Source organism: Longispora fulva (assembly GCF_015751905.1).
Lineage (GTDB): Bacteria > Actinomycetota > Actinomycetes > Mycobacteriales > Micromonosporaceae > Longispora > Longispora fulva.
Window position 1 is genome coordinate 172,280 of the sequence record NZ_JADOUF010000001.1, and the last position, 56,654, is coordinate 228,933.

Genomic DNA, 56,654 nt, shown 5'->3' on the forward strand with positions numbered 1-56,654 from the left:
CAGACCTCCTAAGCTCGGCAAGGACCACGCGCACCACCTGCCCGCGTGGTGCCGCCGTTGGCTCGTTTCTGCCCGCCGGGCACCCGACCATTCCGGCAGTTACCCGCCTGCGTCTTGGCCTTCACACGAGGCCAGGCGTCCCTCTCGTCGTCCGGGCCGGCCCGTCCATTCCATACCTGTGTTCGCCCATCTCAGCGGCGGTCATCGTGGGGTGCTTGACGTTTCGGCGAAGTCGAGCGTTGATCAGCGTCGTGAAGTCTGTAGACGATGTCGCCGGTCGCCGGCGCGAGGTGGCCCTGCCCGACAACGGGGCGCGCGATGGGTGCGCGGTCCCGCGTACCACTGGGTGTGTGGGGTGGGTGTGGTGAGCGGGGCTCGGTGGTTTCGGGACCGGTTCCGCGACGCGGTGTGGGAGTGCGAGACGCTTACGGCCGATCACAAGGCGGTGGCCGAGACGTATGCCCGTCACGCCCGGGATGGTCGGGGCGATAAGTCGGCGTGGGCGGATCTGGCGTGGCTGACGTATGACCGGTTGCAGGCCGGGGCGGGGATCCGCCGGCGCAGCAACGTCAAGAAGATCCTCGACGACCTGGAAGGGGCGGGCTGGCTGGTGGTGGTCCAGCGGGTGCACCGCAGGCCGACCGTGTACCGCCTGGCCATCCCACAACCGCCGGCCACCACCCCGGAACCGGTTCCCGCCGGCGGTGGGTCGACCGCATCGGGGGTGGTGGGTGCCGTCGGGGGAACCACGGTGGTGCCGCCTGGGCGGACCACGGTGGTTCCGGCCGTAGTCGCATCCCGCGACCACGGTAGTCACACACTCACCGGCCGGGGCGGGGTCGGTAGTGCCGACGTCGGAACTCCACCATCAGAAGAACTACCATCAATCTCATCACCATCAGGCGCGATCCGCGCCGCCGACCTGCGCCGCGTCACCGCCGCCACCGGAGCCGACGAGCACCAGGCCGCGGCGATCATCGCCAAGATCCAGGCCGACAACCACATCACCCGGTCCCTCACCGGCTACCTACACGCCATCACCGACGCGGACCTGCGCCACCACCACGCCGCCCTGCACCACCAGCCCGACCACGCCGCCGCAGAGGACACCGCGGCTTTCGAGCAGCGACGACGCACCGCGCCGGCCTGCGTCCACGACCACCCCGCAGGCGCCCTCATCCACCCCACCACCCGACGCGCCCTGTGCCCCCTGTGCCACCGAGGCAGGCCACCCATCACCCCCAACCGCGGCAAACCAGGACAGTCGCTGTCCACGGATCCTGGGGTTCGGCGAGAGCTGCCTGATCGACGTGTAGGCGCACCCGGCAAGCCGGGCGCGTGGGACGCGGGCGGTACGGCGGCGAGAGAGGCAAGCGTCGGACGACGGTGGCTGAGATGAACAGCCCGCCGAATGTGAGGACCACGTCGCAATCTTTGCCGTCGCGCTTGGCACCGACTCAGATGGCTTCCGCGCCACCCTCGACTCGGACCGCCACGTGCCTGTCTATGACGCGCGGATGGAACCCATCACCGACCGAGCGGCGGCCGGCGCTCTGCGTGGCACGGCTGCGGCCCGCAGCCGCAGTTCCTCGGCACATTCGCGGACCACCGGGGCCTGCCTGACGGCGGGTTCGAGGCCGAGGTCCGCCAGGCCCTGTCCAACCTCAACGCGGTCCTCACTGCTGCCGGTGCCGATCTCGCCCACGTCGTGCAGGCCACGATCTTCTACACGACCCTGGACAACCTCGCCACCATCAATACTGTCTGGGCCGAACACTTCCCGACCGCTGCCCCGGCGCGCTCAGCGGCCGTGGTGACGCTGGCCGGAGGACGGGGCATCTCCATCGCTGCGACCGCCGTAGCGTAGCTGCCTCGCCTGCGTCCGGAGGTGGTGTCCGTGCCGCGATGCTGCTGCGCGGTGAAAGGGCGAGCCGCAGGACCGGGGCCGGCGCGCGACAGCTGGTTGCATGATCGAGCATGATGTGCACGTCTCTGCCAACCCAGGCTTCGGACAACGTCCGTTGCAAGGGATGGTCAGGGCGCGTGGGCAGGACTTTAGGCCCAGGTCACACCGGTCGGTTTCGTTCCGGTGTCGACGTGCTGGGCGAGGGCGTAGATCGCGGCCCCGACCGTCGTGGTGGCGAGGGAGGAGTCGACTTCGATGTCGCCGCTGCCGTCTTCAACGAGAGGGTCGTGGGTGAGGAGCGGGCCGTCGGTGGGCGGGTCCACCTCGGCCACGTGTGTGCCGTCTGGCAGCCAGGTCATCGCAGCACGTTCGCGGTCGTAGTCGACGTCGATGCGCATCGTCGCGGTGCCGCGGGACAGGTGGCTCTCGGTCCAGCCGTCCGTGACCGGGCCGATCCAGTAGGTGAACACGAACTGGCCGTTGATGTTGAGGCGGCGGGCCCTGCGCACGATCACGTCGATCGCCTCGCTGGGCGTGTTGACGATGTCAGCGCCGATGCCACCGCCGTCGTAGAAGATCCAGTACCCGCTCACCGTGCGATCCTCTCGCCAGTTCCTTCACATTGTGGCGGCTGGAGAGGTGGATGCCACCGGGCGACGGGAGCAGGCCCTGACGCTCTTGTCCAGATGCCGCCGCTGGTCGTGCTGATACGGTGATCCTGGCCGACCTGGTGGATTGTGTCAGGCCCAGACCATGTCGGCGGGCTTGGTCCCGGTCGTGATGTAGCCGGCCAGCGCGCGGCGTGCGGCGTCGAGGGACGCCACGGTCCGTTCGGCGGGAACCACGGCGGCCGGCGCGTCTTGGAACGGGTCGACTACGGTGAACTCTCCAGTGGGCTCGGAGTCGATGACGTGGGTTCCATCCGGCAGCCAGGTCACGGCGATGCGGTGCTGGTCGTGGTCGAGCTCGATGCGTAGCTGGGCGTCGGCGCGTTGGACGGTCTGGTGGTCGTCCCAGTCGGCCGGGACGGGCCCGATCCAGATGGTGAAGGCGCGACGTCCGTCCAGGTTGACTCGCGTCTGGTAGGAGTCCAGGGTCTCGAGTGCTTCGGCGAGGTCTTGCTGCACCTCGCCGCCGACCCAGGCATCGGAGAACATCCAGTAGCGCGTTGTCATGGTTTGATCCTCTCACCTGTGCCGTCGTAGTCCCCGCGCCACCAGGTGTGGGAGAGGGCGTGGGTGCGGGGCTCGAGTCGGCCGGCGCGCAGCGCATCGCGGATGCGGCCGGCAGCAGGGGCAGCCGCGCTGCTTGCCTGGCCGATGCGGCTAAGGCAGGCCAGCAGGTCCCTGGGGGTGACGTCGGAGACGTCATGCGGGAATGGCTTGAGCTGAAGGACGATCCTCTCGACCTTCAGCTGGTGCAGCATGTGGTCGATGAGCAGGAGATCGGAGACGAGTTCTTGGCCGGAGTTGTCGGCGGCGACGGTGACCTCGCGCAGCCCTTAGGCCAGGTAGTGGGCGAGTCGGCGGCTGTGATCGAGGATGAGGTCGCCTCCGCCTTCGCCGTGGGTGATGCGGAATCCGAGGTCGGCCCAGCTGCCTCACAGGCTTGCGTGGAGCAGCGCCTGAGTGCGAGCGGCAACATCGTGGTGCGCGAGCTGGCCATAGGCGTCACAGTGCTGCGCGAGGTTGGTCCCGGTCAGTTCGGCGCTCTTGACGGGAGCGAACGGGTCGACCCACCGCCACGCGGAGTTTGAGTCGAAGTACTCGACCGCGCGAAGGAACTGGCGGTAGAAGTAGGATTCCGCAGCCAGGAATGGGGACTCGGCCCACGGCCTGCCGACCCACGGTGCCATCCATTGCTTCCACAGCTCCAGATCCGGCCCCGGTCCGTCGAACGATGAGACTATGCCGTTTCGGGATACCTCTTGCAGGTCGGCGAGCTGGTCGGCGATGGACACCGTCACGCACTGGCGAGACTCCGGCATCGCCACGGACAAACAGATGCAGTTCATCGCCCGCGAAGCGTTCAAGACCCGACTCAAGGAGGGCTGGTCACCGGCTTACGAATTCCTCGGATACTCCAGCGAGGCGCCCGTCGATGTTTCACCCCTCCGGCTCGAGCGCACACAGATCCCGGTGGGCGACACCCTGGTGTTCACCGTCGACCTGACCGCAGCTGAGAGCCTGCCCGTGCATGTGACCTATGTGATCACCTCAACCACCCCGCGGGGCGGGCGGCGCGAGAAGGTCTACCACCTCTCCCGGGCCACCACCACGTCCGGGCAGCTGCTCAGCCTCGTCAAGGTCCACCGAATGCGCACGACGGCCACCACGACCGTGACGCCTGGGCTGCATTCAGTGGCCATCCAGGTAAACGGCACGCGCTACCCCGGTGCCGAGTTCCGGGTGATCTAGGGCCTGTTTGAAATGTCATCGGAGCCATTCGTTGATGGCCGCGATGCGGACGGTGGCCAGGTAGCGCACGGCAAGCTTGTCGAAGCGGGTGGCCACCGCCCGGTTGCGTTTCAGCCGGTTGATGCCGCACTCGGCGGCATGGCGTTGCTTGTAGGTTTCGGTGCTGAACAACGGCGGACGGCCGCCCGCCGAGCCGCGTCTCTTGCGGTGACCGATCTGATCGGCGGGTTCTGCAATCGTGGCCTTGATACCACGTCTGCGCAGGTAAGCCCGGTTGGAACGGGAACTGTAGGCCTTGTCGGCCAGGACCCTGTCAGGGCGTGTGCGCGGCCGACCGACGCCCGGTCGGACGACGCGGATCTGCTCCAGGACCATCTCAAACTGGGGACTGTCGCCGGCCTGACCGGCAGTGATCACGATCGACAGCGGACGTTGTCCCTGCTCGATGGCCAGGTGAATCTTTGTCGTCCATCCGCCCCGCGACCGACCTAACCCATGGTCGTTGGGCTCGATGTCCACCCCGCCCGGCGAATCTACCTGCCCGGCCCCTTTTTACTCGCCCCAGCGGCATGCTGATGGGCACGCACCACCGTGGAATCGACCGACACATCCCACGTGATGATCCCCTCGGCATCGGCGGCGGCCTGCAACCTCGCCAACACCCGAGCCCACGTCCCATCACGCTGCCACGCCCTGAACAGGCCATACACCGTTTCCCACGGCCCGTAATGCTCCGGAACCTCCCGCCATGGAGGCCCCGTCCGTACCCGCCACCGAATCCCGTCAATCACCATCCGCCGATCCCTCGGCGGACGACCCATCACGCCACGCTGAGGCAACAACGGCTCCAACCGAGCCCACTGCGCATCCGTCAAATCAGCCACACCGATCTAACGAACCACATTTCAAACAGACCCTAGCCGTCCCTGGCCTCGGCAGCGCTGGGATGGCTGTTCTGCGGCCCAGGCGGCTTTCTTTTCGGGACCTTCAGGGGCGTTGTGCCTTACGAGGCGTCCTGCTGCAGTTGGTCGAACGTCACGCCGACGAGCGCGCGGAACGGCACCTCTACCGAACCGCCTCCTGAATTGGACACACGGACAAGGCCGTGTTGCCAGACGCGTTTCCATCGAAGCAACAGGCGCACTGTCCGGCGAGGCGGCACGACAAGGATGATCTCCTCCTCGGTGAGTTCTCGGACTGAGGAGCCGATGCCGTAGGTGTGCCGGAGGGTCTGATCCACCTGGATCTTCAGGTTTGCCCAACCTGGCCCGATCGTGAGCGCACTCCCGCGAGCTGTGGCCTGGTCGTGTGCGACGGTCACAGTGCGGGTCCATTCCCTGCTGACCTTGACTGACCGGGTCACGCCACTGTCGCTACCGGAGTTGTCCACGATTCTGGCCTCTTCCCCCAGATCTTCCTCGGTGCGCGAGCCCTCCAGGATCTCCACGAGCGAGCCGGCCGTCAGCGCCAGTTCCTCGCCGGACGGCCCGGTGCTTGTGGGCGAACGCCAGGTCTCCTGCTGGAGCGCGAATTTCAGCCGGTTAACAAGCCATTCTCGACGTGTGAAGACCCAACATGCGAGCTCAACATCCTGGCCCGGGCGAACGCTGATCGTGATCTTGGGGCTCGATGACAGCGGCGCGATGTCACCGTAGACCTTGATCTGAACCTCGTGCTCTCCCGGCTCAATTGGGAACGCTACCTGTTCCCCATTCTTGATGTTGACGACCCTTCCGCCGTTCACCATGACTGCGCCTTGGGCCTCTGCCCAGAGCTCGCGCGGCCGTCGAATGATGTGGATCATGCCATCGCCCAAGTGCCACCTCATCACATCTGCATATCCCAATGTTTCTGACGTGTAGATGTTATTGCGTGAATGGATCGACCAAGACCTCACGGACCGGTCGATGGCGTGTACCTGTGGGGCGATTCGGGCCGGTGGCGTGCTCAGGTGTTGATTGCCCCGCAGTCTGGTGCGGCTAGCTCCTAGGGCACTGCGTGCCAGTGCCAGGGCCGACTGCCATGGAGTCCTCGCAGGCAGGCAACCCTAAAACGGGCCTGTTCCACGTGTTGAAGTTGCTCATCGGCGATTTGCAGGGCAAACGTCGTTTTGCGGAGCTCTCGGATGTCGCGAAACAGCGGGTAGTGCTCCCACGTTGTGATGTCGTGGCCGTAGGCTGTGCAGAACTCTTGCCAGGCCGAGGTAGAGAGGGTGGCGAATGTCTGGTGGTCGACGGCACTGAGGCTCAGGTCCCAGGCCACGGGGCCGATAGCGAAGCGTTCGAGATCAAGGACGATCGGGCCCCTTGAGGTGGCGACAATGTTGTGGTCCCAGGCGTCGCCATGCAGGACTTTGCCGACGGTGTGCAGTTCAGCAGCCGTGTACCGCGACTGGAGGTCGGCGAGGTGCTGGAGGAGCCAACTTCGGTCATCTTCATTGATGCAGCGGCTGGAAGCCAGGCGCTGGCCGAGTCGCACGAATGGCTCGACTGGCGGCAGGGTGAACTCGGCAGGCGGTGCGAGTGCGTGGATCGTACGCAGTGCAGTGGCCAGTTCCCGTGGGCTGCACGGGCTGTGTTGTGGGAGCTGTTCCCAGAAGGTGATGGCGCAGCCGTCGAGTTCGACGATGAGCGTGGCGAGGTCGGACTTCGGTTTCACAGCTGGGATGCCACTTTGGTTGAGCCACCGGGCGACGGCAAGTTCCTTGTGCGCGGCCTGAATCTGACCGGGGCGAGACACTCGAAGCACGATGCCTTCTGGCAGCAAGAACAGGGTGTTCTCGCCTGAGCGCAGGAGTTTCAGCTGTGAGGGGGCAAGGTCATTGCGCCGGCACGCGTGACGGGCCAGCTCTGTGGGGTCGCTGTTCACGCCGCGATGGCCCCCTGAATGCGGTCGCGCAGGGCTTCCACAGCCGGGTTGGGTTGCTGGGCTGCTGCCGTCTTGCCGAGGTTCCGCAGGCAGGCCACGATGCGTCGAGACCGAACGCCGCTGGCGAAGGCTATGGCCTGCTCGCCGTGGTGGACCGCAATGTCGACCTGGCCGAGGTCGAATGCAACCTGGGTGTGCCGGAGCGCGGCGAAGGTCCGGGACCGCTCGTATCCAGCGCTGTGATTGGTGGTGGCGTAGACAAGGCGCTCTTGCGCCGCCAACCGGGCTGAACGAAGAACAAGGTCGGCCAGGGCGTGAGCGGTGTCGCCCTGGTGCTGGGCCAGGTCATGGAAGCGCATCCAAGTCGGATCCTCGTCAACGTTCCGGTTGGCGTACTCGGTGTCGGCGACGTCGACTGCAGCCTGGACACGATGCGGCTCCGTAGGGTCGAGGGCCGCGAGCGCACGAGCCCGCACGGCATGCAGCATGGCCCGTTCGGTGGCGGTGAGCCAGTCGCTGCGGACCATCGCGGACTCGACGTGGGTGAGCCCGGCGTCGGGATCGCCGATGAAGACTGAACGTCGAGCCATGTCGGCGAGGACGATGGCCCGCAGGTGCCAATCCCCGGACTCCTCCGCGAAAGCTCTTGCCGCCTGGTAGGCGCCCTCCGCGAATGGTCCGTCCCCGCTGTCGAACGCGGCAAACGCGATTACGCTGGCCAGGCCGCCGACCGCTGCGTCCAGGCGTGCCCGGAGCCTCGGCTCGCAGCTGGCGTCTCTCCGCGTTGCCAATGTCTCGGACAATTGGGTATGCAGCGCCTGGAGTACGAAGCTTCCGCCCCCGCGGGTGTTGTCCATCGAAGCGACGAACGTTGTTAGGTCTTCGATACCGGCAACCTCGGGTTCGCCGATCCGTCGCGGTCGGCTCGCCAACGCCGCCGCAGGAGCAGGCAAAGGGAGCAGCGCTCCAGCCCCGAGCGCCAACGTCCCTGCGAGGAATGTCTTGCGGTCCACATCCTCCACGGTACCCACTGCCCGCGGAGGAGTGGAGGGACCGAATCCAAGAGCGGAATTACTGTCAGCCTTCAGCACCCGACGTAGTGCCACCAGGTAGTGGGGCTGTGGCCGGCGGATCTCGCCTCGCTCCCACTTGCCAATGTGATTGGCGTCGAGCGCGTGCTCACGCTCTGTGTCTTCGAACAAGGCGTGGTTGACCAGTTCGGCGAGTTCTTGACGGGACAGTGGCTCGCCGGACCCCGACGGGGAGACCATCTGTTCTCGGGCCTGGCGCAGCAAGTCGTTGCGTGCGGGCATCGCGAACCTCCGGCGACCGGTCACCTGACCGGCGAACTGACCGAACACATGGAATGTCCATTTGTGTGATCAGCTCAGCATTCCACTCACAGTCGATGATCACAACACCGACCGTGAATGGATGTTCGTGTCGGAGCCGATTACAAGGGCCAATCCCGCAGGCTGATGACGAAAGATGTCCAGTCGTCGCGCGGGAACTCCAGGTGAGGACCACCGCTGTCCTTGGAGTCGCGCACGCCCGCTGCGTCGTCGTCGGTGAAGGCGACTTCGACGCAGTTGGAGGCTCCGCCGCTGCGGGTCGACTTGCGCCAGGTGGTGAACTTCGACGTTTCTGGCATGTGGCTACCTGTTCCGGTGAGAGATGTGATTGGCGAGGTCGTGCAGGAACGCTATCGAGTCGTGCGTGCCGAGCGCGGCGTCGGAAAGAGCTGCGTGGAGCACGTGGTAGGAGGTGACTTCCGCCGGGTCGGTGATCATCACGTCGGAGGTGACGGTGTCGGCGACGCCGATCTCGGGGTCTCCGCTCTCGTGCCGGTAGAGACTGAACGCGCTCTTAGGTACCCGGTTGCTGTTGATCTCGGCGTCGATCGGCAGCACCCGCACCAGGACCCGGTTGGGTGTTCTGGCCACGGTGGCGATGTGGCGTAGCTGTTCGCAGGTCACCTGCCACGGGGCGCTGAGTCTGCGCAGGGCTAGTTCGTCGATCACCACCTGATACCCGGGCCCGCCGGGCCTGAGCACCGCCCGCTGCCTACGACGGCGGGCATCCACAGCCATGGCGGGGTCGAATCCCTTGGGCCACTCGGCGGTATCGGTGGCGGCCCGGGCGGCGGCGTACTCGGGAGTCTGCAGGAGGCCTGGCGGGATCGTCAGGTGGTACTCGAACAGCTCGGTGGCCCCGCACTCAAGATCAGCCGCGAGGGCCTGCCGCGGTCCGATCTTCTCGCGTATCCGCTGCCACCACCCGGCGGTCTGCGCGTCACGCCCGATCAGCTCGAAGAGCCGCGCGTCCTCGCCCTGCAGCTTTAGCACGTCGGCGAGGTCCTGGACCTCGTCCATCGTGGGCTTGGATCGCAGGTTCAGGATTCTGCTCAAACGCTGCCGGCTGACTTTGATCGCCAGCGCCAGGTCGCCCAGGTTCCTGCTTTGGGCGGCGCAATGCCCGTTGATGATCTGCACCAGCCGCAGGTGCCGCACGAACGGGCTGATCACCTACGCCTCCTGTGCAAACCACCGACGTGAGATTTCCAGATTCCGAGACTCTATCGGCTCCACCGGAAATCGCTAGATCTCGACCAGGGACGGACGAAGCCTCCCCTTACTCTCCCTCTACTCTCCCCGTCCTTCCCGCTGGGCTCCCTCTGGATGCCGTTCACCTACGTCGATCATTGCGTCACGGTTGAAATCAAGCGTCACCGCGCACATCGGACATCCCGAGCGAAGGCCGAAGGGAGAGGCATGTTGAACGGACTTCAGGCCTATGTCGACCCCCTTGACTGGTCACCGCAGCCGAGCATTGTCGTCGCGGAGGTGCAGCAGGCCGGCGGTTTGTCGCAGAGGGTCCCGAGCTCACCTGCGGACCAGGGTCGGTTGCGGGGGCGTCCGACCACGCTCGGGGACTATCCGCCCTTGGGCGCCGATGCTGTGCCACTGCTGGCCGAGGTGCGGCCTCTGGCGCGGACTCCGAGCTCACGGGACCTGGTTGTCGCCGCGCTGTCCGTGGGCGAGGAGAACGTGGGCGTCGTCGCGGACCTGTACCTGCTCGCGCATGACGAGATCTCGGGTGGACCGCTCGCGTCGGCGCAGGCGGTGGCGGTAGGTCTCGCGGCAGGTCTGGTCGCGGAGCTCATGTCTGTTGGGCTGGTGCTGCTGACGGAGCGCCGGTTGGACCTGACGCGCCCCGCGGCCAATCTGGCGGACGGGCTGCTGGCGAAGGTCGCTTCCGATCTTGAGCAGGTGCGGGGCGGTGATCTCGCCCGCTGGCTGCGGTTCTGGGCCGATGATGCCGTGACCGGGGTCCGTGCCCGATTGGTTGACGCAGGGCGGCTGCGTGAGAAGCAGCGCCGGAGGTTCGGCTGGTCGAGATCTCCAACGTTCGTCCCGACGAGCTGGCAGTACGCGGCGGGTCGGGCGGTGCTCCTGCGCTCGGCGCTCACGGACCCTCCAGCTGCGCCCCCGAGCATGCGGCTGCTGGCCGGCCTGGTTCACGCGGTGAGCCTGACCGACTGGCTCACCCGTGATCAGCGAAGTCTTCGCCGGGCGGTGCCGGACATGGTTGCGGGCTTACCGCCGCCGCTGAGGCATCTGCTCGCCGTCACCGCGGCCACTGTCGCCTCCGCAGCGACCACCCCCTGACCCAGTCCCCACCAGCCCCCCTGACCGTGTGGAGTCCGTCGTGCCTGTGAGTACCAGCCCGCCCTCATCCAGCCCGACCAGGTCCAACCTGGTCGCTGACGCGCTGCGCCGCGACAGCGTAGGAACGCGGTCGTTGCTGTCGTTTGTGTTCTCGGCCGCCGCGCCGCTGACGGTGGTCGCCGGTGTCATGACTATTGGCTACGCAGCGACCGGCGTGCAGGCGTTCCCGCTTGTGTTCCTGCTGGTCGGTGCCGCGCTGTTGCTGTTTGTGCCGGGCTATCTGGCGATGGCGCGTCGGCTGCCGAACGCCGGTGCGTTCTACGCCTACATCGCGGCCGGCATGGGCCGGGTACCTGCGGTGGGTGTGGCATGGATATCCCTGGCTTCCTACTTCTTCGTGCAGATGGCCGCCTACGGGGCGATCGGCTCGGCGGTGTCGCCGCTGCTGGACGCCTGGTGGGGCTGGTCCCCGCCGTGGTGGGCGGTGGCGTGGGCCTGCTGGGCCGTGGTCGGGGTGCTGGGCGTGCGGCGGATCGAGATCTCCGGCCGGGTCCTCGCCCTTCTCGGGGCCGCCGAGGTCGCCGTCGTCCTGATCTTCGACGCAGCGAACCTGCTGCCGGCCTCGCATCCGGGCCGTCCGGTCGAGCTGGCCGCCAACTTTCACCCGGCGGGCCTGGCCTCGGCCGGTGTGGGTGCGGCCCTGGTGATGGCGGTGCTGGCGTTCAGCGGTGTCGAGCAGGCGGCCGTGTTCGTAGAGGAGGCCCGGGCCCGGACCGTCGCCCGGGCGACGTACCTGGCGGTGGTCGCCATCGCCGTCATCTACGCGTTCAGCGCCTGGACGATGACGATCCCGCTAGGCCCGGCGGCGACGATCACGGCTGCTGGGCGTCTGGGCCCGGACCTGGTGTTTGGCAACGCCGCCGGGCAACTGGGCACGGGCTGGGCGACCGCAGGGCAGGTGCTGTTCGCCACCAGCCTGCTGGCCGCGATGGTCGCGTTTCACAACACCGGGGCCCGCTACGCTTTCGCTCTCGGCCGCGAGCGGGTGCTGCCGGCCTGGTTGGGCAAGACCAGCCGCAGGTCCGGGTCACCGAAGTACGGCTCGCTCACCCAGACCGTGATCGCGTTCTTCGTCATCGCCGCCTACGCCGTCGCCGGCCTCGATCCGCTGACCAGCCTGTTCTACCTGGCCGGCGCGGCCGGCGGCTTCGGCATCCTCGTCCTGCTGGCGGCGACCTCGGTCGCGGTAGTCATCTACTTCGCCCGCGCCGAGCCCGCAGGGCGGCCGTCGGTGTGGATGCGGCTGATCGCCCCGGGGTTGGCCGCCGTGGCCCTGACCGTCATGGTCGCCCTCGCCCTGCGCAACTTCGCCAGCGTCCTAGGCGTGCCCGAGACCTCGCCGCTGCGGTGGCTGATCCCCGCCAGTCTGGCCGGCCTCGCAGCCTCCGGCTGCGCCTGGGCCCTGATCCTGCGCACCACCCGGCCCGCCGTGTTCCGGGCCATCGGGCGGGGCGTGCACAGCAACACCCCCTTCACCCCGGCGACCGACCGCTTCTAAGGAGACCCGTCATGAACCCACCTCGCACCACCGCCGTTGACATCACCCGCGCCGCCCCCACCGACACTGCGGCGATCGCCGCCGTCATCGCCAAGGCGTTCAACCCGCTGGCTGTCATCGATTGGCTGATCCCCGACGACGAGCAGCGGGCTGCCCGGCTGCCCGGCTACTTCGAGATCCTCGTCGAGCACGCCGCCGCGCAAGGGTACATCCACATCGCAGGCGACCTGGCCGGTGTGGCCGTGTGGATGCCGCGCACCGGCTCGGTCCCGGACATCACCGACTACCCGTCCCGCCTCGCCGCCGCCGTCGGCGACAACCTGCCGCGCTTCGAGATCCTCGACGAGGCGTTCGACCGCCACCACCCGGCCAGCCCCCACGACCACCTCGCGCTGCTGGCGGTCCGGCCGGACATGCAGCGCCAGGGCATCGGCGGGCAGCTCCTCGCCCACGGCCTGTCCCACCTCGACGACGTCGGAGCCGCCGCCTACCTGGAGGCGTGCGACCTCGACAGCCGCAAGTTGTACGGCGAGCACGGCTTCACCGACCTCGGCGACCCGATGCTGCTGCCGGACGGACCGAGCCTGTACCCGATGTGGCGGCCCAGCCAGGCCTGAGCGGCTCTCAGACACCGGCGGGGCCGTGCCCTTCCTGGGACCGGAGGACACGGCCCCGCCGGCACCACCCGAGCGCCAGGTGGACGTCGCCACGCCCGAGCAGTGCCCTAAGTGCTGCAGGGGCGCCTGGTCTCCTCGCCGCGAGATCTCACTCCGAACCGCTGCCGCGCATCGAATTGGGCCCGGTCCCCGGACCGACAAGAAAGGAACGCGCCATGACCACCGCAGCGCACGTTGATGCCGTCACCGACCCGCTCCTAGCGGCTACCGCGAGCCGCCTGGCCCGGAGCCATCGCCGACACGGCGATGACCTGGACCGGTGCATGGCGGGCTGCGGTGAGCGGTGGCCGTGCACCAGGGCACGGACGGCCGACCGTGCCGCCGTCGCGGCGCGGGGGCCGTGGCACAAGGCGTGGACGATTCGCCACGACCTGGCCGCCGCCGGGGTCCCGCTGGGGGCTGTGTGGTGACCGGCGAGGACGTGGTGATCGGCTGGAGCGCGACCGCGGACCTGGTCGTACCGCCTGGCCCGGGAGTCGGCGTAGCCATGGCGGGGTACGGGGCGCCCGGCGGTCCTGGGATCGGCCGGATCGGCCGGGTCCGGGTGGGCTGGCTGCCCGGGGAAGCGATGGATACGGCGGTGCGCCTGGCCCGGCCGGGTGCGGCGCGCGGGACCGTCCTGGCGGTGGTGGTCGCACCCCGGGAAGTGTCGGTGCACCCTGACTGGATCGCCGCCGCCCTCGCTCTCGGCGTCGCGTTCCAGACCGCCGATCCCCAGCCTCGGGCGTTGGTGATGTCCGCGTCCGCGCCGCTTCCACCCGACCGGTGGGTGCGGGTGCCGCATCTGGTCACCATCTCCACCGGCAATCGGCCCCGAGACCGGGTGGTGTGGGAGCTGCTTCCCGCACGGGTCGCCAACGAACGGATGGCTGCCGACCTGCTGCCCGCAGCACCGGTCCGGGACCAGCTCGAGAGATACCTGCACGCCCTCCTCGAGCTTCGGGCCAGGCTCCGCACCGGGCAGATCACCAACGACGTCGAGCACGAACTGGCCGTGCTGATGCGCGGCGAGGCACTGACCATGCCGGCCGTGTACCGGCACGTGAACGAGATCCTCGCCCTGCTCACCACCACTGAGGTCCACGAAGCTACCCCCGAACGCTGACCGCCCACCTCTCCGGCGGGCGGACCTCGGCCGCACCCCCTACCTGACTTTTCTGGACGACGCCTCATCTGCCGGGACCGGCGTCGTCGGCGACACCTGCGGCCCAGGCCCGTGTGCCCCGGGTGTCGCCCGGCCCGCGCTCCGCGCGCTCACGCGGGGCGCGGGCGGCCGGCCGGCGGACCCCAAGCACCCGCCGGCCGGCCACCGGCCAACCGTTCTGACTGTTCGTTCGCGCGGGAGCAACTTCTGGAAGGAGGTGTCGCGATGCAGGCACTGGTCACCGTGGCCGGGTGGGGGATCGCCGCCGCCCTGGGTGTGTGCTGCCTGCGGCAGGCCGCCCGCACCCGCGCCGCCCGCTACGCGACCCTGCACGACGCACGCACCGGCCTCCTCAACGCCGACGGCTGGGAACACACCGCCGGCGCGGCCGTGCAGACCAGCGCGGGTCGACGGTGGGTGGTCATCGCCGCCGACGGCGACGACTTCAAGGCGGTCAACGACACCCTCGGGCACGCCGTCGGACACAGGGTGCTGGCCGAGTACGCCCGCAGACTCGCCGAGTTCGCACCTCGCGGGAGCGTCGTGGCCCGCACCGGCGGCGACGAGTTCGCGCTCCTGCTGCCCTGCCCGCGCCACGCCACCGACAGCACCTGGCTGGACCCGACGCTCACCGCTCTGCACCACCGGCTGCGCCGGCCGTTCGCCGTCGACGGGACACCGGTCGCGATGAGCATGTCCCTCGGCGCAGCCATCGTCACCGGACACCTGCCCCTCGACCAGGTCCTCGACGCCGCCGACCACGCCATGTACGGGTGCAAACGCAGCGGCATCCCCCAGATCGCGGCACTCGACGCCCGGGCCCCGGCCCGCAGGCGCGGCGACCACACCCGCGACGTCAAACACCACCCACACCCGGCCGCCGCGGCCTGGTACCTGAGGAAGGCCGCATGAACAACATCCGCCTCGCGACCGGCGCGTCGCAGCTGCTGACAGGAACGTCGCGAGTTGCCAACCGCGCATTGTCGTGGGCGCCGCAGGCCGATGCCGCTACCCAGCAGGTGCTGGTCGGTCTCGGCGCGGTACGGGCTATCTGCCAAAAGCTGTCGGCACACCACCCCGACCCGGACGGCCGCACCGCCGCCGCGGACGCCGACCGGCTGCTGGGCGGCCTCGTCGACGAGGTGGTCAGCACTCGCCGGACCCTGCGTGCCCGCCGGATCGCAGTGCAGTGGGTGGTCGCCAGCGTCTGCTGGGTCCTGGCTCCCGACGGCGACATGGCTGGCGGTGCCCAGTGAGCGGGCTGCTTGCCGCCGCCGCCGTCGCGGTGGCGGGGCTGGTGGTCTGGGCGCTGTGGAAGGCGTTGGCGACCAGCCGTGTGGATCGCCAACGTGCCCGGACCGAACACCTCAACCGGGTCCGGCAGCACAGGCTCATCCTCGCCGCCGCGATCAGCGTCCCGGCCATCATCGGGCTGTTCGTGGCCTGGCACTTCGCAGGCTCGCCCACCCCGCGCGTTACCGAAGCCGCCGGTGCCACCAAGGCCGCCGAGTCAGACGTTGCGGGGTGTCAGGCCCGCAACACCGGGCAACTGGTCCTGCGGCGCACCTCGCCGACGACGATCACCTGGACGTACACGGCCCGGGGCGAGGCCGGGGGAGCTGACCGGCTGTCGGTGCTCGTCGACCACCGACGCGCCGACTCCGTCTCCGCCCCGTCCGGCACCCTGACGGTGGGCGAGGCACCGGTCACGGTCACCGTCGAGGGCACCGGGCCCGGAGGGCGTGTGCACGCGACATGCACCGGATGAACATCCCACCGGACGGAGTGCTGCTGTTGGTCGGGGTGGAGGGGTTACTGGTCACCGACACCGACCTCGTGCAGCACGCCGCCCGCGCGGCCACCCGCACCGTCACCGGCCGCGACCCCGGCGACCTTGGCCCCCGGGCCGGGCGGACCTGCTGGGACGTGGCGATCACCGCCCTGACCGCCACCGGCCGCACCCCGCAAGAAGCCCACGTCCTGGTGCCCGAGCACCTGGCCGCCTGCTACCGGGAGCTACGCGAGGAGGCCATCGCCGCCCACCCCACCTTCGACCCGCTCCCCGGAGCCGGAGACTTCCTGGCCCGGGCCCGACACGCTGGGGCGACGGTCGGACTGTGCACCGGCCTGTCCTACCAGCTGGCCCTGAACCTGCTGTCCCGCACCGGATTGGATGAGCATGTGGACTGGCGGGTCAGCGCGTTCGGCGACGACCAGCCCGACCGCGCCCAGCTGATCGAACTCGCCCGCCACCGCGCCGGCAACGGCACCCACCCGCGGCCCGCCGACCGGACCATCGTCGTCAGCAGCCACGCTCGCGGCATCCATGCCGCCCGCGCGGCAGGCGTCCCTGCGGTGGTCGTGACCGACGCACGCTCACTGCACATGTCGCTCGCCGACCTGCATCTGGCCGACCTGACCGACCACGCCGTCATCGACCAAGTCCTCACCCTGGGCCGCATCGGTTCTGGCGGCGTGCACGACCACGACACACTCACCACTAGGGCCCGACCATGAGACTGCCCGGCCCCGCGCGCCTGTCCGCGACAGCCGCGATCGCCCTCGTGCTGCTCGCCGGGTGCGACGGCACCGGCAACGAGGTACTACCCACCGGCAACCAAGCTGAGGCCAGCCAGCAGGTCCAGAGCTACTTCCGTGGTCTGGCGGCTATCGTCGCCGGCCAGGGACGTGGCCGACAGGTCGGCCTCGGCCCCGCCCCGTGCGAGGGCCGCAAAGGCGAGACTGCCGCCGACGACCGGTACTACATCCAGGGCACCTACGACCTGCCCTTCGCAGCCGACCGCGACCAGCAAGCGGTGTTCCAGCTACTGGAGACCTCCTGGAAGGCCGAGGGCTACGAGTTCACCGAACCGCTCGACAGACTGCCCAGCGGCGACTGGACACTGACCGTCCGAAACCCGACGGACGGCTACAAGATCTCCGTGACCGGGTACGACCACATCCTGCGGGCCCTGATCTTCTCACCCTGCTACCTGCCGCCCGCTTAAGCAGACCTGGTGGACCTGTGCTGCGCGCCCCCTTCCGTCGACCCGGTCCGGCATGGGGTGCGTTGTGATTGAGCGCTTCAGTTGGCCAGTTGAGCAGGTTGTTGTCCAGCCCGCAGTTCGTTGTGACAAAGCGTTGCGCCTGGACCGCCGTGTCGGGGTTCGGTGGACAAATGGGGTTGGCCGCTACCCATGGGCGCGGTTAACCTACGCCGGTGACATGTTGCTGCTTCGCCGCCACCCGGACCCGCCGCGCCTAGCGCGGCCAGGTCTCACACCTCCGCCGCGCCCGTATGCCCAACTCCTCTTACGGGTCGGAGAATCCCGCATGTTCACCCCTTTCGAAGAACTCAACACCCTCCTGGCCGAACTCACCGGGTCGGTCCGAGACATCTTTGGTGACACCTTCGTCGGCGCCTACCTTCAGGGCTCCTTCGCGCTGAACGCCGGGGACGTCAACAGCGACTGCGACTTCATCATCGCGACCACGACGTTGCCCACCGGCCCGGCCGAAGACCAACTGCGCCGGCTGCACGACGAGATCCCGACCCGCGAGGGCTTCTGGACGCGACACCTGGAAGGGTCCTACGCCGATGTCACATCGTTGCGAGGCATCGAAGGGCTCGGCGTGCCCTGGCTGTTCTGCGACCACGGCCACCGCGAGCTGATCTGGGACACCCACTGCAACACCCTGCACACCCGATGGATCCTGCGCCACCACGGCATCACCCTGGCCGGGCCACCGATCGCCGACCTCGTCGACGAGGTACCCCCACAGGCGATCCGCGACGCGATGCGCGTGGCGCTGCCCGAGCTCATGGCCGGCCTGCGGACCTGGGCTCCGTTCGACACCGCCTGGGCCCAGCGCTACACGGTGTCGGCCTACTGCCGAGTCCTGTACACACTGGCCACGGCAGGGGTGACGTCCAAACGAGGCGCGGCCGAATGGGCCCGCGACCATCTCGATCCGAGGTGGCGCCCGCTGCTGACCCAGGTGATCGAAGACCGGGCCCGCGGCTGGGATCCCCACGACCCGCCGCGGCCCGGCAGCCTCGAAGCGACGTATGAGTTCGCCGCCTACGCGGAATCACTCGGCTGGCCAGCGCCTTAGTGGCTGCGACATTTGCTACTGGGCTCTGGCCCGTAAAGCGTGATAGATGTTCTTGGATCGGATTGCGGTCAGAGGTCCATGACGGCGGGGGTGGCGTCCGTGCGGCCGTAGGTGAGGATGTACCGCAGTGCGAGGCGGAGCTGCTCGAGGGCGTGTTCGTCAATGTGGTGGAGGGAGGCTTCGATCTCTGTGTCGTTGAGGCCGAGGGGCTCCTGGGCGTGCGGGGCGATGACGACCCGGAGTACTCGGTTCCGAAGGGCGACTTCGGTGACGCAGCCGTATGCGGATTTCTGGCCGTGGGTGATCAGGCAGTAGGTGTCTTCGCCTTCGGCTGCGTCGCGTTCATCTGGTGTGGACAGGGAGGCTTCGAAGTAGAGCGTGAAGCGGCTCTTGTCGTCGGTTTCGGAGACGATCGCGGACACACGGTCGTATCCGGTGACGTTGTTGTCCACCCATGTCGAGTGGGCCGTGAACCTGATCGTCATTCCTGTAGCCAAGCACAGAGGCGCGCTGGACGAGGTTCGGGGTTCAGCGGGCGAGGAGGACTCGCTTGCGGAGCAGGGCGAACCCGGCCCGGCCGTACATTTGTCGCTTAAGCATCTTAAAAGTTACGTGGAATCTGGCGCCCCGGAGGTGATCTCATCTCCGGGGCGTCGCCACGGACTTGGGAGATGTGTTGGGCAGCGAGTTGGTGCTGGAGAAGTGGCCGGTCCTTGGCCGGCATGAGCGGGCGGTCGGCTGGTTGCGGGTGTGGGTGGATCGGGGCGGGCGCCGCGGACGATCGATGCGTACGCTCGCGGGCTGGCCGAGTTTCTGGAGATGTGTGACCGGGACGGCCTCGACCCGGTGACGGCGACCCGGGCCGATGTCGCGAGGTACGTGTGGGAGTTGACGTCGCGGCCGAGTCGGCGGGGCGGGAATGTCGTGGCGCTCGATTCGGGCGTGGGGTTGGCGAACGCGACGTTGCAGCAACGGTTGGTGCCGGTCCGGTTGCTCTACGACTTCCTGATCGAGGAGGGGCTGCGGGAGTCCAACCCGGTCGGGCGGGGCCGCTACACGCCGGGCCGGCGCCTCGGCGGCCAGCAGCGGGGTCTGGTGCCGCGGTTGACGAAGTTGCCATGGATCCCGAGCGAGCAGCAGTGGTTGGACGTGCTTGCGGTGGCTGCGGGCGAGCCGCCTCGGAACCGGTTGATGCTGGCCCTGGCCTACGACGCGGCGCTGCGACGGGAGGAGCTGTGCTCGCTGCGGACCGATGACCTGGACCCGGGACACCGGACGCTGCGGGTGAGGGCGGAGACGACGAAGAACCGGCTCGAACGGGTCGTGCCGTACTCGGCACCGACAGGGGTGTTGCTGTCGGGCTATCTTGCGCACCGGGCGACGATCAGCAGGGCACGGGGACCGTTGTTCTTGTCGGAGTCGCGCCGCAACCACGGGAAGCCGTTGAGTCTGTGGACCTGGTCGAAGGTGATCCGTCGGATCGCGCTGGCCGCAGGTGTTCCCCGGTTCGCCACGCACACCACACGGCATCTGTGTCTAACCGATCTGGCTCGGATGGGCTGGGAACTGCACGCCATCGCGACCTTCGCCGGGCACCGGTCGACAGAGTCGACACTGCGTTACATCCACCTGTCCGGGCGGGACCTAGCCGACAAACTGGCCCGGGGCATGGAACACATCCACGCCTGGCGGATCCGAATGCTCACCGAGACGGCCACGACGGCGACGGAGGTGTCCCGATGAATGGGATGCCGCTGAGAAATGTTGCCAAGACTGGGGGATCAGTCCTGGCAGTGGCCGATCAACCCGGAAGACTACGACACCCGGGCACTGGTCCCCGACACCGAGCGGGAGGCCGTCGCCGAGCTCGGCGTGGTCAACCTGCGGCGACTGCGCCGCCACGATCCGATCGCCCCGGGCTGGTCGGTGATCGGCCGGCTGCTGCGGCCTCTGGACGCGGTCAACGCCGCGTTGGACTCCCCACCGACCACCCACCGCCGCCGGGCGATGGACGACGCTGTCGCCGTGATCGTGTTGCGCTGCGCGAGAGTCGGCCGCTCGTATTGGGGCTGGACGGCTAAAGAGTGGGCGGAGGTGATCGGCGCCGACCAGCCGGGCTTTCGTCACAGCGCACCCGCCTGGGCCGACGATGCCGTCCGGCCGTACTTGTCGGCGCAGGCATACCTGCTCGGCGGGTTCAACGAGTTTCACCGCCTCGGCAGCTTCGGCCGGCTCACCCTGGCCTGGCGGGTCTTCGGACGCGACAGGGTGGACGCGGAGATCGGTCGGATCCGGGAGGTGCTCGCCGAGTGGGGCTACCGGCTCGGCCGCGACGACGACCAACTGCTGCCGATGGTGGTCTGCCAGGTGTTCCTCCTCAACCGCAGCCCCCGCCTTGAGGATCTGTCCACCGAGCTGTTCGAGCGGATCCGGAGGGAGAAGCCCCTTCACGAACACCCGCTTGACCACGACCCCGGCCAGGTGCGGCAGCAAGCCGCGAACACTGTCCAATCCAGACACTTAGGATCAACGACCAATGCGGCTTCACGAAATTTGGGACTGAGCCAGTATCAGGCGTCCGATGGCACGCCGATCGTGTCAAGGGCCGCTTCACCCCGACTTGGCTCCGAACCACCACGGCCACCCGAGTGGCGCCCCGTGACGCGGGCACGTCCGCCACCGACGGCCGCGCGACCTCCGTACCTGCCATGAAGTCGAGATGAATGCGAACGGAAGTCGGCCGCTTCTATGTTTCCGGGGCGGGCGGCACCCGTCCGCTGAACACATCCGAGGGAGATCCGCACATGCGCCTGATCGACCGAATCCTGGGGCTCGCCGCCACGAAGGCCGTGGCCAGCGCGTCCTGCCAGATGGAGTACTGGACCGAGTACGGGATCACCCGGTGCAACTACGCGACCCACATCATGGAGCGCGCCGTACGCACCTGTCAGACGATGGGCAACTGCACCGTCCAGTGCAGCGCCTGGGGCTGGACGTGCGCCACGCCCGGCGCGTCGTGCTGAGCGCCCCGATGTTGAATCGCCTGTTCCGCAGGATAGTGCCGCAGGTCACCGCGAGCGCGTCCTGCCCCCTCGAGTTCTACACCGAGGATCGGGGGGTCTGCGTCCTTGGCCTGACCAACATCTATCGGCGCAACTGCCAGACGATGGGCAACTGCACAGTCCAGTGCGGTGCCTGGTACGGGGTGCTCTGTACCAACATTCCGTGCTGAACCGTCGTGGGAGCGGGCCTACCCGCTCCCACGACACCGCCGAGGGGAACCCGATGGTCTTCACGTGTGTCACCCTCCGGGCCCTGCTGGTCGGGGTGCTGGCGCTGGCCGCGATCGGCAAGCTGCGGTCGCGGGACCGGCTGCGCGCGTTCGCCGCCTCGGTGGCCGCCCTGGGGCGGATCCCACCCGGCGCGGCCGGCGTCCTGTCCCCGCTCGTGCCGTGCGCCGAACTCGCCACCGCCGGCCTCATCGCCTGGCCGCCGACGGCCAGGCTGGGCTGCGCGGCGGCCCTGGCCATGCTGGCCGGTTTCACCGTCGTCCTCGCCGGCACCCTCGCGCGCGGGAGTCCGGCCCCGTGCAACTGCTTCGGCGGGTCCGCGGAGCCGGTGCGCGCCGGGCACCTCGCCCGCAACGGCCTCCTGCTCCTGGCCGCCGGGAGCGGACTCCTGTTGTCCGACGCCGCGCCCGTTCCGGCCGTCGCCGGGGTCCTCGTGCTGGGGCTGGCTCTGGGAACCGGGGCCGCCTTCCTGGTCAGCCGCTGGGACGACCTCCACCGCCTGCTCACCACCCACTGAAGGATGAAACATGACTTCCGTGCTACTCGCCGCCGGAACGGCCCTGACCGCGATGTGCGTCCTCAACCTCTGGCTGACCCTGCGCCTCGCCGCCGTGGTCCGGGATCGCCTGGCCGCTCCGGGCGCGACGCCCCCCGCGTCGAAGCCCGCCGGCACCGCGTTGCCGGCCTTCGACGCGACCACCACAGCCGGCCGGCCCGTGTCCGGCGCGGAGCTGTCCAGCGGTGAGGTCGCGATCGGGATGTTCACCTCGACCTGCCCCCCGTGCGTGGCGAGCCTGCCCCCGTTCCGCGAACTGGCCGCCCGGCTCGCCGCCGCCGGCGGCCGGGCGCTCGCCGTCGTGGTGGACGATCACGAATCGGCTCCCCAGACCGCCGCCCAGCTGGCCGAGGTCTGCGACACGGTCCTGGTCGCCAGCACCGGCCCGCTGCTGCAGGCATTCGGGATCAGCGCCTTCCCCACATTCGAGCACTACTCCGACGGCGGCCTCGTCGTCTCCTCGCACACCGTCGAGGACCTGCCGCGGCCGGTACCCGCATGAGCGCCGCCCCCCGCGCACTGTTGACCCGGGCGCGCGCGGCGACCGGCCTGTGCGTGTCGACCAGCCCCGTGCTCGTCGGGTACTTCCTGGCGCTCGCCCTGGTCACGGGCGCGGTCCCGGTCGCGATCGCCTGGATCACCGGTGTCCTGCTGGACCGGCTGACCGGACCGACGGCCGGTCCGGTGACCTGGCCGGTGTGCGGGCTGGCGGCGCTCAGCCTGACCGCTGTGCTCACGCAGCAGGCCGAGCGGTACACCGAGGCCCAGCTCCGGCGGACGACCAGCGCCGCCGCCCAGGACCGGCTCTTCGCCAAGGTCAACGCGTTCACCGGACTGGACCGGCTGGAGAGCCCCCGGTTCTTCGACCAGCTCCGGATGGCTCAGCAGGCCGGGGCCACCGCGCCACAGGACCTGTTGGAGGGCTCGGTCAGCCTGATCCGGTCCGGCATGCTCCTGGCCGGATTCCTCACGGCGCTGTGCGCGTTGTGGCCGCCCATCGCCGTTCCGGCGGTGCTGGCAGCGCTGCCCGTCGTGTACGCGGAGCTGCGGATGGCCCGGACCCGCGCGGACCTGACGGTCAGCCTGTCCCCGACCATCCGGCGCCGGTCCTTCTACCAGATGCTGCTCACCGACCGCACCGCCGCGCAGGAGATCCGGCTGTTCGGCACGGGCGGCTTCCTGAGCGCCCGGATGTCGGACGTCACACGCCGGGCAATGGCCGCGGAGAACTCCGTGGACCTGCGGATCGCCCGGCTGCACGGCCTCCTGGGCCTGGTCGCCTGCGTCGTGACCGGCGCGGGACTGCTGGCCGCGGCGGACCGGGCCAGGACCGGGCGGCTCACGCCCGGCGACGTCGTCGTGTTCATCGCGGCCGTGGCTGGGGTACAGGCCGGCATGGCCCAGCTCGCGGCGGCCGGGGCCCGCGGCTACCAGGCGCTCCTGCTGTTCGGCAGCTACCAGGAGGTGATCGGCGCGGCCGACGCCCTGACCCCGGGCGTACTCCCTCCGGGGCGCCTGCGCCGCGGGCTGGAGTTCCGCGACGTGTGGTTCCGGTACGACGAGCACTCGCCGTGGGTGCTGCGCGGCCTGTCCTTTACTCTGCGGTACGGGGAGGCCACCGCCCTCGTGGGCCAGAACGGGGCCGGGAAGAGTACCGTCGTCAAACTGCTGTGCCGCTTCTACGATCCCAGCTGCGGTCAGATCCTCTGGGACGGCGTCGACCTGCGCGAACTGGACCCGGCGCTGCTCCGCGCCCGGGTCAGGGCGGTCTTCCAGGAGTTCGTCCGCTACGACCTCACCGCAGCCGAGAACATCGGGATGGGCGACCTGTCCGCGCTCACCGATCGGACCCGGATAACGCGGGCGGCGGCTCTCGCCCGGGCCGACGGCCCACTGGCCGCGCTCCCCGGCGGGTACGACACCATGCTCAGCCGGATCTACGACGCCGACCCCGAGGCGCGGGTACGCGACACCGCGACCCTGTCCGGAGGGCAGTGGCAGCGGGTGGCCCTGGCCAGGGCGCTCATGCTGGACGATCCCGACCTGCTGATCCTCGACGAGCCCAGCTCCGGCCTGGACGCGCGGGCCGAGCACGACATCCACACCACCCTGCGCACGCACCGTGCCGGGCGGACCAGCCTGCTCATCTCCCACCGGCTCAACACCCTGCGGGACGCCGACAAGATCCTCGTCCTGGACCAGGGCAGGATCACCGAAACCGGGCCGCATGCGGATCTGGTGGCGGCCGGCGGAACCTATGCTGGGCTCTTCGCGGTCCAGTCGGCCGGCTACCGGGACGAGCTGACGGCGGAGGTCGGCTGATGGCGGCCCTCCTGGCGGTGCTGCTTGCGGTGCTGGTCCTGGCCGGCCTGTGGGCGTTCCTGCGGACCCGCCTGATCCTGGTCACGGTCCAGGGCGGCAGCATGCTGCCCAGCCTGCGTCCCGGAGATCGGCTGCTCGTCCTCCGCCGGCCCGGCCATGTCCCGCGACCCGGGTCCGTGGTCCTGCTGACCCCGCCGACGACCGCGACAGAGGACGGCACGCGACTACGGGTGAAACGGCTGGCCGCCGGCCCCGGCGATCCGGTGCCGGCGACCCTGGCGGGGGTGGCCGGGCTCCGGGTGCCGGCGGGGCAGGTGCTGGTCACCGGCGACCATCCGCGCAGCGAGGACAGCCGCCGCTGGGGCCCGATACCGGCCCGGAGCCTGATCGGCACCTGTCACCGGATCGGCCGGACCCCACCGTCGCCGGCGGGTCACCGATCAGCGTCGCGTCGATGAGCCCGTCCGGCCGGGGTGTCCGTCGGGTCGACCGATATTGCAGGGACAGCCCGGTGAACATGGTGCAAGGTGAGCGGTGTGCCTCTGACCTACCCGTGCGTGTGCTGCGGCTATCTGACTCTGCAGTCACCGCCCGGTTCGCATGACATCTGCCCGATCTGCGGCTGGCAGGACGACCTTGTCCCACTCCGCTGGCCCGACCAAGCAGGCGGCGCGAACACGACCTCACTCATCCAGGCTCAACAGAACTACCGCGACATCGGGGCCAGCGACGAACAACAGTTGGGGCACGAACGCGCAGACCCGGCCGACTACGATCGCGCACCACACTGGCGGCCCATCAACCCCCGACGGGACCGCTTCGAACCTTCCGGCGCACAACTCGCCCCCTGGCCCGAGGATCGCACCGTCCTGTACTGGTGGCGCCACCGCGATCCCGCCGCCTGGCGCCGAGACGCCCCCGTCCCACTCACCGTCGATGACGACACCTCCCAGGCACTCCAGTTCGCCGAAGCCGTGCGGCAGATGACGTCCGCGGTCTCGCCCGCCGACCGCGACAACCTGTCCGGCATGGCCATGGACTTCGACTGCTACCTCTGGCACTGCCCAACGCTGGACACCGTCACCGTCACCGTCACCACCAGCAGCGATCCGGCCCGCCAGATCACGGCCGCCTGCACCGCCCACCGCTCCGCCAGTCCCGCACTCGTCGCCCAGGACCTACGCAACGTCTGGCTCAACTATCTCCGGTACCAGTACCGCGAAGCCCACCTGCTCCGCCAGACCGCCACCACCGTTGAACTCGACTGCATCACCCAGGCCAGCGAAGACACCTACTACATCACCGGCCTGATCACCGTAAGGTGGGAATGACAACCGAACGCGAATTCAGGCTTTCCGCCGTGCCTGCTGATGTGACGCTCTACCCGTAGCGACAACTGAGCTTCTTTGCTGTCAGCGCGGGTAGACGTGGCAGGTGATTCCCTCGTCGACGTAGCCGTGCCTGGCCACCGCAGTGTCCCGCTCGGCGGCCGAGATGATGTACAGGTGATCCCCGCTGACCGGGTTGTACGCCCGCAGCAGCGGCGTGGTGCCCGCGCGAGCCGTCGTGAACACGTGGCAGGCGATGCCTTCGTCCACGTAGCCGTGCTGGGCGATCGCGTTGTCTCGCTCGGCGACCGAGGTGGTGAAGAGGTGGTCGCCGGTGGCAGGGTTGTACGCCCGCAGCAGCGCCGTCGTGCTCGCGCCGGGCGCCTCGAATACGCGACAGGCCACGCCCTCGTCCGCGTAGCCGAACTTCGCGACCGCACTGTCCCGCTCGGCGGCCGAGGTGGTGTAGAGGTGATCCCCGCTGCCGGGGCTGTACACCCGCAGCAGTTCCGTCGAGGTGGCTCTCGTCGCCGGCGGCCTGCTGTGGGGTGCCGGGGTGTCCGTGGCGGGTGGGTTGGACGGCTGAGTCCCCATGGCCGTGTTCACGTGCGGCTTCACCGGATACGGCACCGAGGGCACGGTCTCCACCTCCACATCGGACAGCATTCACCATCATGCATACGCGCGTCTTCGGGTACCGGCAACGACCCGCCGGATCGACTATGCGACACGGCAGCGATTCCCGGAGGACCGCCTGGCAGCACCAGCGAAATCGATGGCGGCGCTGGCCGGGTTCACCTACCGTGCGGGCATGGCCGTACAACTGCTGGCAGTGACCTATGACGCCGACGATCCCGCGCGGCTGGCTCGATTCTGGGGCGGCATGCTGCGCCGGGACACGGTCGCCGACGCCGATGGTCTGCTGCTGCCAGGCACACCGACCCAGGTCGGCCTTCGGTTCACCCCTGGCCGACCGGATCAGGCGCACCTCAACCGGCTGCATCTGCACCTGACCAGCGCCAGCCTCGACCATCAGCAGGACGCGGTGGCCGCGGCGCTGGCGATCGGGGCCAGGCATGTCGACGTCGGCCAGCAGCCCGAAGATGGTCACATCGTCCTGGCTGACCCGGGCGGCAACTTCTTCTGCGTCATCGAACCCGACAACACGTTCCTGGCCGGCTGTGGCTTCCTGGCCGAACTCGCCTGCGACGGTACCCGACAGGTGGGCCTGTTCTGGAGTGACGCGCTCGGCTGGCCGCTGGTGTGGGACGACAACGAGGAGACGGCCGTCCAGTCGCCGCACGGCGGGTCGAAGGTCGCCTGGGGCGGGCCGCCCGTCGCGGCGAAACTCGTCCGCAACACACAGCGTTTCCTGCTCGGCGTGACCGACACCGACCTGGGCACCGAGATCGACCGGCTGGTGTCACTCGGCGCGACCCTGAACTCGATGACCGGCGACGACTCCGCGGAGCTGGCCGACCCGGACGGCAACGAGTTCGACCTGCGGCAGAACTGACCGGTCACCGCCCCTGACGACACGTGTTCCTCCACCGGAGAAAAAATGGGAAGCGGGTTCCGGCCACGATGCCACAGGCCGAACCCGGGCCACGGCGCTGGGAGGCTGAGCGAACGCGGCACCCTCGGGACGAGAACCGCTCAGCGTCCTGAACTGGGAAAACGCCTTGCGGTCGCCGGCATGACCGCGTACAACAGCGCAATGGCAGAGATCATCATCAGGCGGGTCACCCCCAGCGACGCGGCTGCCGTCCGGGCGCTGCGGCTCGAGGCACTGGCCACCGCGCCGCTGGCGTTCGGCAGCACCCTGGCCGAGGTGCAGGCCCGGCCGGTTGAGTTCTGGACCGAGCAGATCGCGAAGAACTCCACGGGCGGCGAGGTCTCCCAGTTCCTCGCGGTCGCCGACGGCCGGCTGCTCGGCTCCGTGATCGGCTCCGCCGAGGGCGACCTGACCTTCATCTACGGGGTCTACGTCCGGCCCGAGGCCCGGGGTCTGGGCCTGCTCGACCGGCTCACCGAAGCGGTCGCCGCCTGGTCCGTCGAGCACGGCCGCACGGAGCTCCGGCTGGACGTCGGCACCCACAACCAGCCCGCCGTCAACGCCTACCGCCGGCTCGGCTTCACCGAGACCGGTCACACCGCGCCGTACGAGCACGGCGAGGGCCTGACCGAGCTGGACGAGATGGAGATGTCGAAGGTCCTGGCCTAATCCACCAGGAAGAAGGCGGACCCGCAACGTCCCAACCTCCGGATCGGTGCCGGCGAAGGCCGTCTGGCTCAGAGCGGGCCGGGGCTCGAGGATGTGTCAGACTCAGCGCGTGTTGGAGATCGTGGTGGAGACGGAGAGCGGGGACCGGCACGTTCGGCCGTCCGCCGCGGCGGTGGCTGAGCTCATCCGGCGTATCGGCGGCAGCGGTGACCGTTTCCTGGTGGCGCAGCGGATACCGGACCTGCCTGACGTGTTCGCACAGGTCTGGCACGAGGCGGACGCCGACTACACGATGGAATACCGCGACGGTGGCGCCGACCGGCACTTCCAGACGGACGTCAACGAGCCCGAGGCCGTGATCACGGCACTGGTCGGCTGGGCCGGCGGGCGGGCCGGCTGGGACGCCGGTGTCACCTGGTCGCCCGTCGAGATGGAGCCGGCTCCCGAGGTGCCGCCGCTCGACCTAGGCGAAGAGGAGCGTCGCGCGCTGGAGACGCGGGTACGCGAAGTGCTGGTCGGCGGCTACGCCACCCGGTCCGAACTCGCAGAACTCGCCGAGGACTACCTGGTCACGAAGGATCGTCGGCCCGTCTCGCCCGAGCAGGCCCGGGCGCTGGTCGACCGGATGTGGTTGGAGCGCGTCGCCGAGCAGGCCGGCTGGCGGGGCGAGACCGACCCGGATCGGCTGACCCGCGCGTTCACCGCCCTGCGGCAGGCCGGCGTCACGGCCCGGGAGAACTTCACCTGCTGCCGTAGCTGCGGGCACGCCGAGATCGGCGCCGAAGCGGAGCCCGGCGCGCGCGGCTTCGTCTACTTCCACGCGCAGTGCACCGACGCCGCGACGGCCGGACGCGGACTGACACTCCTCTACGGCGGCTTCGACGATGCGTCCGACACGACGGTGGCGATCGGCCGCGAGGTCGTGGCCGCGCTGGAGAAGACGGGCCTGCACGTCGACTGGGACGGCGACGCCGGCAGGGCCATCACCGTCGCCGTGGACTGGTGCCGCCGCTTGCAGGGCTGACAGCGGCATTCTCAGCCCGTTGGTACGAGCGGGCGGACAACCGGGCCGTCACTGCGCGGCAGGCCTCTCCCGTCGCCCAGGCATCGACACCGTCATCTCTCGGTGCAACGTTCCTTGCCGGCTCGTACATCACGCCGCAGGGTGCCTTTCCGGGGAGATCCCGCTGGGCCACGCCGGCCCCAGGCCCCGGAATCGTCGTCACTCCTGGCCCAGCAGGGCCCAGACATTGCTGGCCAGGTCCCTGGTTGCCAGCTCCTGTCGGGTGAGGAACTCCATCGCGAGCCCCTCACCGCAGACGACATCGTCCTGACGTGCGTCGGTGCTGCCAGCGAACACGTGGAGACGGACCACAGTCCCGTCGGCGCCGATCTGCTCCAGGACACGGGCGAGTTCCAGGTCAGCGGTCAGCCCGGTCTCCTCCAGACGCTCACGGTGAGCCGCGGTCAGGGCGTCTTCCCCAGGCTCGACGAGGCCACTCGGCGTCGACAACCGTCCCGGCTCCACACGCTTGTCAGGGCCACGATGCTGCATCAACACCCGCCCGGCCCCGTCGATGAGGACGATGAACGCGACTTCGTGATCGATGATCATCCCCGACACCCTAGGCGACCCCTACGACATCCCGCCCGACAGCGGAGAGACGACGATCTCCACCCTGCGGGCCTCCTCCGGGTCGTCGACGGCGAACTGCAGCAGCCAGCGTCCCGGCCGCAACACCAGCACGTCCTCACCGTCGGCGTCACCGACGGTCAACCGCCCCGACGGTACGTCGAAGGCGACCTCGTACGGCAAGCCGTCGACCCTGTGCTCCGCCGAGCGCACGTCGAGGGTGACCACGCTCTCGTCCGGCTCGGCGGTGCCGGGATGGACGACCTCGACGGCGACATGCGCGGCCGTCGACCGCACCGGCCCGCCGCCGTCGTGGAAGTCGATGTCGAAGTCGTCGGGACAGTCCGTGTCGTTGAGGTAGATCGCGCCCCAGTGAAAGGAACGCCTCCGCTGGATCGGCTGCTCGGTCATGACGCGGGACTCTAGCGCCGACCCCCGACAGGACGACGACCCGCCGGGCCCGGCCGTAGCCATCGGCAGCGGGCCGGCCCTCGACCCATTCGGCATCACAACAAGCCCCCGCTCGCACTCACACACTCTCATCCACGCACCCGCCCTGACCAGCTGAGCAGCGACAAGGCGTACAGCTCCCGCCGCAATCGCCGCAGCCGTGGCCGTGGCCGTGGCCGTGCAGATAAAGCGATGGTCGTCTGATTGGCTTGCCTGCCACGATCTGGGTGTGACCACGTTGTTTCTGATGGTCGGCCTGCCCGGGGCCGGAAAGACCACGAGGGCTCGGCAGCTCGCCGCGGAGCACGGCGCGCTGCGTCTGACGCCCGATGACTGGATGATTCCCCTGTTCGGCGAGGCAGAGGCGGACGGGAAGCGCGACGTGCTGGAGGGGCGCATGCTCTGGCTCGCTTTGGAGGCGGTCAGGCTGGGCACCAACGTCGTGGTGGACTACGGCTGTTGGTCCCGGGACGAACGGTCCGCGATCCGCTGGCTGACGGAGGCCGAGGACGCGTGCTTCCGCATGATCTACCTGCCGGTAAACGATCAGACCCAACGCGCACGTATCGCCCATCGCTGGGCGACCATCCCCGAAGAGACGTTCCTGATGACCGAGGCCGACATCCTGCACGGGCGGGCGCACTTTGAGGAGCCCGACGCGGCGGAGCTGGGCGGCCGTGGACCTGCCGGCCCGCCCCCTGGCTCGGCGAGCTGGCGGGAATGGGCCGCCAACCGGTGGCCGTCGTTCGCGTAACTGTTGCAGCCCACGACAACGCGGCCGTTTCGGGCGTGCCTGCACAACCCAGAATGATCCGCCGGACAGGCGCTAGCTACTTGCCCCTGAAAAACTCATGAGTTCGGGTGGTGCCTTCGGGTGTTGTCTGGGCCTTTTGGGTTGTTCAGGCTGTCAGGGCGCTGATTTTGATGAGGTTGTGGGTGAAGACGCCGTGTCCGCACCAGGTGCGGGCGCCTGCGAGGCCGTCGTGGAGGGCGCGGTCCCATCCGGATCGGCGTTTGAGGTGGCTGATGCGTCCTTCGCAGCCGGTGCGCCACTTGATGAGGTCGCGGAAACCGCGTCGTTTCTCCGACGGCTTGGCGGGCAGGGCCGGGCTGGCCCTTGCGGGGAATCGCGACGATGCGGACTCCGAGGTCGTGCAGCGCGGCCTCGACGCGGGCTTCTCCGTAGCCGCGGTCAGCGGCGACCGCGCGAGGCACCCGCCCGGCTCTGGCCGCGATGCGGGCGATGGCGGGTGCCAGTTGCGGGGCGTCGGCAGGGTTGCCGAGCTCGATGGTGTGGTCGAGGATGATGCCGTCTTCGTTGTCGACGACCTGGGCTTTGAAGCCGAACTCCACGGGTTTTCCCAGACGCCCTCGGACGATCGGGCGGGCGTCGACGTCGTGCAGGCTGATGACGCGGGTAGCCGAGTCGGGCATGACGCCGGCCAGCCTGGAGCGGGTCTGGGTGATGATCTGGCCAGTGCGGGCCAGGAGGGACGCGAGTTCGTCGGCTGCCCGGCGAAGTCTGCCTGCCACCGGCCCACGGGCCTTGCTGAGGGCCCGGAAAGCGTTGCGTAGCACTGCATCGGCGTCTGCGCTGACGTGCTCGGCGAGGTCGGCCAGTTCTCCGGTGATGCGCCGCACGATCTGCTGGGCCTCGTCCTTGCCGACCCGTAATCGCAGCCGAGAGGCGATCTGGCGGGCTCGGCGCCCAGCCGCCCTGGAGCGGTCAGGACAGCGGGTCCGAGGTGCGCCACCAGCCGCCTTGATCCGCCTGACCAGCCGGCTCGTCTTGGTGACCGCCTTGGCCAACAGGCCGGAATCGGTGGGGTGCTCAACGTTGGCCGACACCACGGTGGTGTCGGCCCGCACTTTTCCCACCCGCAGCACCTTGCCCTCCACCGCCTTGTCCAGCAGCGCCTCGTTCAACCGAACCACCGCCGCGTCCCCGCACCGGGTGGTGATCTTCATGAGCGTGGTCGGATGCGGCACCCGCTCACACAGTCCAAGGTGGCAGAACCTGCGCCAGGAGATCGAATCCGCCACCTCCCGACACAGCGACTCATAACCCAGCCCGTAGCGGAACTTCAAGAACATCAACCGCAAATACGTGTCGATCGGGGTCGACGGACGACCCCTCGAGGAATCGAAGTACGGCCGGAACGGCTCGACGAACCGCGCATCATCCAGCAGACCGTCGACCTGCGCTAACTCCACTGGCAACCGCAGCAGCTCCTGCGGCAACCCATCCCACGATGCTGACCAGGCGGTCGTTGACCTCAACATGCCCAGAACAACGACCGCCCAGCCCACGAGTTTTTCAGGGGCAAGTAGCTAGCCTGCACCATGCTCACCGGGCTGTCCCGGCAATATCGGTCGCCCCGCCGGGCGCCTTGAGCGGGATGAGGGCGCCATGATGATCAGAAAGGGCACGTGCCGCGTAGACGGCCGGCGGCAGTCCGCTCAGGGCGAGCACCCCTGAGCGAGTACATCTATGTCATTCGGGCCTGTCGCTTGCGGCGGTGGCCGCGATCGCCCGCCTGGAGCGGTCGAGGACCCACCTGCGGCCGGGGGCGGTCAGCGCCGCGTTGAGGGTCTGGACCGATTTCGTGCACCATCCGTACCGGCGGTTGTGGGTCGACAACGGTGGTGGCTGCGGGGTCTGGAAGTGCTGCGCTGATCCCGCCGAGCCGTGCACGGTGGAAGCGCAGGGCCTCGTCCTGATCCACGGGGCCCGCCGGTGAGGACGTTGCCGTAGGGGGAGTCGCAGTTGGAGTACCGGTAGAACGGGCCCGTTGTCGACGCTCATGTCGAGCTCGCCGTAGACCCGGGTGTCGGTGGAGCCGACGGTCCAGTTGACCACCCCGTTGACGGTGTCGACGGTGGCCCCGTCGTAGGCGCACGGCTGGATCTGCACCCAGTTGTTGATGTTGGCGTAGCCGTTCCGGCAGCCTCCACCGGTGAAGGGTCCGCCTGCGCGGCGGACGGGGCGACGAACATGCCCACCGCGACGGTCGTGATCAGGGCGAGGGCACTGATGATCTTCGTCATGCGGGTACTTTGGCCACGGTGGACCGTAGCTGGCGACCACTTCGCTGTCCGGAACTGTACGAGTCTGTCAGGGCCGAGCCAGCCCGAGCCTCCACAGTGGCCTTTCGTGCGGAGGGGGCCTGAAGCCTGCGGACGCTGTCCGATTCGCGACCGGGCATCGCGGCGGGCTCCAGGGAAAACCTTCGATACGCTGCGGGAAATCCACGCATCGGAAGGACGCTGACGATGGTCGAGATTCTCGGCGGCACGATGACCACCGATCCCTATGTCCCCGACACTGGCGCGGGCGTCGTCGGCGCGAAGATGGCGCTGATCTTCAAGCCGCACGTCGCGCGGTGCAAGGCGATCGACCCCAACGGCACCGAATGGCACTTTCACCTGGTCCAGGTCGTCCGGGACACCGTCGTGGGTCCAGGCCTCGGCGCGCAGGGCAACGTCGGGTTCCGGGACCGCTCGGTCGCGAACGGCCCGTCGGCCGGCTGGGGCCTGGACATGGAGTGGCAGGCCCAGGGCGACGCGAGCTACCGAACGATCGTCGAGGCCCGCGCGGGTGCCCTGCGGAACCGGATCGCCGCGCTGCCGGCGCTGATCCAGGCCGGCGACCCCTCCGGCGCGCTGGCCGCCGAGCTCGCGGACTGCCAGGCCCAGCAGGCTCTCGACACGTTGAAGGCCACCCCCGCCGGCAGGGCGAAGGCCGCCGCCGTCACCAGCCTCGACCCCCGGTACGCGCAGCAGCGGATCTCCGAGCTCATCCCGCTGTTCACCACCAAGGTCGAGAACACCGGCGGGAACGCGCTGATCCTGCCGGCGCCGTACACGGTGGGGATCAACGCCCGGGCCACGCTGCGGGACAACCCCAGCTCCCCGGTCGCCGCGAACGTGCTCGGGATGGACTTCGAGACCGCGGTGCTGTTCGAGTACGGCCAGCCCGGCGCCCGGCACAGCCGCTACGTCGGCTCGGTCCGCTGGGGCTGGAGCCGCACCGCAGGGAAGTCCGACGTGCAGCTGGTACCGCTGGCCGAGGTCAGCAACGCCGGCGTCAGCGCCGACTTCACCGCGGCCGTCACCCTGTGGAACGGGCTCACCGTCCCCGACCCGCGCAACGCGCCGGCCCAGCTGCCCGTGATGGTGATCCCGACCCAGTGAGGCCTGACGCGTGACCCCGCGCCACGGTGCCGCGTGAGCCGATCGGGTCACGCGGCACAGCAGGCCACCGGCGCGGTGCTGGCCGACCCGGCGGCGCGTCGGCCAGCGGGGGTCGGCGCCCCGGGGTGTGGGAGCGGTCAGCCCGAGCGTCGCCAGGACCACAGGTCGCCGTCGTCGCTGCGGTACTCGCGGGCCTGCTGGCCTGAGGCGGTCGTCACCGTCACTGTCGCGTGGTCGCCGTCGCCGTGCTGGGAGACGATGCCGGTCACGCCGTCGTCACCCTCCTCCAGCACGCTTGCCGTCGTCAGCCGCACTCCGCCCGACTCGTCGCGGTACGCCGCGACGAGCACGGCGCGCCTGGTGTGGCCGCCCGGCCCGCGAACGGTGACCGTGAGAAAGGCCAGCCCGCGCTGGCGGACTCTGCCGTAGGTGACCTGGTCGATGGTGAAGGTGGCCTGCTGCTCGGCGTCGGCCTGCGGGATGCCGGTCAGGGCCGTGCCCTTGCCGTCGACGAAGGTGACCATGCCCCCGTAGTCGCAGCGCGCGCCGCAGTCGCCCCGGCCGGCGACGTAGATCTCCGTGTTGCGCAGGTCGACGTCCCGGATGGCGCGCTCGTCCGCCGGGGAGGTCGTCGGGCCGTCGACCTGGCGGAACGCCGTGCCGTCGTACCGGTAGGACCGCTGCTGCTGGAACGCGGGGGCGCCGTTGGAGCGGTGCGGGCCGTAGACCTGGACCCGGACGGTGCGGTCCGCGACGCGCAGGCTGTCGCGGTCGTAGTCGTAGAGCTCCCCGCTCCCCGTCGTGATAACCGGGCCTAGCACCTGCACGGTGCCGTCCGGGCGGGTCTTGACGCCCAGCAGGAGTTGCGGGTGGAAGGAGACGTCGTTGTCGCAGCTCAGCGACACGAGATAGCCCTCGCCCGGGGTGGCGTCCAACGCGGCGGCGACGAGCGGAGTCACGTGGTAGGTGTTCTGCGTGCCGTCGACCAGGCCGGCGGTGGCAGCCCTGCCGGCGAACGCGTGCGGGCCCGCCGGACAGGCCGTGGACATGCGCCGCCCGCCGGGCCAGACCGGGATGTCGATGGTGGCGTTGCCCAGGGCGACCACGCGCGGATCGGCGGGCGTCGCGCTCGGCGAGGGTGTCGCGGTCGCCGGGGCCCGTGACGGTCGAGCCGCCGGACCCGGTGTCGGCCCGGCGACGGGTGCCGGCCGGGGTCCCGGCTGCAGGTGGACGCCGAACGCCACGGCCGCCGCCACCACCGCGCAGAACGCCATGACTATCCGCTGCGGATGGGCCCGCCGCCACACGTACTCCAGCACTGTCTCCCCCTCGACGACCGGTCACCATGGGAAGCGGCCGGCGAATCCCGCCCGCACACCAGACGCCGTGAACCCCCCGGATGGTTGCCCGGCCCGGCACGCCGCCGGCGCACGCCCGGGCCGCCGCGCGTCAGCGTGGGTGGCGGATATCGGATCCGGCCGATGCCCGCAGCGCCGGCCGTGGCTACGGTGTGCCGATGAGGTTTCGTCACCGGTGGCCGAGGACCGAGCTGGCCGGGTTGGTGTGGCGTCGGATCGGCGACGCCGAACGCGGCGAGGTCGCGGAGCTGCTGCGGCGGTGCGAGGCGTCCGAAGGGTGGCACCTGCCGCTCGACGCGTACCAGTTGTCCATGGATCTGGCCGAGTGCGTGGGCGGCTTCCTCGACGGCCGGTTGATCGCCGCGGCGTCCGCCGGCGTGGGTCTGACCCCCACTCTGGACGGCGTGGTGGACCCGCGCGTGCGTCGGCGGGGCATCGGCGCGGCGATGCTGGACTGGGCCCTCGCGGGCGCACGCGGCCGGCCGGTCACGGTGAGGGTGCGCGTGCGCAACCCCGTGACCGAGCGCCTGTTGACCGGACGCGGGCTGCGGTGGGTCTCCGGCGAACTCGAACTGAGCCTCGCGGTGCCCGAGCATCCGGTACCGGTCGCCGCCCCGCCGGGCTGCCGGCTGTTGTCGTGGCCGGAGGCCGACCCGGCCGACTTCCACGCCGCCTACCAGGCCAGCTATGGCGAGGAACGCCCCTTCGAGCGGTGGTTCGCCGGCGCGATCGGTGAGCCCGAGGAGGCCGAGGAGGACAACGCCGCGATGCTGGCGGTCGGCCCCGGCCGCGAGATCCTCGGCTACGCGGTACTGACCAAGAGCCGGCTGTGGGAGCTGGGCGTCATCCCGACGGCCCGCCGCCGCGGCGTCGGACGGGCGCTGTTCTCCGCGGCGCTCGTCCGCCTCCAGTCGATCACCGACGACCCGTACGACAAGGTGCGAGCCAGCGTCGACGTCGACAACCTGCCTGGCCGTGGTCTGTTCGACGCGCTCGGCTTCGAGGTCACGTCGGCCTCGGCGTGCTACGGGCGCGACTGACCTTCCGCGCCGCACCTCGCCCGACCCGCACGCCCACGGCGTCAGACGGACGCCGCGAGCTGCTTCTCGACGGCCTCGGCCTCGGGCGCGCCGAGGGCCCGGTAGTGGTCGAGCGCCTGCTCCCAGTGCGTCCTGGCCAGCGCGTCCTCGCCGCGCCGGCGGTGGATGTCCGCGATGCCGTCGTGGGCGCGGGCCTCCTCGTGCCGGGCGCCGACCTCCGTGGCGTGGGCCAGGGCGGTCGTGTGATGGTGGAGCGCGTCGTCCAGCCGGTCCAGGCAGCGCAGGCTCGCGCCGGCCCCGTTGAGCGCCTCGGTCTCCAGCACGCGGTCGCCGATCTCGGCGCCGATGGCCAACGCGTCCCGGTACCGCTCGATGGCGCGGTGGTGGTCGCCCGCGAGTTGTCGGGCGTAGCCGATCCCGAGGATGGCGTGGCCCTGCCGGCCCCGGTTGCCGATCTCCTCGTACAGCGTCTCCGCCCGCTCGTAGTGGTCGGCCGCGAGGTCGATGTCGCCGGACCTGGCGTACAGCATGCCGAGGCTGGTCAGCGAGTTGGCCTCGCCGGCGCGGAACCCCCAGGTCCGGTGGATGTCGAGGGCGTGCCGCAGGTGTTCGATGGCCTGCGCCGTGTCGCCGGTGCGGGTGAAGACCATGCCGAGGGCGGTGTGCGCGTGCCCCTCGGTGAGGTGGTTGGGGTTGGCGCGGTTGAGCTCCAGGGCGTGCCGCAGGTGCCGGACCGCCTCCTCATATTCCCCCAGCCGGGCGTGGGTGGTGCCGATGCCGGCGTACACCGAGGCGAGCGAGGACCGGTCGCCGCTGCCGCGGTCGATCGCCGCCGACTGCTGGTGGTACCGCAGCGCCTCCCGGAGCTGCCCGCGCTCCGCGCAGGCGTTGGCCAGGTTGCCGAGCGCGCCGGCCTCGGCCACCCGGTCCCCGGTGCGCCGGGCGATGTCCAGGGCGGCGGTCAGGTGCTCGACGGACTGGTCGAGGCGGCTGAGCCGGAAGTAGACCTTGCCGAGGTGGCGGAGGGCGTCGCCCTGGCCGGGCAGGTCCCCGGCGTCGGTCGCCGCGCGCAACGCGACGTGGTGCAGCGTCACGGCGTCCTCGTAGTGGGCCTGGGTCTCCAGGTGCCGCCAGAGCATGTTGGACAGCATCCCGGCCCAGGCCGGCTGGCGTTCGGCGACGGCCTGGCGGGCGACGTCGATCAGGTTGTACCGCTCCCCGTCCAGCCAGCCGATCGCGGCCCGGGGGCCGTCGAACGCGATCGTCGACGCGGCGGCGCGAGGCCGGAGGTCGTGTTCGTGCGGGTGGATCAGGTCCATCGCGGCGGCGGCGGTGTCGCGGTAGTGGTCGCGGAGCCGGGCCAGGGCGGGCGTCCGGGGGATGCCCTCGTCCGCGGCCAGCCGGCCGGCGTGGCCGCGCAGCACGTCGTGGAAGGCGAACCGGCCCGGCAGGGGCTGTTCGAGCATGTGGTGGTCGACCAGCTCCTCCAGCGCCCTGCGCGCGGGGGCGGGCGGCCGGCCGGCCAGCGCCGCCGCCGCCCACAGATCGATGTCCGTCCCGGGGTGCAGGCCCAGGGCGCAGAACATGTACCGCTGCGCGCCGGTGAGGTGCCGATAGGACACGCCGATGGCCGCGTCGGTGTGCTCGGTGACCAGGTCGCAGTCGCGCAGCTGTTCGAGCAGGTACCGGATCGTCCAGGTGGGGCGGTGCTTGAGCCGGGCCGCCGCGATCCGGACCGCCAGCGGCAGCCGGCCGCAGGCCTGGACCACCTCGAACGCCTCGGCGGTCTGTCCGGCGCACCGCCCGGCCCCGGCGATCCGGACGAACAGGTCGACCGCGTCCGGGGCGTCGAGGACGTCCAGGGAGAGGAAGTGCGCGCCGTCCAGGTCGTACAGCCGCTGCCGACTGGTGACGATCATGTGGCAGCCCGGCGCCCCCACCAGCAGCGGGGCCACCTGCGCGGCGTCGACCGCGTTGTCGAGCACGACGAGGACGCGCCGGTCCGCCAGCTCCGCGCGCCACTGGGCGGCGCGGTCGTCCGGCCCCGCCGCGACGCGCTCGTCTGGCACGCCGACGGCGGTCAGGAGCCGGTGCAGCGCCTGGGCCGTCGGGAGCGGCTCCTGGTCCGGCGTGTACCCGTGCAGGTCCAGGCACAGCTGTCCGTCCGGGAAGTACGGCGCGAGCTGGTGGGCCACCCGCATCGCGAGCGCGGTCTTGCCCACGCCGGCCATCCCGTCGATCACGGACACCGTGGCCACCGGGCCGCCGCCCCGCGCGTGCGCGGTCAGCTCCAGGACCTCCGCGTCGCGGCCGGTGAAGTCGGCCAGGCCGCGCGGGAGGTCGTTGCGGGGCCGGCTGACCGCCACCGCGGCGGTCGGCGCGGTCCACAGCAGCGCCTCGTCCCCGGCGAGCACCTTGCGGTGCGTGTCCTGCAGCGCCGGGCCCGGTTCGATGCCCAGCTCGCGGACGAGCAGCTCACGGGTCGCCCGGAAGGTCTCCAGGGCGTCGGCGCGTCGACCGTTGCGGTACAACGCCAGCATCAGCTGCTCGGTGAGCGTCTCCCGCAGCGGGTACGCCGCGACCAGCTCGTACAGGTGGCTGATCAGCTCCCCGTGCCGGCCCAGGTGCAGCTTCGCGGTGACGCGCCATTCCTCGGTCTGGGCCCGCTGCTCGGCGAGCCGGTGGGCGTGCTCGGCGTGCAACTGGTCGCTGGCGACGTCCTGCAGGGCGTCGCCGCGCCACTCGGCCAGGGCCTCGTCCAGCAGCGTCCCGGCGGTCGCCCAGTCGCCGGCGCCCATCGCCCGGCAGCCGTCGTCGCGGCGGGCGGTGAAGCGGGCCGCGTCCAGGTGCCGCGGGTCGGTCGACAGGACGTATCCGCCGGCGTGGCTGGTGAGCGTGTCGGCGGCGGCGCCGAGAGCGCGGCGCAGCCGCATCACGTAGCTGCGCACCGTCGCGTTCGGCGCGGCGGTGTCGGAGCCCCACAGCCAGGCCGACATCTCGGCGACCGACGCCGGTTGCCCGCACCGCAGGAGCAATCCGGACAGCAGGATGCGCGACGCGGCGGACGTGACGGGGCGTACGCCTGTGCCGTCGTGCACGTGGAGCGGGCCCAGCACCCTGAATTCCACCAGCGCCCCCGGTGCTTGATCGACGGGGCCATGGTAGTCGCCGTGCCACGCGATTGCCACGCCGCTGCCACGGGCGGCTGACAGTCTTCCGACGTTCACCCGGGGCCGGTGTCCCGGGCGGGTTTCTGGAGAAAGGGTCGGATGAGAAAAATGACATTCACGGCGACCTGGGTACTGGCTGTCGCCGGCTCGGGCGCCCTGGTGCTCGGAGTGGCGTCGCCGGCCGTGGCGGACGGTGGGTGCCGCGCGGGGGACCGCTTCGGCGGCTGGCAGCCGGATCAGGAGACCCGGCCGTTCCCGCTCGGGCCGGTCGTTTCGGACAGGGGGCAGGTCCATGTCGGTTAGGCCGTTGACCCGGGGCGCCGTGGTGGCGGTGGCCGCCGCCGCGACGCTCGGGCTGCTGTCCGTGCCCGCGCACGCCGACGAGCGGGTGTGCCTCGACGCCTACCAGGTCGGCAGCACCGGAGCGGTCTACCTGGACGGGCAGCGGGCCGCGTCCGTCAAGCAGTACTGGTCGCCGCGCTGCAAGGTCAACTACTCGTACCTCTACGTGTGGCAGTCCTACCGGGACAGCCACCCGGGAAACTGGACCGTGGCCGTCTACGGGATCCAGAACGGCACGGTCGCGGGATACAAGTACTACCCGAACACCCACCAGGCCGACTTCTGGTCCCAACCGTACGGCGGCGCTGGCGTGTGCACCGCCGCCGAGGGCTACTTCGAGTACGCGCTCCACACCAACTCGGGCCGCACCGACGAGCGCTGTGGCTGATCCGTACCCCGAAAGGATCCGATGTGAAGACCGCAACCACAGACAAACCCTGGCGCCTGGACCTCCGGTGCGCCGAACTCCCCCATCCAGATGGCGATGAACGCAGCAGCCTGTAGTGGCGCCGACCGGCCGAATGGATCTCCTGGCAAGACATCCCCTCGGCCCGTCCCCGCGCCGCCTGAACAGGCGAGGAACCGCGCTCAGCCATCGGCGGGTCGCCAGGCTAGAAGAGTTGTTGGCCGGCGGGGACCTGGTGGACGCTGCTGACCCGGATCCGTGACGCGCGGTTGTCGGGTGACCGTTTGCACGCCCTGGGCGTGCGGCTGGCTAGCCGTTCCAGCCGACGCGAGCCGGTCAAGCTAGGCCTTGCGCTGATGGGCCTGTTCCCGGTCGTCCGGCACCGGGATCTGCTGTTCACGCTCGGGCGGCATGAGGAGTTCACCCTGTTCGCGGCGGTCGCGCTGGCCAACGGCGAGGAGGACCCGGTCGATGACCTGTGGCAGCTGGCACGGAATGTGACCGGCTGGGGCCGCATCCACCTGGTCGAACGCTCAGCGACCGTCTCGCCGAGAGTCCACGCGCCGACGTGGTGGACTGGATCGTGCGGGAAGACTTCCACAACAGTGTGATGGACGAATACCTCGCCTACACGGCAGCCACACAGGCATACCTGCGGCACCTGGGTAGCCGGTCCGATGATCTGCGGCACCTCGGGTGCTCGAATGCGCCAAGGGCTCTGCCACTGTGGCAGGGCCCTTGGCGTGCGTATTTCGCGTCGTCGATCGACCCGCTTAGGAGTGCACTGTCCCGCAGGCGGCCTGCGAGGTCGTGTAGGTGAAGGAGGTGGCGCAGTAGTAGCCGCCGGTGACGTTGCGGTGCGGGAGCCAGTGGAAGACGTAGTCGCCGCCGTACTCGGGGAAGTTGCCGCTCTCGGTCATGAAGCCGTTGGGGCCGCTGATGCGCATGTTGACCGTTCCGGCACTGGGGAACGTCGTGTAGTTCTCCATGACGTCGACGTAGAGCCCGTGGCCCGCGATGTTCAGGCAGACGTGGAGGCTCCCGCCGGCGCAACCGCTGGAGGAGTCGAGCCGCAGGCCCGTGTTGGTCACCTTGTAGATGTCCAGCACGCCGTTCGCGTTTCTGACCTCCTTGACGAGTACCGCGTTGCCGGCGGCGGTGGAGCTGGTCGGTGCGGCGGTAGCTGCCTGCGCGCTCGCCGTGCCCGTGACGCTGGCAACGGTGAGCGCGCAGGCGACTACCATCGTCGCCCGGACTGCGGTCCTGATCCAACCGTTCATCGCATCCTCGATTCCTGTGTGGACTCCGCCCGAGATATCGCGAGCGGCGCTTGCGGGCAACCCCGCTGGCTTCATGTCCAGGATCTTCCCGATGCCCGCTCCGAGCGAGGAAAAACGCGTCCGGGATCGCCCGGGAACGTCCGACATGGACAACCCCGAAACGCGACTCCCGCGCGGTGTCGGCGTCGAGCGGCCGACCGGCCACGCCGCGCTCCTCGTGCTGTGCGGCGACTCCTCCCACGCGCCGGCCACGAACTCCCCGTGCAGTTTGGCGGCGGTGACCATGGGGAACGCCTTCGCCGACGCCGACCACCGGGGTCGGCGGGCGGGTCCTCGCGGCGAAAGGTACGGGCTCGTGGCGGGCGTCTGTGGAATCGGAATCATGACGGTGCCCCGACACGACCGACACGACTGCCAGGGCCAGATCGTGCGCGGCCTGCAGCGCTTCTCGGCCAGTTTGAGCGCGGCGAGAGCCGACAGGATCAAACCTTCGGAAGCCTCTGGCCCGAAAGCTCGTAGAGCGCCAACGCAGCAAGATCCCGAGGGTCACCCAGCGTTCGACTCGATGCCACGACGACAGAGGAACCGGCGAGCCGCCGGCCGTTTGGGGTCAGCCGTCGTGGCGGAACAGGGCGGTCCACAGGAACTGCTCGCCGAATCGGGGTGAGTCGGCGGGCTCGTCGCGCATGCGGCGCAGCTCGACCTCGGCCATGTCGGCGAAGATCCAGCGCAGTGCCTCCGGGGTGTACGCGACGCCGCCCTGCAGCCCGCCGTGCCGGTAGAGTGACGCGACGGTGCGGTGGCAGGTGGTGGAAGCAGCCCGAATCGTAGATCAGGTCGTATGGCCCGGATCGCGCCGCCCGCACCGATTGACTCGTTGTCCCTCCGTGGCGACGGTAGATACAGGTGGGGCGCCTTCAGCCGGACCGTAGTCGGTCGTCGAGCCATGCGGTGTGTCGGGCGCGCAGGTCGGCGGACGTCATGTCGGCGCGGCCGAGGTCGTGGTAGTTGGGCAGCCAGCCTTCCACTGCGGTGTGGGAGTTGCCGAGTGCGAACAGGTCCCATGCGGCCATCGCGGGCACCGGCTCGGCTGTCTCCTGGTAGGCGTCCAGGAACGCCCGGGCCGCGTCCGGTCCGTGCAGCAGGACCAGGTCCAGCCGGCACCAGCTCACGTCGAAGCCCCGGGGTGCCAGCGCCGCCCCGGACCAGTCCACCACCCCGGTGAGCTGGTCGCTCTCCCACAGCACGTTGCCAGACCAGTAGTCGAAATGGGTCAGCACCCGCGGCTGGGCGGCGAGGGTCGGGCGGAGCTCGGCCAGCGCCGGTGCGGCCGGGCCGGTCGGTGCCGAGCTGCCGGCTGTCATGCCGTCCCGGAGGCCGCCGAGGGCGGTCAGGGGGGTGGTGTGGATCCGGGCCAGCGCGTGGCCGAGCTGGCGCGCCGCCCGTTCGGGGGACTGTGGGTTGATGTCCGCGTGGCCGGGCAGCCGGGTGAGCAGGGAGGCGGGCTCACCGCAGCGGGCGCCGTCCGGGTCGGCGGCGACCAGTTCCGGGGCCCAGCCGCCGAGGCCGTCGAGCGCCGCGAGCGCCAGGGCCTCGCGGGCGGGGGCGGGGTCGCCGGCCGGGTAGCGGCGCAGCACCAGTTCCCGGGCGGGCGCGATGGTCGCCACCAGATGGGTCGCGGCGTGCGTGCCCCCGGCGAGCCGGCGCACGACGTGCGCCTCGGCGGCGCCGCTGGCGGCGGCGACCCAGGCCAGGGCGGTCGCGGACGGCTCGGTGTTGATCATGGGGTGATGGTAGCCGGGCCGCTCGCCTTCGGCAGTGCGGTGACATTCGGCGCACGGGGATCCACATCAAGCTCCGGAACGTGGACGGCGGGGGGTTTTCATCATCGCCGCGCGGAACGGGACGCTGGCGCTCCGGGTCGCTGAGGCGCGTGAGTCCTTATCCAAGCCGGCTCCCGCGCAGCGCACCGACGAGCAGATGGTCGACGACCTGGCCGCCTCGAGGCGGGGGACTGCGACATCGCTGGACTCGCGCCCGCAGAAGTCAGCGCGCTCCAGCAATGGAAGGTCAACGCCCTCGCCGAGCAGGCCCTCGAAACACCGCCGACGTGACAGACCCGTGCACTGACCTCGGCATGAGCGGACGTCGTACGCGAACCACCCTCTGCCAGGCCACCGCGAGCCGTACCACAAGCATGGCGGCTGGCCCGGGCCCGTGACGACGACAGAACCAACGGGACTGACCGCACCCTGCGTGGGCTGTCACTTCGATAGCCCACTGGTACGGACTGGTCGTGGTGCGGCCGGCTCCGTGTCGTCTGGTTGCCGACAGCGGCCTGTTCATCGCGGGCGTGCCGCGTCGCTGTTCGGTTCCGCGCCGTCAACGGGCACCGCTGCGGCCTCCGCTGGGTGACCGAGGACCCCCGGGCCTGGGCGGTCGCGGTGCCCCGCCATCCGGTGGCGGGTCGGCTCGCCGCAGGCGGCCCAGTGGGGTGACACGGAACAGTTCGGCCACGGCGAGCACCAGGTGCGCTCGCTGCTGTGGTCGGGTACCGCGCAGCACGATGAGAAGTGCCACCAGCCGAGATGCGGCGACGATCGCCGTGCACAGCGCGCTGATGACCACAGCGGATTGAGCGAGCAGGCCCATGCGACCCTCCGGTAGACATGCGTCAATACCGGAGGTCTCTTCCGCCACCACATCCGGTGACCGACGGTCCCGGGCTCCCCGGGGGGAGCCGTGATGACGAGGCCGTCGCGGGGGAATACTCCCCTCCTTGAAGGCTCAGACTTCCACACCTGAACCAGGCTGGCTAGCAGGGAGTCAGCCCAGTCCTCGGAGCTGGCCTTCACGGTGTTGAGCACCTGGCCGGTCGTCGTGGTGTTGTCCGCCGGGTTGGTGTCGGTCTGCGAGGCCCCGCACGACGAAGTCCTCCAGATCCATGACACGGGCATGGCGGGTCTCCTCTCCGAGCGTTCATTGGAACTGCTGGAAGGAGGCCGAAGGAACCATCCGGGAACGCCCGGGAACGCCCGGGATTCTTGCCGGGCAGGTCAGCGGCCCCCAACCATTGCGGCAAGCGTGCGGCGAGGGGACTTGGCCGTGTCGCCTGGCCAGGCGATCGACCGCGGTGCGCACCGTCGCATGCCCCGGACGCTCGCCGACGAGACAACTTGCCTGGAGGCGAACTGTGACCCTGCCCATGGGAACGCGAAGACTTCCCCATGCCGGCCCTGCGGGGTTGGCGGGAGCGATGGCTCTGGTTCTCTCCGCGACCCTGCTCACCGTCGTGCCGCCCTCGCCAGCAGCGGCCGCGAAGCCCAAGCCGGTCGCGTTGGTCGTAGAGCGCGCGGACGCTGTGTCCGCGTCGATGGCTGCCCGAAAGCAGGGCAAGCGGGTGGAGGTGCTCGACAGCCGGACGGAGACCTCGCAGACGTTTGCGAACCCGAACGGATCGTTCTCCCTCGAGCAGCATGTCCAGCCGGTCTGGGCGCGTAAGGGCTCGGGCTGGGCTCCGGTCGACACGACCCTGATCCAGGCGCCGGACGGCTCCATCGTGCCGAAGGCGCAGCCCGCCGGAGTTCGCCTGTCGGCCGGCAGCCCGGCCGCCGCCGCCGGCGTCGCGGCCGACGCACCCCAGGACCTGATCACCGTCGGCTCGGGAGGCGACGCTGTGACCCTGGCCTGGCGGGGCCGGCTGCCCAAGCCGACCCTGTCGGGCGACACCGCGACCTACGCCTCGGTCCTGCCCGGCGTCGACCTGTTGGTCCAGGCCACCCGGACCGGTTTCGAGCAGTTCCTCGTCCTGTCGCACGCACCGGGCCAGAGCGTGTCCTTCACGCTGCCGATGCGGAGCAAGGGCCTGACCGCCGCGGCCCGCGCTGACGGCGGCCTGGACTTCACGAACGCCGCGGGCAGGATCGTCGGTTCGATGCCGCCAGCGACCATGTGGGACGCGCGGAAGGACCAGAAGACGGGCCTGCCCGCCCACCAGGGACCGGTGCGGCTGTCGGCGACCTCCCGCGAGGGCGCGCTCGACCTCACCTACACGGCCGACGCCGCGTTCCTGGCCACGGCCGACTACCCGGTCACGATCGACCCGGCCACCTCACTGGGTCGGACCCACTGGCTGCTGGCGTCGGCGTCGGAGCCCGACCGCACCTACTACGACAGCGACAACACGGCCCGCGCCGGCACGCCTGACGACGGTACCCACGCGTTCCGGTCCTTCTTCGCGTTCGACCCGTCCTCCCTGGCCGGCAAGCACGTCCAGTCGGCGACGCTGAACACGAACGAGACCCACTCCTGGACGTGTACCGCCACCCCGGTTGAGCTGTGGGACGCCGGCTCGTTCACCTCGTCGTCGACCTGGGCCAACCAGCCCGCGCTCGGCACGAAGCTCGGCACGCAGACCGTGGCGCACGGCTACAACGCCAGCTGCCCGGCCGCGAACGTCGCCTGGAACGTCACCTCGGCGGTGCAGGGCTGGGCCACCGCCAACGCGGCCGTGGGCACTCTGGCGCTGCGCGCGCCGAGTGAGACGGACCCCACCCAGTGGAAGTGGTTCGACAACAACCCGTCGCTGTCGGTGACGTACAACTCCTACCCGAGCGTCCCGTCGGCGCTGTCGGTCACGCCGTCGGTGATGACCGCCGGCACGCTGTACACGAACACGCCGACGCCGGTCCTGAGCGCGACCGCCACCGACGCCGACGGGGGCAACCTGTCCTTCACATACCAGGTGCAGGTCGCCTCGACGATCGTGGCCACCGGCACGGTCGGTGGGGTCGCCTCGGGCGGCACGGCCTCGTGGACCCCGTCCGGGCTGGGCAACGGCCCCTACACGTGGCGGGTGCAGGCCAGCGACGGCACCGACAGCGGACCGTGGTCGGCGTGGCAGGCGGTGACCGTCAACGCGACGATCGCAGCGGCCCCGACCGTGGCGTGCGCCGGCTACCCGGCGAACGCCTGGACCGCGGTGATCGCCGGCGGCACGGGCTGCTCCTTCTCTGACGTGTCCACCGACGTCACCGGCTACCTGTGGGGGCTGGACCAGAACCCGCCGGCGACCTACACGGCCGCCAGCACGGCGACAGTCAACCCGGGCCCGGGCCTGCACACGCTGTACGTGCAGGCGCAGAACTCCGCCGGGAACCGGTCGGGTGCGACCTCCTACACCTTCGGGGTCGGTTCCGCCGGAGTGAACGAGCCTGCCGACCAGTCGACCACGTCGGCGACGGTGAACCTGCGGGCGACGGCGCCAACGGGGGCGAGCGCGGTCCGGTTCCAGTACCGGATCGGCACGACCGGCGCGTTCACCGACGTCCCGGTCGCCGATGTCACGCCGGCCATCACCTGGCCGGTGGCCACGACCGCGACCGCGGGCGGGGTCACCTCGCCGACGCTGGTGTGGAACGCCGCGCGCTCCCTGGCCGGTGACGGTCCGGTGCAGATCCAGGCGGTGTTCACCACCTCCGGCGGGTCGGTCACGAGCCCGCCGGTGACGACGGTCCTGCAACGCAACGCGATCGGCTCGGACTTCGCCTCCGCGCAGGTCGGACCGGTCTCCGTGGGGCTGCAGTCGGGCAACGCGGCACTGAGCGCCTCGGACGTGTCGGTCGCGTCCTACCGCTCGGGCCTGGGCGTGGCCCGGACCTTCAACTCCTTGGCTCCGGCCGTCCCGTCCATGTTCGGCCCCGGCTGGACCTCGTCCCTGCCGGTGCTCGGCACCTCGGCCGCCTGGTCGGCGCTGGTCGACAACGGCAGCTACGCGCTGCTCACCGGCGCGGACGGCTCGACCCGGACCTTCAACCAGGGCACGACCAGCAACGGCGTGACCGGCTACCTGCCGCAGGGCGCGGCGGCGACGACCGGCCTGGTACTGACGAAGTCCTCGTCCGGCTTCCTGCTCGTCGACTCGACCACCACCCAGGTGCGGTTCACCGCGCCGGACTCCGCGAAGCCGACCCGGTTCGTCCCGTCGCTGGTCACCCAGCCCGGCACGGGCCGCTCGACCGGCTACACGTACTCCGGCGGCAAGCTGGCGCTCATCACCGCCCCGGACCCGGTCGTCGCCGACGACACGGCCACCACGGCGGCCTGCGCCTACCCGGTCGCGTCCTCGACCTGGTCGGCGGGCTGCCGCGGCCTGACCTTCCAGTACGACCCGACCACCGGCAACATCTCCGAAGTGGACTTCGTGGCGGTGGAAAATACCGCCGGGTTCCAGCAGATCCCGGTCGCCCGGTACACCTATGACTCGAGCGGGCGACTTGTCGCGGAGTGGGATCCCCGGATCAGTCCGGCGCTGAAGAACCAGTACACCTACGACAGCAACGGCCGGCTCGCCTCGGTGAGCCCGGCGCAGGACCCGGCGACCGGCAACCTCAAGCCGTTCACCTTCACCTACGACAACACCCCCGGCTCGCTCGACTACGGCAAGCTGCTCAAGGTCACCCGCACGCACAGTGACAACACGGCCGCCGTGCAGACCGTGGTCTACCGGGTACCGCTGACGAAGGCCGCGGGTGGACCGATCGACATGGACCCGGCCACCACCGCGGCCTGGGGCCAGACCGACACCCCGACGTCCGCCGTCGCCGTGTTCCCCGCCGACCACCAGCCCGGCCAGACCATCGACTGGACCTGGGCGGACATCACCTACTACGACGCCAACGGCCGCGCGGTCAACACCGCCGGATACGGCAACGGCTGGCACGTCACCACCACCGAGCACGACACCACCGGCAACGTGATCCGGGAACTGTCGGCGGCCAACCGGGAGACCGCTCTCGGCGGCACCACCACTCCGGCGAACCCGGCCTACGTCGCACGGGTCGCCAGCCACACCGGGACCAGCACCCTGACCTCGCTGACGGTACCGGTCACGGCACCGGTGACCGCGGGCGACGCGCTGGTCGTGTCGCTGATGCTCACCAACACCGCCAACAACACCGTCGCCGGCAACGTCGCCGTCACCGACAGCCAGGGCGACACCTTCACCGTGGTCACCGACACCAACGACGGGTCGGCCAAGGACCGCACCCTCGTGCTGGCCGCGTTCGGCGTACACACGCTGACCACGTCCGACACACTGACCGTCACGTTCCCCTCCACCGGGGAGCACCACCTGGCCGTGGACGAGCTGTCCGGGGTCAACGGCGTTGACCAGAAGTCGGCGGCCACCGGCGCGGCAGGCACGAACTTCAATTCGGGGAACACGCCCACGACGACCGCGCCGAACGAGCTCGTGTTCGCCGCGGCCGGCATCCAGGGCGGCAGCAACGCGACCTGGGGAAGCGGGTTCATCGCACTGCCGACCGTGTTCGTCTCCTCCGACCAGCTCGCGACCGCCTACCGGACGGTGACGGCCACCGGGGCCTACAACGCCTCGGGTACGGCCACCAAGTCCTGGATGGCCTCGGCGGTCACGTTCCGCGCCGGAGCCAACACGGCGGCGATCGCCCAGCAGCTCGACACGGAGAACATCTACTCCGCCGACGGCATGGAACTGCTGGACAGCTACGGCCCGCTGCACGCCGCGGCGGTCACCGGGTACGCCCAGCCCCAGCAGGTCCGGACGCACAGGCACTCGATCTACGACGAGGGCGCACCGTCGACGGGCGGACCGTACCGCCTGGTCACGACCGACACGGAGACTGCCAGCCTCGGTTCGGCGATCCCTGGCACCGACATCGATGCCCGCACCACCAGGAAGGTCTACGGCATCGGGTCGGACAACACCGGCTGGACCCTGCACAGTCCGCTGCAGACGGTCATCGACCCGTCCGGGCTGGTGATCACCAGGACGACGGTGTACAACAGCGACCCGTCGCTCTACAAGGGCGAGCCGCTCGCGGTGGAATCCCGGATGCCCGCCAACGCCAGCGGCGGCGGGGCCGGAACGACCAGGACCATCCACTACACCGCCGGCAGCAACCCGCAGGACGCGTCCTGCGGCAACCAACCCAACTGGGCCGACCTGGTGTGCAAGACCACCCCGGTTGCCCAGCCCGGAACCGCCGGGCTGCCGAACCTTCCGGTGACCAGCCACACCTACAACATCGACCTGCAACCCGTCACCGTGATCGAGGACTTCGGCGGCGGCAACACCCGGACCAGCACGTCGAGCTACGACTCCGCCGGGCGGCTCGTCCGGACCTCGGTCGTCGCCGCCGGGACCGGCTCGGGCACTCCCATCCAGGACACCGTTTCCGTGTACTCCGTGGCGACCGGCCTGCTGACCGACACGGAAACAGTCGACGGCAGCAACGCGGTGACCGCCGACCTGAAGTCGGGCTATGACGAGTTCGGCCGGGTGTCCACGTACTCCGACGCCGACGGCACGAGCACCACGACCACCTACGATCTCGCCAACCGGATCGCCACCACCAACGACGGCCTGGGCACCCGGACCCACACGTACAACGGAGGCAATGAGCGCCGGGGCCTGCTGACCGGGCTGACCGACTCCCAGGCCGGCACGTTCACCGGCACCTATGACGCCGACAAGGAACTCACCACCGAGCAGTACCCCGGCGGGATCACGGCCACCCGGAGCTTCAACCCCGCCGGCACCGCTACTGGGTTGAGCTACGCGAGCGCCGCCTGGTCGGGCCCGATCGGCGACAGCATGGTCCCCAACGGCCACGGCGATCTGGCATCCCACGCGGGGCTGAACGCCAGCCAGATCTACACCTACGACGCGGCCAGCCGCCTCACCCAGGTCGCCGACACGGCCGCCGGAAACTGCACCACCCGGGGCTACGGTTACGACGCCAACTCCAACCGCACCGGTGAGACCACCTGGGCGGCCGCGACCAACGGTGGCTGCCAGACCGCCACCGCGACGGCCAACCGCACCCGGAGCTACGACTCCGCCGACCGCCTCACCGATTCCGGCTACGGCTACGACGCCTTCGGCCGGATCACGACCACGGTGGCCGCGGACGCCGGTGGCCAGAACCTGACCTCCACCTACTACGCCAACGACCTGGCTGCCGGCCAGGCCCAGAACGGCCGCACGGTCACCTGGACCCTGGACCCGGCAGCCGACCGGGTCCGAACCTCCACCGACAGTGCCACCGGCGTGACCACCACCAACCACTACGGTTGCGCCTGCGACAAGCCGTCCTGGACCGGTGACAGTGCCGGGCACTCGACCCGGAACGTGTCCGGAATCAACGACCTGCTCAGCGCCCAGGTCAATGCGGGCGTGACCACGCTCCAACTGGTCAACCTGCACGGCGACGTGATGGCGGCCGCGAACACGAACGGGACCGATCCCGGCCCCACCGCCACCATGACCTACACCGAGTTCGGTGCGGTGGAGTCCGGAAACCCGGGACAGTACGGGTGGCTCGGCGGCGAGCAGCGGCAGACCACCACCCTCGGCGGGCAGATCCTGATGGGCGTGCGGGTGTACGCGCCCGCTCTCGGACGATTCCTGCAGATCGACCCGATTCCCGGTGGCAGCGCCAACGCCTACGAGTACGGTGGACAAGACCCCGTCAACAACGTCGACCTCGACGGTCGGTGCCCGTGGTGCGACATCATCAACCACTTCCTCCAGGGTTACTTCCAAAACCAGGCCGCGGGCGTCCCCCACGCGTCGGTGGCCAAATCGGACGCCGGAAAGGCCGCATACGGCTGGATGCGGTCTGGCTTCGGCGGACGCTGGGGAGGTGGCCGGACCCCGTACAACAAGGGATGACCTTGATGCGGTGGTGATCGCCGAACGCACGCCCTGATCACGTGGCCGACGTCGCTGATGTACTCACAGCGGCGTCGGCCACGGTCGCGCTCCGCGCGGGAGCGGCGCCCGGACCTGCCAAGTGTTGCCTGGACCCACGGGGCCGAGAGCACTCAGGCGCGTCGTACACTCGTCCGGATAATTGGGCGACGGGGGCGATGGGCATGACTGACCATGACGACGGTATGCCCGACCCCAGCCAAGCCACCGACGTGGCCACGTTTATCGGCTTGTTACGCCAGCTTCGGGTCTGGGCTGGTCAACCGTCCTATCGGACGCTGGCCAAGCAGCTGAGTCGGCAGGCTCCGGCGCGGGTGGTGGCTCAGTCGACGGTCGCGGATGTGTTCAACCCGCGCAGGCAGCGGCTGGACCTGGATCTGGTGACAGCCATCGTGCGGGCCCTGGGCCTCCAGGACGAATCCGTCGCGCGGTGGCGTGTCGCCGCGGTGTCGGTGCACGGCGGAGTGGCCGCGACATCGGAACCCGTCGTGCGGCAGGCTGATCCAACCCCGGCCCAGTTGCCACCCGATCTGGCCGATTTCACCGGTCGGACCAGGCCAGCAGCCCGGCTCGGCGAGCTGTTGACCGCCGGGGACACCGTGGTGCTCACCGCCGTGGGTGGCCCGGGCGGGATCGGCAAGACCAGCCTCGCGGTCCATGTCGGACACCAGCTGCTCGCCCGCTACCCCGACGGTCAGTTGTATGTGAACCTGCGGGCCGGCAGCCGATCGCCGTTGCCGGCAGATGAGGTGCTGGCCCGGTTCCTGCGCGGTATGGGTGTCGAGGCGACGGCGATCCCGGCAGAGTCCGACGAGCGGGGAGCGCTCTACCGCAGTCTGCTGGCCGGCCGGCGGATGCTGATCGTGCTGGATGACGTGTTGGACGCGGCACAGGTCCGGCCCCTGCTGCCGGGTACCGGATCCAGTGCCGTCGTCATCACCAGCCGCAACCGGCTGGCGGGCCTGGACGGGGTACACCGCGTCGACCTGGACGTGTTCGGTGAGGCCGAGGCCGCCGACCTGCTGGGCCGGATTCTCGGTCGGGGCGCCGTGGCCGAGGATCCGGCCGCGACGGTTGAGGTGTTGAGGTGCTGCGCCGGGCTCCCGCTGGCCATCCGGCTCGCAGCCGGCCGCCTGATCGCCGAGCCGGGCTGGACGATGCGCACTCTTGCCGACCGGCTGGCCACACTGGACAACCGCCTCGACGAGTTGACCGTCGAGGACCGGGCGGTGCGCGCGTCGCTGGCCATCGGCTACCGCCGGCTGCCGGCAGAGGCGGCGCGGGCGTTCCGGCTGTTGGGGCTGTGGCTGGGCCCGGACCTCGATGTCCGGGCCGCCGCCGCCCTGATCGACCGGACGGTGCCACAGACCACCGAATTGCTGTGGGAACTGACCCGCGTCTACCTCCTCGACGAGGTGGAAGGCCGCTACTCCTTCCACGACCTGGTTCGCGCCTACGCCGCCGAGCAGGCCCGTGCGCACGATGACGACGACCGGTCAGCCGCGACGGCACGCCTCACCACCTGGTATCTGTTGTGCGTTGCCGACGCTCTCGCGCGGATCACCCCCCGGCCGCTGCACGTCGACCTACCCGATTCCGTCCCCGGGCATGCCCCGATCCCCTTCACCGACCGGCCCCTGGCGCTGGCCTGGCTAGACGACGAACGGCCCAACCTCCTCGCCGCCATCGACCAGGCCCACGCCGACGGACACTTCACGAACGCCTGGATGCTGCCGGTATCCCTGACGCCCTACTTTCAGCTCCGCAGCCTGCTGTCCGACTGGAGCCACACCTGCCTGATCGGCCTCGACGCGGCCGAACAGGCAGGTGACCTGACCGGTCAAGGCCGCACCCGCAACGGACTAGGGATGGCTCTCCTCGCTCAACTCCGCTACCAGGAGTCTGTCGACCACCTACGCCGTGCTGCGGACATCTCCCGGACCAGCGGCGACCGACGCTGCGAGGCAGCAGCGCTGGCCAATCTCGGCGGCGTGCAGCTCACGATCGGACACCACGAGGACGCCGTCGCAACCCTGGGCGCGGCCGCCACACTCGCCAGCCAGATCGGCGATCTCGTCACCGAAGCCACCACCCACAACAACATCGGCCTCGTCTATGCCATGCGGGGCCGCATCGACGAAGCCGCCGACAGCTTCCAAACCGCACTCAACCTCTACCAGCAGGCTGGCGAACGCCGTCTTTACGGCTCTACCCTCAGCAACCTCGGCCAATGCCGCTTCCACCAGGGCGACTACCCCGCCGCCCGAACGATCTACCTTGAGGCCATCGCCATCCACCGCGAAGTCGGAGCCCGCAACCTGGAAGCCAACGACCACCTCAACCTCGGCGACACCCACTGCGCCAATGGCCAGACCTCCGAAGGTCGAGACCACTGGCACCAGGCTCTCGCGATCCTCGACGACATTGCCGACCCCCGCGCCGACGAACTCCGCCAGCACCTCGCGAACCTGACCCCCGATATCCGCAGTATCCCGCAACTCGGCACGCGTTAGACAGCACACCGGCCACCGAGTAAGGCATCCCCGCCGCGTCCCCGCCGGCAGCACAGCGCGAGAGGCGACCGGCGGCGGGCCCGTTGGAATATGGGTGGATCTCCAGAAACGGGAGTAGCACCTGACGTCTGATGTGACAATGGCGAAGCCCAAGGAGCCGGGCTCGGACCTGGCGATCGATGCTGTCGACGCTCAGCTCGTGCGGCAGTTGGCGGACCGTGCGCGGGCCAAGGGCCTTCAGCTGACTGTGAGGGCGGGCTTGCTGGCCCGGATCGGCTCTGGAGCACCGCTGCAGGAGCCGCTGACACAGCCGTGGCCAGCTGGCTCGGCCAGACACTCGAAGAGACCAGAAACCATCAAAGGGCCGAGCGGGTCTCGAGCACCGTCGCGGACCTCAGCCGCGCCCGCGCTCTGCACAACCTCTCCAAGACTCCGACGAGCCGGAGACGAAGGCAACGCCGAAGTGCTGATCAGCCTCGCAAGGATGCGGGGGGTGTCTGCTCACCAGCCGTCAAGGAACGACAGCCCACAGAGCGACACCCCCGGAGAACTGCTGCGGAAGATCATAAAAACAAGATCAACACCACGGTAAGACCATTGGTCCCACCCCCGGAGAACCGGAAGGTCGCAGGTTCGAATCCTGTCGGGGGTACGTCGCCATCCGCTGTGGGGGCTCGACCGCGGGGGAGCGTTGGGACTCAGCCGGTCCTCATGAGGCTGGAGCGCCCGGATCATCACCGGGATCCGCGACCCTCAAGAGCCCACAACCAGACCTCGACGGGTACGCGTGGGCGCGCGGCCACGATCCGCCACCGACCGTCGGTGTCTGAAATTACTGTCCGTATAGATGTGTAGTGGATAGCCCCTTCTGTCTGCGTGTCATGAGTCACAGTGAACGGGGTGGCGAAAAGTGAACTGGGGTCGAAAGATTCTGGTTGCATTAGGATATTTTTCAGTAATTGCGTTCCTTAGTACGACAAATAGTGTCGAATTTGCTGCACCGGGTGCCCCGGAAAGGTGGCCTACTTTCACGCCCAGCGCTTCCAGTGACACGGAAGGTGATGACCTCTCCGCCTACGGGGTGTCACCAATCTTGTGGGTCCTCCCGGGTTGGCCTACGGTCGGTTGACGTAGCGCACCCCGGGTGGAGCGCCGGCCACACCGGCCGACGCGAAGTCTGCTGACACGTCGTCGCCGGGGCTGCCGAAAGTGGATCTCTACAACCTGCGGGGGTTTGTGTGGAGCAAAACTGTGTACGGGCGCGCCGTGCTCTATTCAGGAGCTGGCCTGACCCTCTTGCGGTCCCGGGCTGTGACCCGACCGTCTCTCTGATTCCTCGGTAGACACGACGTCGCCTTCCCGGCGACGTACCCGTACGTCTCCAGTGCCTGTCGATCGACTGGAACGTGAGTTGTCCCGTGCGTGCCGTGGGCGGAGGTCCATGACACGCGCCAACCTTCATCCGCCATCCCGTGCACCCTTCGGCGCCCGGGCATGCGCACGTGTCGAAAGGTGGGTACGGCGAAAATGCGGCAGGAAAGAAACCCCACGCCGGTTGCGACGTTGGAGGCGGGACGTTCCTACCTTCCCGCGACGACCCTGGCCGAGTACCTCCGTGATGTGGCCACGATGTACCCGTGGCTCCAGGCGGAACTGGATTTCGGCCGCGTCGGAGCGGCCGACGCTCTGCGCGTCCTCGCAGGAACGATGACCGAGTTCGATTCGGACGAGACCGGTCGTGGTGACTCCTACCGACAGGCACAGAAGGACGCGTCCGTCCGGCTCGTCGGGATCCAACAGCTGCTCGACTGGGCCGTGCCGAAGGACTCGCCCGACGGGGTGACCCTGCTCGACGTCCTCGGTGGGGACGGCACCCTGGCCCGTGCGGTGGGCAGCCCCTCGGGGAACCCGTTGTCGAAGACGACGATCGTGACCGGGGACATCTCCGGGGAGATGGTCGAGCGGGCGCTGGCCCACGGACTGCCCGCAGTACGTCAGGCGGCGGACTTCCTGTTTCTGCGCGACCACGCCGTGGACGGCGTGCTGCTCGCCTACGGCACGCACCACATCGCGCCGCACCTGCGGCAGGACGCGGCGGCAGAAGCCGTCCGGGTCGTCAAGCCGGGAGGCAGGGTCGTGCTCCACGACTTCGAGGAGACTAGCCCCATGGCCCAGTTCTTCAACCGGGTCGTTCACGAGAACTCCGCCGCGGGACACGACTACACGCACTTCTCGCGGGAATCGCTGACCGAGATCTTCGACGGCATCGGGACGCCGGCACGCGTCCTGGACATGTACGACCCGCTCATCGTCCGGGCCGCCACGCCGGATGACGCCCGCCAGGGAATGTGCGACTACGTGGGGAGCATGTACGGGATCCGTGCGCACCTCGAAGCGCAGGGCGGTCTCGACGCCACGTGGCGGCTGTTGGAGGAACACT

The 56,654-nt window shown here is 69.7% G+C and carries 53 protein-coding genes and 1 pseudogene (1 of these 54 cut by a window edge); 35 read left to right on the top strand and 19 right to left on the bottom strand.

Annotation, left to right across the window (positions count from 1 at the left end):
- The first annotated feature begins 364 nt into the window (after positions 1–364).
- Both IW245_RS00760 and IW245_RS00765 read left to right on the top strand, forming a co-directional pair.
- Positions 365–1,399, top strand: a complete 1,035-nt coding sequence (locus tag IW245_RS00760) for a hypothetical protein (RefSeq protein ID WP_197001260.1) — start codon at positions 365–367, stop codon at positions 1,397–1,399.
- A gap of 216 nt (positions 1,400–1,615) precedes the next feature.
- Positions 1,616–1,867: a RidA family protein gene (locus IW245_RS00765; RefSeq protein ID WP_197008258.1), complete on the top strand. Its 252-nt coding sequence runs from the start codon at positions 1,616–1,618 to the stop codon at positions 1,865–1,867.
- 188 nt (positions 1,868–2,055) lie between these two features.
- Here IW245_RS00765 and IW245_RS00770 read toward each other — a convergent pair whose 3' ends face one another.
- The 3 genes from IW245_RS00770 to IW245_RS42565 form a co-directional block, all read right to left on the bottom strand.
- Positions 2,056–2,499, bottom strand: a complete 444-nt coding sequence (locus IW245_RS00770) for a hypothetical protein (protein ID WP_197001261.1) — start codon at positions 2,497–2,499, stop codon at positions 2,056–2,058.
- Between the two features lie 147 nt (positions 2,500–2,646).
- Positions 2,647–3,081 (bottom strand): Imm1 family immunity protein, encoded by a 435-nt coding sequence (locus IW245_RS00775; protein ID WP_197001262.1) that lies wholly within the window; start codon positions 3,079–3,081, stop codon positions 2,647–2,649.
- Positions 3,078–3,347: an ARMT1-like domain-containing protein gene (locus tag IW245_RS42565; RefSeq protein WP_372445298.1), complete on the bottom strand. Its 270-nt coding sequence runs from the start codon at positions 3,345–3,347 to the stop codon at positions 3,078–3,080. Before IW245_RS42565 ends, IW245_RS00775 begins: the two co-directional genes overlap by 4 nt.
- On the opposite strand from IW245_RS42565, the gene IW245_RS40135 reads away from it, so the two are divergent.
- Both IW245_RS40135 and IW245_RS00790 read left to right on the top strand, forming a co-directional pair.
- Positions 3,276–3,662, top strand: coding sequence for a hypothetical protein (locus IW245_RS40135; RefSeq protein ID WP_231398608.1), 387 nt, complete (start codon positions 3,276–3,278; stop codon positions 3,660–3,662). The genes IW245_RS42565 and IW245_RS40135 overlap by 72 nt on opposite strands.
- Before the next feature lie 196 nt (positions 3,663–3,858).
- Positions 3,859–4,323: a YhaZ family DNA alkylation repair protein gene (locus IW245_RS00790; protein ID WP_197001264.1), complete on the top strand. Its 465-nt coding sequence runs from the start codon at positions 3,859–3,861 to the stop codon at positions 4,321–4,323.
- Between the two features lie 15 nt (positions 4,324–4,338).
- On the opposite strand, the gene IW245_RS00795 is transcribed toward IW245_RS00790, so the two are convergent.
- The 6 genes from IW245_RS00795 to IW245_RS00820 form a co-directional block, all read right to left on the bottom strand.
- Positions 4,339–5,213, bottom strand: a protein-coding gene (locus IW245_RS00795; RefSeq protein ID WP_372445297.1) for an IS5 family transposase whose coding sequence is annotated in 2 segments (ribosomal slippage) — positions 4,339–4,863 and positions 4,866–5,213 — 873 coding nt in all. Because the reading frame shifts where the segments join, the coding sequence is not laid out codon by codon here.
- Positions 5,214–5,326: 113 nt separating this feature from the next.
- Complete coding sequence (locus IW245_RS00800; protein WP_197001265.1) at positions 5,327–6,127, bottom strand: hypothetical protein; 801 nt, start codon at positions 6,125–6,127, stop codon at positions 5,327–5,329.
- A 182-nt stretch (positions 6,128–6,309) separates the two neighbouring features.
- Positions 6,310–7,191 carry a phosphotransferase enzyme family protein gene (locus IW245_RS00805; RefSeq protein WP_197001266.1) on the bottom strand — a complete coding sequence of 294 codons (882 nt, stop codon included), beginning with the start codon at positions 7,189–7,191 and terminating at the stop codon, positions 6,310–6,312.
- Positions 7,188–8,552: a helix-turn-helix domain-containing protein gene (locus IW245_RS00810; RefSeq protein WP_197001267.1), complete on the bottom strand. Its 1,365-nt coding sequence runs from the start codon at positions 8,550–8,552 to the stop codon at positions 7,188–7,190. The genes IW245_RS00805 and IW245_RS00810 overlap by 4 nt, the downstream gene beginning before the upstream one ends.
- A 92-nt stretch (positions 8,553–8,644) precedes the next feature.
- Entirely contained in the window at positions 8,645–8,842 is a 198-nt protein-coding gene (locus IW245_RS00815; RefSeq protein WP_197001268.1) for a DUF397 domain-containing protein, read from the bottom strand.
- A gap of 4 nt (positions 8,843–8,846) precedes the next feature.
- Entirely contained in the window at positions 8,847–9,716 is an 870-nt protein-coding gene (locus IW245_RS00820; protein ID WP_197001269.1) for a helix-turn-helix domain-containing protein, read from the bottom strand.
- A gap of 153 nt (positions 9,717–9,869) precedes the next feature.
- Here IW245_RS00820 and IW245_RS00825 point away from each other — a divergent pair, with 153 nt between their 5' ends.
- The 11 genes from IW245_RS00825 to IW245_RS00875 all read left to right on the top strand — a co-directional run bounded on the left by IW245_RS00825 (position 9,870) and on the right by IW245_RS00875 (position 18,354).
- On the top strand, positions 9,870–10,859 hold the full coding sequence (locus IW245_RS00825; RefSeq protein ID WP_197001270.1) for a GOLPH3/VPS74 family protein: 990 nt from the start codon (positions 9,870–9,872) through the stop codon (positions 10,857–10,859).
- Between the two features lie 40 nt (positions 10,860–10,899).
- The gene (locus IW245_RS00830) at positions 10,900–12,417 is read left to right on the top strand and encodes an APC family permease (protein ID WP_197001271.1); all 1,518 of its coding nucleotides are present in this window, start codon (positions 10,900–10,902) and stop codon (positions 12,415–12,417) included.
- Between the two features lie 11 nt (positions 12,418–12,428).
- A complete protein-coding gene (locus IW245_RS00835; RefSeq protein ID WP_197001272.1) occupies positions 12,429–13,034 on the top strand; it encodes a GNAT family N-acetyltransferase in 606 nt (201 codons plus the stop codon).
- A 215-nt stretch (positions 13,035–13,249) separates the two neighbouring features.
- Positions 13,250–13,504, top strand: a complete 255-nt coding sequence (locus tag IW245_RS00840; RefSeq protein WP_197001273.1) for a hypothetical protein — start codon at positions 13,250–13,252, stop codon at positions 13,502–13,504.
- A complete protein-coding gene (locus IW245_RS00845; protein WP_197001274.1) occupies positions 13,501–14,199 on the top strand; it encodes a hypothetical protein in 699 nt (232 codons plus the stop codon). The genes IW245_RS00840 and IW245_RS00845 overlap by 4 nt, the downstream gene beginning before the upstream one ends.
- A gap of 264 nt (positions 14,200–14,463) precedes the next feature.
- Positions 14,464–15,150 (top strand): GGDEF domain-containing protein, encoded by a 687-nt coding sequence (locus tag IW245_RS00850; protein ID WP_197001275.1) that lies wholly within the window; start codon positions 14,464–14,466, stop codon positions 15,148–15,150.
- Positions 15,147–15,494, top strand: a complete 348-nt coding sequence (locus IW245_RS00855; RefSeq protein ID WP_197001276.1) for a hypothetical protein — start codon at positions 15,147–15,149, stop codon at positions 15,492–15,494. Before IW245_RS00850 ends, IW245_RS00855 begins: the two co-directional genes overlap by 4 nt.
- Positions 15,491–16,006: a hypothetical protein gene (locus IW245_RS00860; protein WP_197001277.1), complete on the top strand. Its 516-nt coding sequence runs from the start codon at positions 15,491–15,493 to the stop codon at positions 16,004–16,006. The genes IW245_RS00855 and IW245_RS00860 overlap by 4 nt, the downstream gene beginning before the upstream one ends.
- The gene (locus IW245_RS00865; RefSeq protein WP_197001278.1) at positions 16,003–16,755 is read left to right on the top strand and encodes an HAD family hydrolase; all 753 of its coding nucleotides are present in this window, start codon (positions 16,003–16,005) and stop codon (positions 16,753–16,755) included. Before IW245_RS00860 ends, IW245_RS00865 begins: the two co-directional genes overlap by 4 nt.
- Positions 16,752–17,246, top strand: a complete 495-nt coding sequence (locus tag IW245_RS00870) for a hypothetical protein (protein WP_197001279.1) — start codon at positions 16,752–16,754, stop codon at positions 17,244–17,246. Before IW245_RS00865 ends, IW245_RS00870 begins: the two co-directional genes overlap by 4 nt.
- A 325-nt stretch (positions 17,247–17,571) precedes the next feature.
- Positions 17,572–18,354, top strand: a complete 783-nt coding sequence (locus IW245_RS00875) for an aminoglycoside adenylyltransferase domain-containing protein (protein WP_197001280.1) — start codon at positions 17,572–17,574, stop codon at positions 18,352–18,354.
- A 68-nt stretch (positions 18,355–18,422) separates the two neighbouring features.
- Here the strand turns inward: IW245_RS00875 and IW245_RS00880 are convergent, their stop codons facing one another.
- Positions 18,423–18,839 (bottom strand): Imm10 family immunity protein, encoded by a 417-nt coding sequence (locus tag IW245_RS00880; protein WP_197001281.1) that lies wholly within the window; start codon positions 18,837–18,839, stop codon positions 18,423–18,425.
- 334 nt (positions 18,840–19,173) lie between these two features.
- Here IW245_RS00880 and IW245_RS00885 point away from each other — a divergent pair, with 334 nt between their 5' ends.
- The 8 genes from IW245_RS00885 (at position 19,174) to IW245_RS00920 (ending at position 25,853) form a co-directional block, all read left to right on the top strand.
- The gene (locus IW245_RS00885; RefSeq protein ID WP_197001282.1) at positions 19,174–20,097 is read left to right on the top strand and encodes a tyrosine-type recombinase/integrase; all 924 of its coding nucleotides are present in this window, start codon (positions 19,174–19,176) and stop codon (positions 20,095–20,097) included.
- Positions 20,098–20,226: 129 nt separating this feature from the next.
- A complete protein-coding gene (locus IW245_RS00890) occupies positions 20,227–21,066 on the top strand; it encodes a hypothetical protein (protein WP_197001283.1) in 840 nt (279 codons plus the stop codon).
- Between the two features lie 92 nt (positions 21,067–21,158).
- On the top strand, positions 21,159–21,377 hold the full coding sequence (locus IW245_RS00895; protein ID WP_197001284.1) for a hypothetical protein: 219 nt from the start codon (positions 21,159–21,161) through the stop codon (positions 21,375–21,377).
- Between the two features lie 262 nt (positions 21,378–21,639).
- A complete protein-coding gene (locus IW245_RS00900) occupies positions 21,640–22,161 on the top strand; it encodes a MauE/DoxX family redox-associated membrane protein (RefSeq protein WP_197001285.1) in 522 nt (173 codons plus the stop codon).
- A 10-nt stretch (positions 22,162–22,171) separates the two neighbouring features.
- On the top strand, positions 22,172–22,702 hold the full coding sequence (locus IW245_RS00905) for a TlpA family protein disulfide reductase (RefSeq protein ID WP_197001286.1): 531 nt from the start codon (positions 22,172–22,174) through the stop codon (positions 22,700–22,702).
- Positions 22,699–24,522, top strand: coding sequence for an ABC transporter ATP-binding protein (locus tag IW245_RS00910; protein ID WP_197001287.1), 1,824 nt, complete (start codon positions 22,699–22,701; stop codon positions 24,520–24,522). Before IW245_RS00905 ends, IW245_RS00910 begins: the two co-directional genes overlap by 4 nt.
- Positions 24,522–24,980: a S26 family signal peptidase gene (locus IW245_RS00915; RefSeq protein ID WP_197001288.1), complete on the top strand. Its 459-nt coding sequence runs from the start codon at positions 24,522–24,524 to the stop codon at positions 24,978–24,980. Before IW245_RS00910 ends, IW245_RS00915 begins: the two co-directional genes overlap by 1 nt.
- A 78-nt stretch (positions 24,981–25,058) precedes the next feature.
- Positions 25,059–25,853 carry a CPCC family cysteine-rich protein gene (locus IW245_RS00920; RefSeq protein WP_197001289.1) on the top strand — a complete coding sequence of 265 codons (795 nt, stop codon included), beginning with the start codon at positions 25,059–25,061 and terminating at the stop codon, positions 25,851–25,853.
- 81 nt (positions 25,854–25,934) lie between these two features.
- On the opposite strand, the gene IW245_RS00925 is transcribed toward IW245_RS00920, so the two are convergent.
- The gene (locus tag IW245_RS00925; protein ID WP_197001290.1) at positions 25,935–26,516 is read right to left on the bottom strand and encodes a hypothetical protein; all 582 of its coding nucleotides are present in this window, start codon (positions 26,514–26,516) and stop codon (positions 25,935–25,937) included.
- A 145-nt stretch (positions 26,517–26,661) separates the two neighbouring features.
- On the opposite strand from IW245_RS00925, the gene IW245_RS00930 reads away from it, so the two are divergent.
- The 3 genes from IW245_RS00930 (at position 26,662) to IW245_RS00940 (ending at position 29,098) form a co-directional block, all read left to right on the top strand.
- The gene (locus tag IW245_RS00930) at positions 26,662–27,366 is read left to right on the top strand and encodes a VOC family protein (RefSeq protein ID WP_197001291.1); all 705 of its coding nucleotides are present in this window, start codon (positions 26,662–26,664) and stop codon (positions 27,364–27,366) included.
- Between the two features lie 201 nt (positions 27,367–27,567).
- Positions 27,568–28,074, top strand: a complete 507-nt coding sequence (locus IW245_RS00935) for a GNAT family N-acetyltransferase (protein ID WP_197001292.1) — start codon at positions 27,568–27,570, stop codon at positions 28,072–28,074.
- A 109-nt stretch (positions 28,075–28,183) separates the two neighbouring features.
- On the top strand, positions 28,184–29,098 hold the full coding sequence (locus IW245_RS00940; protein WP_197001293.1) for a DUF6891 domain-containing protein: 915 nt from the start codon (positions 28,184–28,186) through the stop codon (positions 29,096–29,098).
- 198 nt (positions 29,099–29,296) lie between these two features.
- On the opposite strand, the gene IW245_RS00945 is transcribed toward IW245_RS00940, so the two are convergent.
- Both IW245_RS00945 and IW245_RS00950 read right to left on the bottom strand, forming a co-directional pair.
- Complete coding sequence (locus IW245_RS00945; RefSeq protein ID WP_197001294.1) at positions 29,297–29,689, bottom strand: NUDIX domain-containing protein; 393 nt, start codon at positions 29,687–29,689, stop codon at positions 29,297–29,299.
- Positions 29,690–29,710: 21 nt separating this feature from the next.
- Positions 29,711–30,118, bottom strand: coding sequence for a hypothetical protein (locus IW245_RS00950; RefSeq protein WP_197001295.1), 408 nt, complete (start codon positions 30,116–30,118; stop codon positions 29,711–29,713).
- Positions 30,119–30,386: 268 nt separating this feature from the next.
- On the opposite strand from IW245_RS00950, the gene IW245_RS00955 reads away from it, so the two are divergent.
- The gene (locus IW245_RS00955; RefSeq protein ID WP_233473218.1) at positions 30,387–30,911 is read left to right on the top strand and encodes a P-loop nucleotide/nucleoside kinase family protein; all 525 of its coding nucleotides are present in this window, start codon (positions 30,387–30,389) and stop codon (positions 30,909–30,911) included.
- Positions 30,912–31,056: 145 nt separating this feature from the next.
- Here the strand turns inward: IW245_RS00955 and IW245_RS00960 are convergent.
- Both IW245_RS00960 and IW245_RS00965 read right to left on the bottom strand, forming a co-directional pair.
- Positions 31,057–32,440 (bottom strand): annotated as a pseudogene (locus IW245_RS00960) (ISNCY family transposase).
- 211 nt (positions 32,441–32,651) lie between these two features.
- A complete protein-coding gene (locus tag IW245_RS00965; protein WP_197001296.1) occupies positions 32,652–33,071 on the bottom strand; it encodes a hypothetical protein in 420 nt (139 codons plus the stop codon).
- 359 nt (positions 33,072–33,430) lie between these two features.
- Between IW245_RS00965 and IW245_RS00970 the strand changes: the two genes are divergently transcribed.
- Positions 33,431–34,351 (top strand): hypothetical protein, encoded by a 921-nt coding sequence (locus IW245_RS00970; RefSeq protein ID WP_197001297.1) that lies wholly within the window; start codon positions 33,431–33,433, stop codon positions 34,349–34,351.
- Between the two features lie 137 nt (positions 34,352–34,488).
- Here the strand turns inward: IW245_RS00970 and IW245_RS00975 are convergent, their stop codons facing one another.
- Positions 34,489–35,670, bottom strand: coding sequence for a hypothetical protein (locus IW245_RS00975; protein WP_197001298.1), 1,182 nt, complete (start codon positions 35,668–35,670; stop codon positions 34,489–34,491).
- A gap of 197 nt (positions 35,671–35,867) precedes the next feature.
- Here IW245_RS00975 and IW245_RS00980 point away from each other — a divergent pair, with 197 nt between their 5' ends.
- On the top strand, positions 35,868–36,749 hold the full coding sequence (locus IW245_RS00980; RefSeq protein ID WP_197001299.1) for a GNAT family N-acetyltransferase: 882 nt from the start codon (positions 35,868–35,870) through the stop codon (positions 36,747–36,749).
- Positions 36,750–36,790: 41 nt separating this feature from the next.
- On the opposite strand, the gene IW245_RS00985 is transcribed toward IW245_RS00980, so the two are convergent.
- A complete protein-coding gene (locus IW245_RS00985) occupies positions 36,791–39,877 on the bottom strand; it encodes an AfsR/SARP family transcriptional regulator (protein ID WP_197001300.1) in 3,087 nt (1,028 codons plus the stop codon).
- Positions 39,878–40,018: 141 nt separating this feature from the next.
- Here IW245_RS00985 and IW245_RS00990 point away from each other — a divergent pair, with 141 nt between their 5' ends.
- The 3 genes from IW245_RS00990 (at position 40,019) to IW245_RS01000 (ending at position 41,278) form a co-directional block, all read left to right on the top strand.
- Positions 40,019–40,222, top strand: a complete 204-nt coding sequence (locus IW245_RS00990) for a hypothetical protein (RefSeq protein WP_197001301.1) — start codon at positions 40,019–40,021, stop codon at positions 40,220–40,222.
- Positions 40,212–40,649, top strand: a complete 438-nt coding sequence (locus tag IW245_RS00995; protein ID WP_197001302.1) for a hypothetical protein — start codon at positions 40,212–40,214, stop codon at positions 40,647–40,649. Before IW245_RS00990 ends, IW245_RS00995 begins: the two co-directional genes overlap by 11 nt.
- 374 nt (positions 40,650–41,023) lie before the next feature.
- Positions 41,024–41,278 (top strand): hypothetical protein, encoded by a 255-nt coding sequence (locus tag IW245_RS01000; protein WP_197001303.1) that lies wholly within the window; start codon positions 41,024–41,026, stop codon positions 41,276–41,278.
- A gap of 162 nt (positions 41,279–41,440) precedes the next feature.
- Here the strand turns inward: IW245_RS01000 and IW245_RS01005 are convergent, their stop codons facing one another.
- On the bottom strand, positions 41,441–41,947 hold the full coding sequence (locus IW245_RS01005; protein WP_197001304.1) for a hypothetical protein: 507 nt from the start codon (positions 41,945–41,947) through the stop codon (positions 41,441–41,443).
- Positions 41,948–42,864: 917 nt separating this feature from the next.
- Positions 42,865–43,731, bottom strand: coding sequence for a phosphotransferase family protein (locus tag IW245_RS01010; RefSeq protein ID WP_197001305.1), 867 nt, complete (start codon positions 43,729–43,731; stop codon positions 42,865–42,867).
- 1,472 nt (positions 43,732–45,203) lie between these two features.
- Between IW245_RS01010 and IW245_RS01015 the strand changes: the two genes are divergently transcribed.
- The 3 genes from IW245_RS01015 to IW245_RS01025 form a co-directional block, all read left to right on the top strand.
- Entirely contained in the window at positions 45,204–51,662 is a 6,459-nt protein-coding gene (locus IW245_RS01015) for an RHS repeat-associated core domain-containing protein (protein WP_197001306.1), read from the top strand.
- A gap of 197 nt (positions 51,663–51,859) precedes the next feature.
- Complete coding sequence (locus tag IW245_RS01020) at positions 51,860–54,214, top strand: ATP-binding protein (protein ID WP_197001307.1); 2,355 nt, start codon at positions 51,860–51,862, stop codon at positions 54,212–54,214.
- Between the two features lie 1,707 nt (positions 54,215–55,921).
- Positions 55,922–56,654, top strand: the 5' portion of a protein-coding gene (locus tag IW245_RS01025) for a class I SAM-dependent methyltransferase (protein ID WP_231398610.1). Its footprint extends 140 nt past the window's final position; the window shows 733 of its 873 coding nt (coding positions 1–733); its start codon is at positions 55,922–55,924; its stop codon lies off the right edge, out of view.

What these genes read in the sequence shown, in the direction of transcription:
- IW245_RS00775 (WP_197001262.1), bottom strand. Translation starts at nt 3,081, where the DNA reads ATGACAACGCGCTACTGGATGTTCTCCGATGCCTGGGTCGGCGGCGAG.
- IW245_RS40135 (WP_231398608.1), top strand. Translation starts at nt 3,276, where the DNA reads ATGCGGGAATGGCTTGAGCTGAAGGACGATCCTCTCGACCTTCAGCTG.
- IW245_RS00790 (WP_197001264.1), top strand. Translation starts at nt 3,859, where the DNA reads ATGGACACCGTCACGCACTGGCGAGACTCCGGCATCGCCACGGACAAA.
- IW245_RS00800 (WP_197001265.1), bottom strand. Translation starts at nt 6,127, where the DNA reads ATGATCCACATCATTCGACGGCCGCGCGAGCTCTGGGCAGAGGCCCAA.
- IW245_RS00815 (WP_197001268.1), bottom strand. Translation starts at nt 8,842, where the DNA reads ATGCCAGAAACGTCGAAGTTCACCACCTGGCGCAAGTCGACCCGCAGC.
- IW245_RS00825 (WP_197001270.1), top strand. Translation starts at nt 9,870, where the DNA reads ATGCCGTTCACCTACGTCGATCATTGCGTCACGGTTGAAATCAAGCGT.
- IW245_RS00835 (WP_197001272.1), top strand. Translation starts at nt 12,429, where the DNA reads ATGAACCCACCTCGCACCACCGCCGTTGACATCACCCGCGCCGCCCCC.
- IW245_RS00840 (WP_197001273.1), top strand. Translation starts at nt 13,250, where the DNA reads ATGACCACCGCAGCGCACGTTGATGCCGTCACCGACCCGCTCCTAGCG.
- IW245_RS00850 (WP_197001275.1), top strand. Translation starts at nt 14,464, where the DNA reads ATGCAGGCACTGGTCACCGTGGCCGGGTGGGGGATCGCCGCCGCCCTG.
- IW245_RS00855 (WP_197001276.1), top strand. Translation starts at nt 15,147, where the DNA reads ATGAACAACATCCGCCTCGCGACCGGCGCGTCGCAGCTGCTGACAGGA.
- IW245_RS00865 (WP_197001278.1), top strand. Translation starts at nt 16,003, where the DNA reads ATGAACATCCCACCGGACGGAGTGCTGCTGTTGGTCGGGGTGGAGGGG.
- IW245_RS00870 (WP_197001279.1), top strand. Translation starts at nt 16,752, where the DNA reads ATGAGACTGCCCGGCCCCGCGCGCCTGTCCGCGACAGCCGCGATCGCC.
- IW245_RS00875 (WP_197001280.1), top strand. Translation starts at nt 17,572, where the DNA reads ATGTTCACCCCTTTCGAAGAACTCAACACCCTCCTGGCCGAACTCACC.
- IW245_RS00880 (WP_197001281.1), bottom strand. Translation starts at nt 18,839, where the DNA reads ATGACGATCAGGTTCACGGCCCACTCGACATGGGTGGACAACAACGTC.
- IW245_RS00885 (WP_197001282.1), top strand. Translation starts at nt 19,174, where the DNA reads ATGTGTGACCGGGACGGCCTCGACCCGGTGACGGCGACCCGGGCCGAT.
- IW245_RS00895 (WP_197001284.1), top strand. Translation starts at nt 21,159, where the DNA reads ATGCGCCTGATCGACCGAATCCTGGGGCTCGCCGCCACGAAGGCCGTG.
- IW245_RS00900 (WP_197001285.1), top strand. Translation starts at nt 21,640, where the DNA reads ATGGTCTTCACGTGTGTCACCCTCCGGGCCCTGCTGGTCGGGGTGCTG.
- IW245_RS00905 (WP_197001286.1), top strand. Translation starts at nt 22,172, where the DNA reads ATGACTTCCGTGCTACTCGCCGCCGGAACGGCCCTGACCGCGATGTGC.
- IW245_RS00910 (WP_197001287.1), top strand. Translation starts at nt 22,699, where the DNA reads ATGAGCGCCGCCCCCCGCGCACTGTTGACCCGGGCGCGCGCGGCGACC.
- IW245_RS00915 (WP_197001288.1), top strand. Translation starts at nt 24,522, where the DNA reads ATGGCGGCCCTCCTGGCGGTGCTGCTTGCGGTGCTGGTCCTGGCCGGC.
- IW245_RS00925 (WP_197001290.1), bottom strand. Translation starts at nt 26,516, where the DNA reads ATGCTGTCCGATGTGGAGGTGGAGACCGTGCCCTCGGTGCCGTATCCG.
- IW245_RS00930 (WP_197001291.1), top strand. Translation starts at nt 26,662, where the DNA reads ATGGCCGTACAACTGCTGGCAGTGACCTATGACGCCGACGATCCCGCG.
- IW245_RS00935 (WP_197001292.1), top strand. Translation starts at nt 27,568, where the DNA reads ATGGCAGAGATCATCATCAGGCGGGTCACCCCCAGCGACGCGGCTGCC.
- IW245_RS00945 (WP_197001294.1), bottom strand. Translation starts at nt 29,689, where the DNA reads ATGATCATCGATCACGAAGTCGCGTTCATCGTCCTCATCGACGGGGCC.
- IW245_RS00950 (WP_197001295.1), bottom strand. Translation starts at nt 30,118, where the DNA reads ATGACCGAGCAGCCGATCCAGCGGAGGCGTTCCTTTCACTGGGGCGCG.
- IW245_RS00970 (WP_197001297.1), top strand. Translation starts at nt 33,431, where the DNA reads ATGGTCGAGATTCTCGGCGGCACGATGACCACCGATCCCTATGTCCCC.
- IW245_RS00980 (WP_197001299.1), top strand. Translation starts at nt 35,868, where the DNA reads ATGAGGTTTCGTCACCGGTGGCCGAGGACCGAGCTGGCCGGGTTGGTG.
- IW245_RS00990 (WP_197001301.1), top strand. Translation starts at nt 40,019, where the DNA reads ATGAGAAAAATGACATTCACGGCGACCTGGGTACTGGCTGTCGCCGGC.
- IW245_RS00995 (WP_197001302.1), top strand. Translation starts at nt 40,212, where the DNA reads ATGTCGGTTAGGCCGTTGACCCGGGGCGCCGTGGTGGCGGTGGCCGCC.
- IW245_RS01000 (WP_197001303.1), top strand. Translation starts at nt 41,024, where the DNA reads ATGGGCCTGTTCCCGGTCGTCCGGCACCGGGATCTGCTGTTCACGCTC.
- IW245_RS01005 (WP_197001304.1), bottom strand. Translation starts at nt 41,947, where the DNA reads ATGAACGGTTGGATCAGGACCGCAGTCCGGGCGACGATGGTAGTCGCC.
- IW245_RS01010 (WP_197001305.1), bottom strand. Translation starts at nt 43,731, where the DNA reads ATGATCAACACCGAGCCGTCCGCGACCGCCCTGGCCTGGGTCGCCGCC.
- IW245_RS01015 (WP_197001306.1), top strand. Translation starts at nt 45,204, where the DNA reads ATGGCTCTGGTTCTCTCCGCGACCCTGCTCACCGTCGTGCCGCCCTCG.
- IW245_RS01020 (WP_197001307.1), top strand. Translation starts at nt 51,860, where the DNA reads ATGGGCATGACTGACCATGACGACGGTATGCCCGACCCCAGCCAAGCC.